41 protein-coding genes (2 of these 41 cut by a window edge) are annotated in these 57,671 nt (G+C 71.4%); 20 read left to right on the top strand and 21 right to left on the bottom strand.

What is annotated here, in order from left to right:
* Positions 1-335: the final stretch of a UDP-N-acetylglucosamine 1-carboxyvinyltransferase gene (gene murA, locus CLV35_RS15565; RefSeq protein WP_121194593.1), read on the top strand. It extends 970 nt beyond the left edge of the window; only the last 335 of its 1,305 coding nucleotides appear in the window; its start codon lies beyond the left edge, outside the window; its stop codon occupies positions 333-335.
* Between the two features lie 118 nt (positions 336-453).
* Here the strand turns inward: murA and CLV35_RS15560 are convergent, their stop codons facing one another.
* The gene (locus CLV35_RS15560; protein ID WP_231121905.1) at positions 454-777 is read right to left on the bottom strand and encodes a hypothetical protein; all 324 of its coding nucleotides are present in this window, start codon (positions 775-777) and stop codon (positions 454-456) included.
* A gap of 196 nt (positions 778-973) precedes the next feature.
* Between CLV35_RS15560 and CLV35_RS15555 the strand changes: the two genes are divergently transcribed.
* Both CLV35_RS15555 and CLV35_RS15550 read left to right on the top strand, forming a co-directional pair.
* On the top strand, positions 974-1,282 hold the full coding sequence (locus CLV35_RS15555) for an STAS domain-containing protein (RefSeq protein ID WP_121194427.1): 309 nt from the start codon (positions 974-976) through the stop codon (positions 1,280-1,282).
* A 68-nt stretch (positions 1,283-1,350) separates the two neighbouring features.
* On the top strand, positions 1,351-2,943 hold the full coding sequence (locus CLV35_RS15550; RefSeq protein ID WP_231121901.1) for a Na+/H+ antiporter: 1,593 nt from the start codon (positions 1,351-1,353) through the stop codon (positions 2,941-2,943).
* 25 nt (positions 2,944-2,968) lie between these two features.
* Here the strand turns inward: CLV35_RS15550 and CLV35_RS15545 are convergent, their stop codons facing one another.
* The 6 genes from CLV35_RS15545 to CLV35_RS15520 form a co-directional block, all read right to left on the bottom strand.
* The gene (locus CLV35_RS15545; protein WP_121194426.1) at positions 2,969-3,601 is read right to left on the bottom strand and encodes a response regulator; all 633 of its coding nucleotides are present in this window, start codon (positions 3,599-3,601) and stop codon (positions 2,969-2,971) included.
* A 15-nt stretch (positions 3,602-3,616) separates the two neighbouring features.
* Complete coding sequence (locus CLV35_RS15540) at positions 3,617-4,789, bottom strand: sensor histidine kinase (RefSeq protein WP_121194425.1); 1,173 nt, start codon at positions 4,787-4,789, stop codon at positions 3,617-3,619.
* Positions 4,779-5,612: an ABC transporter permease gene (locus CLV35_RS15535; protein WP_121194424.1), complete on the bottom strand. Its 834-nt coding sequence runs from the start codon at positions 5,610-5,612 to the stop codon at positions 4,779-4,781. Before CLV35_RS15535 ends, CLV35_RS15540 begins: the two co-directional genes overlap by 11 nt.
* Complete coding sequence (locus CLV35_RS15530; protein WP_121194423.1) at positions 5,609-6,454, bottom strand: ABC transporter ATP-binding protein; 846 nt, start codon at positions 6,452-6,454, stop codon at positions 5,609-5,611. Before CLV35_RS15530 ends, CLV35_RS15535 begins: the two co-directional genes overlap by 4 nt.
* Before the next feature lie 83 nt (positions 6,455-6,537).
* Complete coding sequence (gene nucS / locus CLV35_RS15525; RefSeq protein WP_121194422.1) at positions 6,538-7,212, bottom strand: endonuclease NucS; 675 nt, start codon at positions 7,210-7,212, stop codon at positions 6,538-6,540.
* A gap of 31 nt (positions 7,213-7,243) precedes the next feature.
* Entirely contained in the window at positions 7,244-7,756 is a 513-nt protein-coding gene (locus tag CLV35_RS15520; protein ID WP_183062023.1) for an STAS domain-containing protein, read from the bottom strand.
* An 81-nt stretch (positions 7,757-7,837) separates the two neighbouring features.
* Between CLV35_RS15520 and CLV35_RS20585 the strand changes: the two genes are divergently transcribed.
* Complete coding sequence (locus CLV35_RS20585) at positions 7,838-8,143, top strand: hypothetical protein (protein WP_231121900.1); 306 nt, start codon at positions 7,838-7,840, stop codon at positions 8,141-8,143.
* Positions 8,144-8,160: 17 nt separating this feature from the next.
* Here CLV35_RS20585 and mce read toward each other — a convergent pair whose 3' ends face one another.
* Positions 8,161-8,604, bottom strand: coding sequence for a methylmalonyl-CoA epimerase (mce, locus tag CLV35_RS15510; protein ID WP_231121899.1), 444 nt, complete (start codon positions 8,602-8,604; stop codon positions 8,161-8,163).
* Between the two features lie 77 nt (positions 8,605-8,681).
* Between mce and CLV35_RS15505 the strand changes: the two genes are divergently transcribed.
* On the top strand, positions 8,682-9,653 hold the full coding sequence (locus tag CLV35_RS15505; RefSeq protein WP_121194420.1) for a tetratricopeptide repeat protein: 972 nt from the start codon (positions 8,682-8,684) through the stop codon (positions 9,651-9,653).
* On the opposite strand, the gene CLV35_RS15500 is transcribed toward CLV35_RS15505, so the two are convergent.
* Together CLV35_RS15500 and CLV35_RS15495 are read right to left on the bottom strand one after the other, a co-directional pair.
* Positions 9,650-11,734 carry a right-handed parallel beta-helix repeat-containing protein gene (locus tag CLV35_RS15500; RefSeq protein ID WP_121194419.1) on the bottom strand — a complete coding sequence of 695 codons (2,085 nt, stop codon included), beginning with the start codon at positions 11,732-11,734 and terminating at the stop codon, positions 9,650-9,652. The two genes, CLV35_RS15505 and CLV35_RS15500, sit on opposite strands and share 4 nt — an antisense overlap.
* Positions 11,735-11,794: 60 nt before the next feature.
* Entirely contained in the window at positions 11,795-13,066 is a 1,272-nt protein-coding gene (locus CLV35_RS15495; RefSeq protein ID WP_121194589.1) for a glycosyltransferase family 2 protein, read from the bottom strand.
* Positions 13,067-13,379: 313 nt separating this feature from the next.
* On the opposite strand from CLV35_RS15495, the gene CLV35_RS15490 reads away from it, so the two are divergent.
* Positions 13,380-13,793 carry a phosphomannose isomerase type II C-terminal cupin domain gene (locus CLV35_RS15490; RefSeq protein WP_121194418.1) on the top strand — a complete coding sequence of 138 codons (414 nt, stop codon included), beginning with the start codon at positions 13,380-13,382 and terminating at the stop codon, positions 13,791-13,793.
* A gap of 333 nt (positions 13,794-14,126) precedes the next feature.
* Here CLV35_RS15490 and CLV35_RS20185 read toward each other — a convergent pair whose 3' ends face one another.
* The gene (locus CLV35_RS20185) at positions 14,127-15,779 is read right to left on the bottom strand and encodes a vWA domain-containing protein (protein WP_183062022.1); all 1,653 of its coding nucleotides are present in this window, start codon (positions 15,777-15,779) and stop codon (positions 14,127-14,129) included.
* A gap of 226 nt (positions 15,780-16,005) precedes the next feature.
* Here CLV35_RS20185 and CLV35_RS15480 point away from each other — a divergent pair, with 226 nt between their 5' ends.
* From CLV35_RS15480 to CLV35_RS15435, 10 genes are all read left to right on the top strand, one after another.
* On the top strand, positions 16,006-16,821 hold the full coding sequence (locus CLV35_RS15480) for a CDP-alcohol phosphatidyltransferase family protein (RefSeq protein WP_121194417.1): 816 nt from the start codon (positions 16,006-16,008) through the stop codon (positions 16,819-16,821).
* Entirely contained in the window at positions 16,818-18,482 is a 1,665-nt protein-coding gene (locus tag CLV35_RS15475; RefSeq protein WP_121194416.1) for a lipopolysaccharide biosynthesis protein, read from the top strand. Before CLV35_RS15480 ends, CLV35_RS15475 begins: the two co-directional genes overlap by 4 nt.
* Before the next feature lie 86 nt (positions 18,483-18,568).
* Positions 18,569-19,000: an adenylyltransferase/cytidyltransferase family protein gene (locus tag CLV35_RS15470; protein ID WP_121194415.1), complete on the top strand. Its 432-nt coding sequence runs from the start codon at positions 18,569-18,571 to the stop codon at positions 18,998-19,000.
* 166 nt (positions 19,001-19,166) lie between these two features.
* Positions 19,167-20,849, top strand: coding sequence for a Wzz/FepE/Etk N-terminal domain-containing protein (locus CLV35_RS15465; RefSeq protein WP_121194414.1), 1,683 nt, complete (start codon positions 19,167-19,169; stop codon positions 20,847-20,849).
* 587 nt (positions 20,850-21,436) lie between these two features.
* Complete coding sequence (locus CLV35_RS15460; protein WP_121194413.1) at positions 21,437-24,307, top strand: fibrinogen-like YCDxxxxGGGW domain-containing protein; 2,871 nt, start codon at positions 21,437-21,439, stop codon at positions 24,305-24,307.
* Positions 24,308-24,859: 552 nt separating this feature from the next.
* A complete protein-coding gene (locus CLV35_RS15455; RefSeq protein ID WP_121194412.1) occupies positions 24,860-26,236 on the top strand; it encodes a family 16 glycosylhydrolase in 1,377 nt (458 codons plus the stop codon).
* Positions 26,237-26,670: 434 nt separating this feature from the next.
* Entirely contained in the window at positions 26,671-28,206 is a 1,536-nt protein-coding gene (locus CLV35_RS20840; protein WP_183062020.1) for a glycoside hydrolase family 16 protein, read from the top strand.
* 137 nt (positions 28,207-28,343) lie between these two features.
* Positions 28,344-29,246 (top strand): glycoside hydrolase family 16 protein, encoded by a 903-nt coding sequence (locus CLV35_RS15445; protein WP_147431991.1) that lies wholly within the window; start codon positions 28,344-28,346, stop codon positions 29,244-29,246.
* A 100-nt stretch (positions 29,247-29,346) separates the two neighbouring features.
* Positions 29,347-30,297, top strand: coding sequence for a glycosyltransferase family 2 protein (locus CLV35_RS15440; protein WP_121194409.1), 951 nt, complete (start codon positions 29,347-29,349; stop codon positions 30,295-30,297).
* A 1-nt stretch (position 30,298) separates the two neighbouring features.
* Positions 30,299-31,588, top strand: a complete 1,290-nt coding sequence (locus CLV35_RS15435; RefSeq protein WP_147431990.1) for an O-antigen ligase family protein — start codon at positions 30,299-30,301, stop codon at positions 31,586-31,588.
* Between the two features lie 95 nt (positions 31,589-31,683).
* Here the strand turns inward: CLV35_RS15435 and glmS are convergent, their stop codons facing one another.
* The 6 genes from glmS to CLV35_RS15405 form a co-directional block, all read right to left on the bottom strand.
* Positions 31,684-33,531 (bottom strand): glutamine--fructose-6-phosphate transaminase (isomerizing), encoded by a 1,848-nt coding sequence (glmS, locus tag CLV35_RS15430; protein WP_121194407.1) that lies wholly within the window; start codon positions 33,529-33,531, stop codon positions 31,684-31,686.
* Positions 33,532-33,790: 259 nt separating this feature from the next.
* A complete protein-coding gene (locus CLV35_RS15425; RefSeq protein WP_147431989.1) occupies positions 33,791-39,337 on the bottom strand; it encodes an Ig-like domain-containing protein in 5,547 nt (1,848 codons plus the stop codon).
* Positions 39,338-39,550: 213 nt separating this feature from the next.
* Positions 39,551-40,174, bottom strand: coding sequence for a glycosyltransferase (locus CLV35_RS15420; RefSeq protein WP_121194405.1), 624 nt, complete (start codon positions 40,172-40,174; stop codon positions 39,551-39,553).
* Positions 40,171-40,761, bottom strand: coding sequence for a glycosyltransferase family protein (locus CLV35_RS15415; RefSeq protein ID WP_231121897.1), 591 nt, complete (start codon positions 40,759-40,761; stop codon positions 40,171-40,173). Before CLV35_RS15415 ends, CLV35_RS15420 begins: the two co-directional genes overlap by 4 nt.
* 379 nt (positions 40,762-41,140) lie before the next feature.
* Positions 41,141-41,998 (bottom strand): hypothetical protein, encoded by an 858-nt coding sequence (locus tag CLV35_RS15410; protein ID WP_121194404.1) that lies wholly within the window; start codon positions 41,996-41,998, stop codon positions 41,141-41,143.
* Between the two features lie 110 nt (positions 41,999-42,108).
* The gene (locus CLV35_RS15405) at positions 42,109-42,717 is read right to left on the bottom strand and encodes an NYN domain-containing protein (protein WP_121194403.1); all 609 of its coding nucleotides are present in this window, start codon (positions 42,715-42,717) and stop codon (positions 42,109-42,111) included.
* Positions 42,718-43,057: 340 nt separating this feature from the next.
* Between CLV35_RS15405 and CLV35_RS15400 the strand changes: the two genes are divergently transcribed.
* Both CLV35_RS15400 and CLV35_RS15395 read left to right on the top strand, forming a co-directional pair.
* Positions 43,058-44,677, top strand: a complete 1,620-nt coding sequence (locus tag CLV35_RS15400) for a glycosyltransferase (protein WP_183062019.1) — start codon at positions 43,058-43,060, stop codon at positions 44,675-44,677.
* On the top strand, positions 44,674-46,776 hold the full coding sequence (locus CLV35_RS15395) for an acyltransferase family protein (protein WP_183062018.1): 2,103 nt from the start codon (positions 44,674-44,676) through the stop codon (positions 46,774-46,776). Before CLV35_RS15400 ends, CLV35_RS15395 begins: the two co-directional genes overlap by 4 nt.
* A 46-nt stretch (positions 46,777-46,822) precedes the next feature.
* Here CLV35_RS15395 and glgB read toward each other — a convergent pair whose 3' ends face one another.
* Genes glgB through CLV35_RS15375 form a run of 4 tightly spaced genes read right to left on the bottom strand, consistent with a single transcriptional unit; the run spans position 46,823 to position 54,110 of the window.
* Positions 46,823-49,066, bottom strand: coding sequence for a 1,4-alpha-glucan branching protein GlgB (gene glgB, locus CLV35_RS15390; protein ID WP_121194401.1), 2,244 nt, complete (start codon positions 49,064-49,066; stop codon positions 46,823-46,825).
* Positions 49,059-50,441 carry a maltokinase N-terminal cap-like domain-containing protein gene (locus tag CLV35_RS15385; protein ID WP_231121891.1) on the bottom strand — a complete coding sequence of 461 codons (1,383 nt, stop codon included), beginning with the start codon at positions 50,439-50,441 and terminating at the stop codon, positions 49,059-49,061. The genes glgB and CLV35_RS15385 overlap by 8 nt, the downstream gene beginning before the upstream one ends.
* A 2-nt stretch (positions 50,442-50,443) precedes the next feature.
* Complete coding sequence (treS, locus tag CLV35_RS15380) at positions 50,444-52,132, bottom strand: maltose alpha-D-glucosyltransferase (protein WP_121194399.1); 1,689 nt, start codon at positions 52,130-52,132, stop codon at positions 50,444-50,446.
* A gap of 7 nt (positions 52,133-52,139) precedes the next feature.
* Entirely contained in the window at positions 52,140-54,110 is a 1,971-nt protein-coding gene (locus tag CLV35_RS15375; RefSeq protein WP_121194398.1) for an alpha-1,4-glucan--maltose-1-phosphate maltosyltransferase, read from the bottom strand.
* 259 nt (positions 54,111-54,369) lie between these two features.
* Between CLV35_RS15375 and glgP the strand changes: the two genes are divergently transcribed.
* Together glgP and glgX are read left to right on the top strand one after the other, a co-directional pair.
* A complete protein-coding gene (gene glgP / locus CLV35_RS15370) occupies positions 54,370-56,982 on the top strand; it encodes an alpha-glucan family phosphorylase (protein ID WP_121194397.1) in 2,613 nt (870 codons plus the stop codon).
* A gap of 120 nt (positions 56,983-57,102) precedes the next feature.
* Positions 57,103-57,671 carry the 5' end (the start) of a glycogen debranching protein GlgX gene (gene glgX / locus CLV35_RS15365; RefSeq protein ID WP_121194396.1) on the top strand. 1,480 nt of this gene lie beyond the right edge of the window, so the window shows 569 of its 2,049 coding nt (coding positions 1-569); the start codon lies at positions 57,103-57,105; the stop codon falls past the right edge of the window.

Below are 57,671 nucleotides of genomic sequence, written 5' to 3'. Positions count from 1 at the left end.
TCGCCGAGGGCGCGGCGATGGTCACCGAGAACGTGTTCGAGGCGCGGTTCATGTTCGTCGACGAGCTCGCCCGGCTCGGTGCCGACGTGCGCACCGACGGCCACCACTGCGTCGTACGCGGTCGCCAGCGCCTCTCCGGCGCTCCGGTCACCGCCCACGACATCCGCGCCGGCGCCGGGCTCGTCGTCGCCGGGCTGGTGGCCGACGGCGTGACGACGGTCGCCGACGCGTACCACGTCGACCGCGGCTACCCCGGCTTCGCCGACCAGCTCCAGGCGCTCGGGGTCGAGGTCACCCGCGAGCCCGACCCCGACGCCCTCCTCGCCGGGGAGTAGCCGCCAGGGGCGACGATGTTGATCGCCCTAGCCGATCGAAGTCGTGCCAGGCCGAGCAACTTGCATGGGTTTGGCACGAGGTTGATCGGCCTAGGCGATCAACATCGAGCCGGGCGGGTCAGTGGCGGGCGAGGAGGGTGCGGGCGCGCTTCTCGTCGGCGGCGAAGACCATGAGGCGGGGGCCGTCGGTGGTGGTGGCGACGGTGGCGCGCAGGCCCGCGTCGACCAGGGTGCGGCGCATCATCTCGGCCTCGACGAAGGTGTGGGGCACCGCGACGGCGACGAGCATGCCGTAGTCGCCGGGCTCCCCGGGGCGCACGGGGCGGGCGACGAGCGAGCCGCCGCGGCCGTAGGCCCAGCGCAGGATCAGGGCCAGGACGCCCACGACGAGCAGCGCCATCGCCGGGCCCCAGAGGTAGCTGTAGCTCTCGAGGGCCGGCACGCCGCCCATTCTGCCCGTCGACGCGACACGCCGCTCGGCGGGCGCTGCGCCGGGAGCGGACGGATGCGCGCGTACCGTCACGTGGTGTAGCCGCCGCCAGGTCGTTATGCACTTGTTGCGCACGTCGTGCAACCGAACGCCGCCGCCGATCGTCTTACCAGGTGACGGCCGCACCAACCGCACCGGGGGAGAGCCCATGAACATCGAGACCATCGGGGGCGACCTCGTCGTCCTGCGCGGGCGGCTCGACGTCACCACGGTCGGCGACGTGCGGCTCGCGCTGCACGACGCGCTCGGGGCCGGCTTCGGCCGGTTCGTCGTCGACGTGTCCGAGGCAGAGATCGCCGACGCGACCGGGCTCGGGGTGCTCGTCGGGGCGCACCGGCGGGCCGAGCGGCTGGAGCGCCAGCTGGTCCTGCGCGGGGTGCCGCCGCGGCTCGAGCGGCTGCTGCGCGCCACCCGGCTCCACCGGATCCTGCACGTCGAGGCGCTCGCGGCGGTCTGAACGCCGCTCGTCCACAGGCCGCCCGTCGCCGCTGTCGGCGCGACGCGGTCGCCGCATAGGGTTCCGCCGTGGACTCGCAGGTGCAGACGCTCGCTCTGGTCGTCGTGGTCGCGGCGGTCTACGCCCTCGCCCGGCGCATCGGGGCGCTCCCGCCCCTGCTGCTGGTGCTGGTGGGCCTGGTCGCCTCGGTGGTGCCCGGCATCCCCGACTACACCCTCGACCCCGAGCTGGTCCTGACCTTCTTCCTCCCGCCGCTGCTCTACGCGGCCTCGGTGCAGACCTCGCTGCCGAGCCTGCGCGACAACGCCCGCTCGATCGGGCTGCTCGCGGTGGGGCTCGTGCTGTTCACCGCGCTGGTCGTGGCCGTGGTCGCCCACGCCATGGTCGACGGGCTGCCGTGGGGCGCCGCGGTGGCGCTGGGCGCGATCGTCGCGCCGCCGGACGCGGTGGCCGCCACGGCCGTCGCCCGGCGCACCGGCCTGCCGCGCCGGGTCGTGACGCTGCTCGAGGGCGAGAGCCTCGTCAACGACGCGACGGCGCTGACGACCTTGCGCGTGGCGGTCGCCTCGATCGCGGCCTCGTCGCCGAGCTGGGGCAGCGCGGTGGGCCAGCTGCTCGTCGCTGCCGCCGGCGGCGTCGCGGTCGGCGTGGTCACCGCCAAGGTGGTCGCCTTCCTGCGCAAGCGGGTCGACGACCCGGTCATGGACTCCGTCATCTCCCTGCTGACGCCGTTCGCCGCCTTCGCCGCCTCCGAGTCGTGGTCCTCGGGCGTGCTCGCGGTCGTCGTCGCCGGCATCCTGCTCGGCCACAAGGCGCCGCTGATCCAGTCGCCGCAGTCGCGGCTCCAGCAGGCCGGCATCTGGTCGACCATCGAGTTCATCCTCCAGGGAGTGGTCTTCGCCCTGGTCGGCCTGCAGCTCAAGTCGGTCGTCCAGGGCCTCGAGGACGACGACCTCGGCCACGCACTGCTGGTCAGCCTCGCGGTGTCCGCCGCCGTCGTGGTGAGCCGGCCGCTGTGGATCTTCCCGGCGACCTACCTGCCGCGCCGCATCCCGTCCGTGCGGCGCCACGACCCGCCGCCGGAGTGGAAGGTGCCGGCGGTCATCTCGTGGGCGGGCATGCGCGGAGCGGTGTCGCTGGCCGCCGCGCTCTCGCTCGACGAGACCGTGCCGCACCGCCGCACGCTGGTGCTGGTGACCTTCGTGGTCATCGGGGTGACCCTGCTGCTGCAGGGGGCGACGCTGCCCTGGGTGATCCGCCGGCTCGGCCTCCACGCGCCCGACCCGGTGGCCGACACCCTGCAGGAGGCCTCGGTCAAGCAGCGGGCGTCCCGGGCCGCCGAGTCGGTGCTCGACGAGCTGGCGGCCCGCAACCCCCTGCCGGACGGGGTCGAGGACCGGCTGCGCGACGGCGTACGCCACCGTGCCCTCTCGGCGTGGGAGCGGCTGGGCAGCGGGCCGGGCGGGTCGGCCAACGGTCCCGCCCCCACCGAGACGCCGTCGGCCGCGTTCGCGCGCGTGCGCAAGGCGATGCTGGACGCTGAGCGGGCCGTGCTCGTGCAGGCCCGCGACGCCGGCCGGCTCGAGCACGACGTGCTCCAGCGCCTGCAGCGCGACCTCGACCTCGAGGAGACGATGCTGACCCGCGACGACGGCGACTAGGCCGGACGCGCCAGGGGAGCCGAGCTCAGCCCCGCGGCGCCGGCAGCAGCCCGTGCTCCATGGCGGTGGTGACCGCGTGGGTGCGGTCCGAGACGCCGAGCTTCGCGAACACCCGCAGCAGGTGCGTCTTCACCGTCGCCTCGCCGATGTGCAGCGAGCGCCCGATCTCGACGTTCGACTGGCCGCGCGCGACGCCGGCGAGCACCTCGCGCTCGCGGGCGCTCAGCGGGGGAGGCGGCGGCGTGCGCACCCGGGTGACCAGCCGTGCGGCGACCGGCGGCGAGAGCACCGTCTCACCGCGCGCCGCGGACCCGATCGCCGCGACCAGCTCGTCGCGAGGCGCGTCCTTGAGCAGGTAGCCCGTCGCCCCCGCCTCGACGGCGCGCAGGATGTCGCTGTCGGTGTCGTAGGTCGTCAGCACCAGCACGCGCGCCGTCGCGTGGGCGACGATCCGGGCGGTGGCGGTCGCGCCGTCGAGCACGGGCATCCGCAGGTCCATCAGCACCACGTCGGGCCGCAGCTGCGCGGCCAGCGCGACCGCCTCGGCGCCGTCAGCGGCCTCGCCGACCACCTCGACCCCGTCGCCCTGCACCAGCGCGACGATGCCGGCGCGCACCACGGGGTGGTCGTCGGCGACCACGACGCGCACCGGGCTCATGCGCCCATCGTGGCACTAGACCTCGACGAGCACCCGGGTCCCCGCGCCGTCGGCCGAGTCGACGGCGAGGCGCCCGCCGACCTCGTCGAGCCGTGCCTGCATGCCGCGCAGCCCGAACCCCTGCGCGGTGCACGCCGAGGTGTCGAAGCCCTGCCCGTCGTCGCGCACCTCGAGGCTCGTCGAGCCCGCGTCGAAGCACAGCCGCACCTGCACCGCCCGGGCGGCGCTGTGCCGGCGGACGTTCGCGAGCGCCTCCTGCGCGGCGCGCAGCAGCACCACCTCGGCGTGCGGGGGCAGGGGACGGGCGTCGCCGACCACCGCGTACGACGTCTCGATCTCGCACTCGTGCCGGAAGCGGTCGACGATGCGGTCGAGCGCCTCGGGCAGCGGCGACTCCTGCAGCGGCGGCGGAGCGAGCGCGGCGACCAGGGCGCGCGCCTCGGCGAGGTTCTCCCGCGCCACGGTCTCCACGGCAGCGAGCCGGTCGGCGGCGAGCGCGGTGTCGCCGGTGACCAGGGCGCGGGAGGCCACCCGCGAGAGCATGACCACGCTGGTGAAGCCCTGGGCCAGGGTGTCGTGGATCTCCTGGCTGAGCCGCTCGCGCTCGGCGAGGACGCCCTCGCGCCGGTGGGCGTCGGCCAGCTCGCTGCGGGTCGACTCGAGCTGCGCGAGGAGCACCGCGCGCTTGCCGCTCTCGCGCAGCACGCCGTCGATCCACAGCCCGAGCAGCGCCGCGACGCCGAAGTTGACCAGGGCGGTGAGCGTGCCGGTGCCCCAGTCGCCGGCCGTGATGCCCACGGCGACGCCCATGAGGACGCTCAGCAGCCCGGCGAGCCCGAGCGTCACCGGTCGGCGGTCGAACAGCGCGAACGTCTGCGGGTAGAGCACGAACAGCAGCGAGAACCCCGAGCTGTCGCGCAGCGCGAGCACCGCGAAGACGGCGTAGGCGACGGTGACGTAGACCGCGCCGAGCCGCTCGTCGCGCCGCGCCAGGGCCGGGATGCCGACCGCTGCGTAGACGACGCCGAGGACAGCGCCGGCCACCACCGACACGACGTCGCCCGTGACCGCCGGCGGCAGGCAGGCGACGGCCAGCACGCCGTACATCGTGACGTGCCAGCCGACCCGGCTGCGCTCCCAGAAGTCGCTGACCGGGTCGGTGCCCACGGGCGAGGCGTCAGCGGGCATCGCGCTGCCAGCGGAACGTACGCATCGCGAGCAGCGCGGCGCCCACCGTCCAGACCACGAGCACCAGGGCAGTGCGCCCGTGCTCCCACGTGCCGGCGGACTCGGTGCGGGCGAAGGAGTCGGGCAGGAACACCGAGCGCATCCCCTGGGTGAGCCACTTGAGCGGGAACAGGGCCGCGACGTGCTGCATCCAGGAGGGCAGGTCGTCGTACTGGAAGAACACCCCGGAGATGAACTGCAGCACGATCGCGACGGGCGAGACGATCGCAGGAGCGGCCCGGCCGTTGCGGGGGAGCGACGAGAACGCGACGCCCAGCATCGTCATGGCCGAGGAGCCCAGCACCACCAGCCACAGGAACGTGAACCAGCGCCCCGGCGAGCTCGGCAGGTCGAGGTCGAAGAGCAGGGACCCGAAGACCATGAGCAGCAGCAACTGGCCCACAGTGGTCACCACGACGAGCGCGATCTTGCCGATGAAGTAGGCGGCCTTCGGCATCGGCATGCCCATCAGCCGCTTGAGCGTGCCGTCGTCGCGCTCGGCCGGGATCGCGATGGCGAGGTTCTGGAACCCGGTGGTCATCAGGCCCGAGGCGATCATCCCGGCCACGAAGTACTGCCGGAAGCTCACGCCCGGCGCGATCGTGTCGGTGAAGACCGATCCGAAGATGAACATCAGGATGAGCGGGAACGAGAAGATGAAGACGACGGCCTCGCGGTTGCGGAAGAACTGCCGCACCTCCACGGAGGCTCGAGCGAGCCCGATGCTGAGGGCGTTGGGCTCGCGGGTGGTGGTGGCGCTGCGGGTGGCTGCGGTGGCGCTCATGCGGGCTGCCCGATCATCTGGAGGTAGGTGTCTTCGAGGGTCGGGCGCGTGACTGTCAGGCCCGGGACCTCACCGCCGAACCGGCCGGCGAGCTCCTGCACGGTCTTCGTGGGGGAGTGGCTGTCCAGCCGCTGCGGGCCGTTCTGCGGGTCGAGCCAGGTGACCCGCGCCGGCGCCCGGTCGCGCCCGCCGAGCGTCGTGGGGGTCGCCACCTCGACGATGCGCCCGGACGCGATGACCGCCACGCGCTCGGCGAGGTGCTCGGCCTCGTCGAGGTAGTGCGTGGTCAGCAGGATCGTGGTGCCCGCGGACGCGAGGCTCTCGATGAGCGTCCAGAACTGCCTGCGCGCCTCGGGGTCGAAGCCGGTCGTGGGCTCGTCGAGGAAGAGCAGCTCGGGGTCGCCGATGATGCCGAGCGCGACGTCGAGGCGGCGGCGCTGACCGCCCGAGAGCGCGCGGGTCCGCGCCGTACGCTTCTCGGCCAGTCCCGTCGCCTCGATGACCTCGTCGACGTCGCGGGGAGCGGGGAAGTAGTGGGCGAAGTGGCGCACGGTCTCCTCGACCGTGAGGTCGGCGAAGTCGTCGCTGCTCTGCAGCACGATGCCGATGCGCCGCCGCCACGCCAGCGCGTTGTCCGCAGGGTCGGCGCCGAGCACCGACACCTCGCCCGCGTCGCGCGAGCGGTAGCCCTCGAGGATCTCGACGGTGGTGGTCTTGCCGGCGCCGTTGGGGCCGAGCAGCGCGAAGACCTCACCGCGGGCGACGTCGAGGTCGATGCCGCCGACGGCTCGGTGCTCGGCGTAGGACTTCTCCAGCCCGCGGACGGTGATCGCAGCGCTCATGGTGCTGATCCTGCCGCGAGCGGCGACGCCGCGCTACGACCATTCCGCTGTCAGCGCGTGTCCACCGGACGGTGGACACGGGCTCAGAACAGCCGCGACTCCGCGTCGTCGACCCCGCGCATGGCGTCGTAGTCGAGCGTGACGCAGGCGATGCCGCGGTCGGTGGCCAGCACGCGCGCCTGCGGCTTGATCTCCTGGGCGGCGAAGACGCCGCGGACGGGGGCGAGCAGCGGGTCGCGGTTGAGCAGCTCGAGGTAGCGGGTCAGCTGCTCGACGCCGTCGATCTCGCCGCGCCGCTTGATCTCGACGGCCACGGCGGCGCCGGCCGCGTCGCGGCAGAGCAGGTCGACCGGGCCGATGGCGGTGGCGTACTCGCGCCGCACGAGCTTCCAGCCGGGCCCGAGGACCTCGGGCTGGTCGGCGAGCAGCTCCTGCAGGTGCGCCTCGACGCCGTCCTTGAGCAGGCCCGGGTCGACGCCCAGCTCGTGGCTCGTGTCGTGGAGCACCTCCTCGACCGAGATGAGCAGCCGCTCGCCGGCCTTGTTGGTGACCGTCCACAGCGCCGAGCCGTCCTCGTCGGAGCCCTCGACCAGCGTGCACGGCGGGCTCATCCAGTTGAGCGGCTTGTAGGCGCGGTCGTCGGCGTGGATCGACACCGAGCCGTCGGCCTTCACCAGGATCAGGCGCAGCGCCGCGGGCAGGTGGGCGGTCAGCCGGCCGACGTAGTCCACGCTGCAGCGGGCGATCACGAGACGCACGAGGGAGCAGGCTACCCGCCGCGTCTCGCGGTCAGGCCGGGGCGACGGGCGGCAGCAGCTCCTCGAGGCCGAGGAGCACGAGCAGGCGGCGTACGGCTGTGCTCGGCGCCTCGAGGCGCAGCTCGCCGCCGCGCCGGTTGAGGACCGCGCGCGCGTGCAGGAGCGGCGAGACGCCGGAGGCGTCGACGAACCCCACGCCGCTCGTGTCGACGGCGAGCACGTCGGTGCGGCGGCCGCGCCGCCCGCGCAGGCAGTCGGAGAGCACCGCGTCGAGCAGCCCGCTGGTGGCCAGGTCGAGCTCACCGCGTACGTGCACGGTGACCTTCTCGTCGCCGTCCTCGACGCTCACGTCGAGGTCCGCGGGGCGGTCGTCGACCCAGAGCGGCAGCGCCTCGGCCGTCTCCGACAGGCGCGCAGCGGAGACGTCCTGCGCGTCGTCGAGCACGAGAGAGCGGTCTCTCCGGCTGGCGGGCACGACAAACCTCGACAGCTCGACCAGGTCGTCGTCGGGGAGAGCGAGGTCGCACAGCGTCGTCCATGCCATACCTGTCTGACGAGCCGCCCGGGACGGGGGTTCCCCGGCTGCGGGTGCGGCGCGCCACCTCCCGGGTGCGACCATCGAGGGGTGGGACGTCGGCGGCAGGCACGCGGCGCGGGAGGCGACAGGCCCCTCGCGGGACGGCTGCTCGGCACCGTCGCGGCGCCCGCCGACCGGGTCGACGACCACGGCGGCGTGCCCTACTACGTGCGTGCGGTGACCGGGGCAGCGGCGGCGAAGTCCTACCGCTGCCCGGGCTGCGACCAGGAGGTCGTGCCGCGCACGCCGCACGTGCTCACCTGGCCGACCGACGAGGGGCTCGAGCAGCGCAGGCACTGGCACACGCCGTGCTGGGCGGCGCGCGACCGCCGGGGTCCGACGCGCCGGCGCTGAGGGCACCACGCGGGGCGTCAGCCGCGCTCGACCAGCTCGGTCAGCACGCCGCCCAGGTCGCGCGGGTGCAGGAACGCGACGCGCGCACCTCCCCCGCCCCGCGTGACGCCGGGCGCGACAGGCTGGAGCGGCGGGTCGCCGGTGGCGAGCCGGGCGAGGGCGTCGTCGAGCGAGCCCACCCGGTAGGCGAGGTGGTGCAGCCCCTCGCCGCGGCGCGCGAGGAAGCGCGCGACCGGACTGGCGTCCGAGAGCGGCTGGAGCAGCTGCACGCGCGTGCCCGGTCCCGGGCCCGGCGCGAGCAGCGCCTCACGGACGCCGTGGGCGGCGACGTCCTCGACGGAGAGCAGGTGCAGCCCGAGCACGCTGCGGTGCAGCTCGACGGCGGCGTCGAGGTCGTGCACTGCCAGGCCCACGTGGTCGAGCTCGGCGGGGCTCCAGCCGGGCAGCGGGGCGGCCGTCACGCCGGAATCCAGCCGCGCTCGGAGGCGTTGGCGTCAGCGGCAGGAGTGTCTCCGATCACGACTGGAACAATGCACCCATGACGCAGCCGACGTTCAACACCTACGGAGCGGTCGACCTCGGAGCGCTCGCGGCCCGCGCCCAGCGCGCGGCGGCCCCGGCCCCGGCACGTCCGGCGGCGGCGGGCGCGCCCGGTGCTGCCTCGAGCGAGGCAGCGCCCGGCGCCTGGGTCATCGACGCGACCGAGGCCGACTTCGCCGACGTCGTCCTCCAGGCGTCGATGACCGTCCCGGTGGTCCTCGACTTCTGGGCCTCGTGGTGCGGCCCGTGCCGCCAGCTCAGCCCGATCCTCGAGCGCCTGGCCGAGGAGGCCGGCGGCCGCTGGCTGCTCGCCAAGGTCGACGCCGACGCCGAGCAGCGGCTCGCGGCCGCCTTCCAGGTGCAGAGCATCCCCTCGGTCTTCGCCGTGGTGAAGGGCCAGCCGGTGCCGCTGTTCCAGGGCGCGCTGCCCGAGCCCCAGGTCCGCCAGTACCTCGACGAGCTGCTGCGCGTCGCGGAGGCCAACGGCGTCGCCGGCCGGCTGCCGGCCCCGGGCGCGGAGGACGCGGACCGTACGCCTGCGGCCGAGCCCCAGCCCGACCCGCGCTACGACGCCGCCTACGACGCCGCCGAGCGCGGCGACTACGCCGCGGCCGCCGCCGAGTTCACGCGGCTGCTGGGGGAGACCCCGGCCGACGCCGAGGCGGTCGCGGGCCTCGCGCAGGTGCAGCTCCTGGGCCGGGTGCAGGCCGTCGCCGACCCCGACGCGGTGCTCGAGGCCGCCGCGGCGCAGCCGCAGTCGGTCGGCACCCAGCTCGAGGCCGCCGACCTGGAGTTCGCGACCGGAGCTGCCGACGCCGCGTTCGAGCGCCTCCTCGCGCTGGTGCGCGCGACCAGCGGTGCCGAGCGCGAGCAGGCGCGCGGCCGGATCCTCGACTACTTCACGCTGCTCGGGCCGGACGACCCGCGGGTCCCTGCGACCCGCCGCGCCCTGGCCCGCGCGCTGTTCTAGGCGCCGCGGGCGGGACCGGCGCCGTTGCGGCTGCTGCCGTTCGAGGAGCCGCTGCTCCCGCCGCGGGGGTGCCCGTTGCTGCTGCCGTTGGAGGTGGCCACGGCGACCCGCCGGTCGAGGTCGATCGCCGTCGACCCGCCGCGGGCGTGCGCTCCGGCCGGAGCAGCCGTAGCAGCCGCAGCAGTCGCGCCCACGGGCGCGACCTCGCCGCCGTGACCCGCGTGCCCGGTCTGCTGCGGGACCGTGAGGCGCTTGTCGGCGTAGGGGTGGCCCATGACCCCGCGCGCCCGGCGCCCGCGGACCGCGGTGACGGCCAGCAGGAGCAGCAGGAACACCCAGATGACGGTCATGGGGTGGATGAGCCGCTTGGCCTTGGCCCACAGCGCGGTCGTGTCGACCCAGTCGCTGGTGGTGTTGGAGGCGACGTCGGCGCCGTGCTGGCGGTGGGAGTCGATGGCGCTGGGTCCGCGGCCGGCCAGCACGTTGCTGGTCACCGACGAGCCGTCGAGCGAGCCGACGAGCGCGATGCCGTGGCTGCTGGCGCCACGCACGGTGTTGCCGAAGACCTTGGCGACCGAGGAGCGCACGTAGAGCCCGATCGAGCCCTTCTCGACCTGGTTGCCCGAGACGCTGGCGCCGGTGATGCCGTCGCGCAGGGCGATGCCCTGCCGCTCGGAGCCCGTCACCTGGTTGCCCGTCACGGCGAGCGTGTGGACGGCGCCGCTCGCGACGATGCCCATGTCGTTGCCGGTGACGATGTTGGACGAGACGGTGACCTGCAGGCCGGCGACGACCTCGATGCCGTAGCGGCCGTTCTCGCGAGCGACGCTGTACTGCACGCTGTTGTTGCCGTAGGGCCGGGTGTCGGCGCCGGTGGCCGACGGGCCGTCGGCGAGCGGGTCGCCCGAGAGCTTGAAGCCGTCGGCCCGGTTGTGCTCTGCGGTCGCCTGGTTGATCGAGATGTTCTCGGTGGCGCGGGCGAGCACGAACCCGTTGCCGGCGTTGAGCCGCGAGACCGTCTTCTCGACCTTGCCGGTCGAGACGTAGCGGTGCAGCGTGATGCCGTCGACCAGCGACTTCTCGACGACGGTGTTGTCGATGACGATGTCGGTGGCGCCGGAGACGAACAGGCCGTAGGCGTCGCCCGTGATGGTCGAGTTGGTGACGCTGCCGGAGACCAGCGTGTCGTCGAGGACCTGGAAGCGCTGGTCGTCGAGCGCGGAGGCGGGCACGAGCCCGAGCTTGGTCCCGGCGCCCTGGTTCTGCCGGTCCTTCTTGGCGGCGTCCTTGGCCGCGGCCTTGGCCGTCTTGCCCTTGGCCGCCTGGGCGCGCTGGGTCGACAGGGCGTCGGGCCGCGTGGTGCCGGTGAGCGCGATGCCGCCGGTCTTGCCGCTCCAGAAGCCGAGGTTCGAGGCCTTGACGTAGTCCATGTCGAGCTGGCCGCCGATGGCGCGGACGTAGGCGCGGCCGTCGTCGGTGGTGGTGTCCTCAGCGTGGGTCTTGTCGTCCCAGCTGGTCAGCGTCAGCGGCGCCGAGGGGCTGCCCGTCAGCTCGATGCGCCCGCCGTAGGACACGATCGAGGTGAACCCGTCGGAGTCGCTCATCATGCGGATCGGGCGGTTCGTGCCGTCGAGCACGAGCGTCGCGCCGTAGGCGACGAACAGGTTGTGCGTGAGCAGGTAGCTGCCGTCGGCCTGCTGCTCGAGAGCGTGCCCCAGCCCGGCCGAGGTCAGGTCGCTGATGCGGTAGGGGTTGGTGCGCGGCACGAGCACGCAGGTCGGGATCGCGGTGCTCGTCGTGCACTGCGGGGTCTGGTAGGCGGCGGCGTCGTCCCAGCGCAGCAGCGAGGCCTTCATCCGGACGTCCTGGATCCGCTCGTCCTCGGCCTCGACGAGCGCGGCCTGGTGCGAGGCGTCACCGGCGTAGGCGGCGGGCGGCGCGTCCGCCAGCGGGTCCTGCGCGGCGGCCGCGGGGCCGGCCCCGGCGAGCGCAGCGGAGCCGGAGGCCGCGACGGTCGCTGCGGCGAGCAGCGAACGGAGGGCGACTGCGAGCCCTCGCCGGCGCGTACGGCGCTTCTGCATGTGGGACGTCCTCGATCGGGTCTCGTGCGGATGGTGCTGGTGCAGCCGAGTGCTGCGAGCCTAGGGAACGGCCGGCGCCGGTGACAGGGTCGACGCCGCCTGGGCCTCCCCTCCGAGGTGGTCGCTGTCGCGGGTCAGCCAGCCCTGCTTGTTCATGGTGACGAACGCGTAGGCCTTGACCGGCAGGGCGATGAAGACGACGACGAGCGCGACCACAGGCAGCAGCAGCAGCTCCTGCGGGTGGCGGCGCAGGTGCGAGACGCCGCGGATGCCGCGGCCGACGAGCAGCCACGCCGCGGCCAGCCCGATGCCGTGGCCGACGCCCGAGGAGAAGTCGAGCCGCGACGCGACCAGGTAGGTCACCGTCAGCGCCATGGTGAGCGGCGTCAGCAGGATCTGCAGCACGGTGACCTTGGTCACGAACGGCACCCGCCAGAGCCAGCCCTTCCACAGGGCGGTGAGGTAGGTGCGGTAGGAGTTGCGGCTCCAGCGGATGCGCTGCTTGGTGAACCCCTTGAGCGAGTCGGGGAACATCGAGAGCGCCTTGGCGCTGCTCTGGTGGACGGTGCGGTAGCCCGAGGCGAGCACCAGCCAGGTGAGCCGGCCGTCGTCGCCCGACACGCAGCGCTTGCCGAGGAAGAACTCGTGCTCGAGGTGCTCGAGCACCGGGACGACGGCGGTGCGGCGGTACGCGGCGGTGCGTCCCGACACGCACGCGACGGCGCCCTTGGCGCCCATCGCCGGCACGTAGTCGAGGTAGCGCAGGTTGACCAGCCAGTCGGCGACGCGGCGCCAGATGCTCGAGGTGCGCTGGTAGACGTTCTGCTGGGTGCTCACGCCGCCGACGCCCTCGTCGGCGAAGGGCATCTGCACCGCCTCGAGCAGGCCGGGCGTCCACAGCGTGTCGGAGTCGGCGAAGACCAGCAGCTCGCCGCGCGACGCGCGGATGCCGACGCCGAGCGCGGAGCGCTTGCCGCGGTGGGCGAAGGGGATGACCTGCAGGCGCGGGTCCGGGAAGGAGTCGAGCGCCTCGATCGTCTCGGTGTCGGCGACGTCGGGGACGATCAGGACCTCGGTGGGGTCCTGCGCCAGCCACGACTCGAGGCAGCGCAGCAGGATCTCCGGGTCCTCGCGGTAGGACGGCACGATCACCGAGGTGGTGGTGCGGAAGTCGTTGACGACCGGCTTCGCCCGCCGCGAGAGGACGAAGCGGTAGAGCCACAGCGCCCACACGAGGACACCGGCGATGCCGAGCGGGAAGACCTCGCGCCACGAGCCGTCACCGAGGTCGTGGGCGACCTGGGACAACTGGGTCTGTATGGCGTCGAGCATGCAGCACCCTCGCGAGTAGTCGGACACATCGGCGTATCGGGACGAGCGCACGTGACACTACGTGGCCAGCGCGATCGTTAACAGGGGACTCCACCGATCCGTTGCTGACAATCAGCCGAACGGATACGTCTCGCCCGTCCGACGTGACGCCGCAGGTCCGGGCGGTCGCGCGGTGTGACGCAGTCGCGGCGGCAGCGTGTTGTCCGGGTCGTGCGCGCCCGGTTATCCTGCGGACGGTCGACGACGACCTGCCGACGGGGCGGTTCGCCCCACCGACAGATCGCGCCCCACCTGGCGCGGGGAGGACCACGACATGCAGCAGACCGCCGACGCCCAGCCGACCGGACCGACCCAGCCGGAGGCGCCCTCCGTGCTCGTCGACGAGCGCCCCTGGGGCCGCTTCGAGCAGCTGGCCCTCAACGAGCAGGTCACCGTCAAGATCATCACGGTCGAGCCGGGCCACCGCCTCTCGCTGCAGACCCACACCTCGCGCGACGAGTCCTGGAAGGTCCTCGACGAGGGCCTCACCGTCGAGATCGGCGGCGTCGCCTGGGCGCCGCAGGTCGGCGAGCAGGTCTGGATCCCGCGCGGCGTCACCCACCGGGTCGGCTGCACCGGCTCGAGCGCCGCCCGCTTCGTCGAGGTCGCCTACGGGGAGTTCGACGAGTGCGACATCGTGCGGCTCGAGGACGACTACGCGCGTCCCGAGACCCCCGACCGCGCCTGACGCCCGGCACCCGCCGGCGGTAGCCGCCCGGCACCCCGTGGGAGCGCGTACACACCTCGTTCACAGCGGGGCGCATCTCACAGCAGATCGACACGATCGCGACATGCGCCCGCAACCTGGCTCCGGCAGGATCAGGAGCACCGAACAGCGAAGGGGGCACCCGATGGAGAGCACCACGTCCAGCACGTCAGCCGCCCGCGCAACGACTGCGCAGCCCGTGCCGCTGAGCACCGTGGCCAACCCCAAGCGCACCCGGCTCAGGTAGTCCGGGAGCGCGACGAAGGGCCGGTCCCCCCGCGGGGGGACCGGCCCTTCGTCATGCGGGCAGCGGGCTCAGAAGCGCAGCCCGACGGTGTGGCGGCCGGTGGCCACGCGCAGGGTCGGGTGCCCGAGGTGGGCCCGGGTGCTCAGGACGACGCGGCCCTGGCGCACGACGCCGGTCGCGACGACGTGGCGGCGGCCGTCGAGGAGCGTGGCCTTCGAGCCCTTGCGGGCGGTCGTGCGGCACGACCAGGCCCAGTGCGCCGGAGCGTGTCCCGCGCGGACGTGCACGACGGTGCACGAGCTGAGCACCGGGTGCGGCACCGCGCGGACGGCGGCGGGCAGGCCCGACTGCGAGGGCAGCACGACGCGCAGGCGGACGGCGCGGTTCGCCGGCTTCCAAGTGAGCGCGAACGCGCCCTTGCGGACCTTCGCGGTGGCGACGGTCGCCCACGTGGTGCGGCCCTTCGACTCCGCCTGGAGGCGCACGGTCATCCCGTCGGTCGCCACGACGGCGCCGGCGTCGCGGGCGGTGGCGGTGCCGCGTACGACTGCGGGCAGTGCCGTCTTCGACGGCGCGGGCGTCGCGACCCGGAGCGCGGTGGCCGGCAGCCCGGTGCCCGGCGTCATGCCGGCGACCGGAGCGGGTGCGGCGGCGACGGTGAAGGTGCGGCTGGCGCGGGCGGTGCGCCCGCTGGTCGAGGTGGCGGTGGCGGTGGCGGTGTAGGTGCCGGCGACGAGGCCGAGCTTCGCGCTCCAGCCGCCCAGCGGGTCGACGGCGGCCGCGACGGTGCGGGTGCCCACAGTGACGGTGACGCCGGCGACGGCGGCCGGCTTCGCGGTGACGACCTGGGTCTTCAGCGAGGCCGGGGAGGCGGCGTAGAGGCACGCCTCACCGGTGGCGTCGGCCATCTTGGCCAGGCTGCCGCCGGTGGCGCAGCTCGAGTCCGCGCCGACCGCGAACGAGCGCAGGTGCACGCCGGACGCCTTCAGCGTCGCGAGGTCGTGGGCGGTCGCCTCGCCGTCGCTGATGAACATGATCCACTTCTGGCCGCCCTGCACGGTGGCGAGTGCGCCCAGCGCGGTGGTGACGGCGGCGTCGAAGTCGGTGCCGCCCTCGACGGTGGTCGGCGTGTAGGCGCCGATCACGTGGCGCTTGAGGCTGCGGGCGACGACCTGCATGCGCGGCTCGCTGGCGCCGGTCGCGTCGCCGGGGGCGACGAACTGGCCGCCGTCCGCGGCCACGGAGGCGGTCGCGGCCGTCTTGCTGAACGCCGTGAGGCCGACGCGCAGCGTGGCCACGTCGGGGGAGACGGCCGCGAGGCTGTGGTTGAGCGCGATGACCGCGCCGATCTCGCAGTCGAGGATGTCCCCCACGGAGCCGTCGCCGTTCAGGTCGTCGCCGGCGTCGACCTTGCCGTTGCCGTCGCAGTCCTTGCTGCTGACCGAGCTGGTGGAGGCCGAGACGTCGACGACGAACTCGACGGTGGTGTTCTGGCTGAGCAGGCCGGCCGCGGTCGAGCCGTGCAGCTCGACGCTGCCGGCGCGGGGCGCGGTGGTGGCGTCCGGGTCGGCGATCGACACGGTCGGGGCGGCCGCGGTGGTGGCGGCGGCGTCGTCGGGACCGGGCCCGAGGGCCCAGGCGGACTGCGGGGCGAGCGCGAGCAGGGCGGCGACACCCCCTGCTGCGGCGAGGCGCAGGGACGAGCGGCGAGGAGCGAGCACGAGGAGCCTTCCGGGTACGGGCTGGAGCCAGGAGCCGCTGTCGGCTCACGTCCCGTCGACGGTAGGTGTCGTTCCGCGACGGCGAGGTCGGAATGTTCGGACTCGCACCCGGATGGCCCCATCGTTGCCTCGAAGCAGGGTCGAGGCGGGCCGGAACGTGCCAGAATGAGGTCGTCCGCTGGGGGGTGGACGCGGGCCGACGTGCCCGCGGGCGAGGGGGAGCAGCATGGCAGTCCAGACAGGCCCGGAGCGGGCGAGCGCCAGTCCGACGACCGGGGCGACCGCTCCCGGCACGCCCGCGCGGCCCGGCATGGGCGACTCGCTGCGGCGGCTCGGCTCGGTGCAGAAGTCCACGGTCGGCGTGCCGGCCTACATGCGGTGGGTCAACCGTCCCGTCGGCGGGCTGCTCGCGGTCGTCAGCCACCGGCTCGGCCTCACGCCGACGCAGGTCACGGGCGTCAGCGCGCTGCTGTCCTTCGGCGGCATCCTCGCCCTCGCCACGCTGCGGCCCTCGGCGCTGACCGCCGTGCTGGTCGGCCTGGCGCTCGCCCTGGGCTTCGCGTTCGACTCCGCCGACGGCCAGCTCGCCCGTCTCCGTGGCGGGGGCACGCTCGCCGGCGAGTGGCTCGACCACGTGGTCGACGCGGTGAAGTCCTCGTCGCTGCACGCGGCCGTCGCGATCTCGCTCTACCGCTTCACCGACCTCGACCACCCGGCCGTCCTGCTCCTGCCGCTGGCCTACGGCGTCGTCGGGCTGACGCAGTACTTCGGCATGATGCTGCGCGACCAGCTGCTGCGCACCCGCAAGGTCCCGGCCCCGGCCGGCACGCCGCGGCCGGCGCCGGAGCAGGGCAGCCTGCTCAAGGCCGTGCTGCTGCTGCCCGTCGACTACGGCGTGCTGTGCCTGGTCTTCTTCCTGCTGGCCTGGACCACGGCGTTCCTCTGGGCCTACGGCGCGCTGCTCGTGCTGACCGCCGCCTTCGCCGTCCACTCGCTCTCCAAGGCCTACCGCTCCCTGGTGCGGGCCAGCGCCTCGTCGTGAACGACCGCAGCGAGCGCACCACGCTCCTGACCGGCGTCGCGCGCAGCGGCAGCATGGCCTTCGTCGGCACGTCGGGCGCGGCCGTCCTCGGCTTCCTGCTCACCCTGCTGGTCACGCGTGGTCTCAGCACGACCACCGCAGGCCAGTTCTTCAGCGCCACCGCCGTCTTCTTCGTCCTGCAGACCCTGCTGGCGTTCGGGGTGGGTGCCGGTCTGGTGAGGTTCGTCCCGCGGCTGCGCGCGCTGGAACGCACCGACGACGTACCCGCGCTGCTCGTGGTCGCGGTGGTCCCGGTCGTGGCGCTCGGCGCGCTCGGCAGCGTCGTCCTCTACGTCCTCTCGCCGCTGCTCGCGCGCCACCTCGCCGACGGCGGGTCGACGAGCGCGTCGACCAGCGCCTTCCGGCTGCTGGCGCTGTTCCTGCTCGTCGGCGTGCTCGAGACCGGCGCCGTCGAGTGCACGCGCGCGTTCGGCAGCATCAGCAGCTACGTGCTCATCCAGCAGATCTCGCTGCCGCTGCTGCGCCCGCTGCTCGTGCTGACGGCCATCGCGCTCGACGCGCCGCTGTGGGCCGTGGTGCTCGGCTGGCTGGTGCCGCTCGCGCTGGCCTTGGCGCTCGCCGCCCGGGTCGTCGCGAGGTGCCTGCACGAGCTGTTCGGCAGCGCGCGGGCCTGGCCCGCGCGACACACCCCGCTCGACGCCCTCGCCCGCGAGTACTGGTCGTTCACGGCCACCCGCGGGCTCGCCGGCATCATCGACATCCTGCTCACCTGGCTCGACGTCCTCATCGTCTCGGCGATCGTGTCGTCGTCGATGGCCGCGGTCTACGCGTCGGCCAGCCGCTTCGTCACCACCGGCACGCTCGTGCTCTCGGCGCTGCGCCTGGCGATCGCGCCGCAGCTGAGCGCGGCGCTCGCGCGCGGCGACCGGCAGCGCGCCGGCGAGATGTACAGCGTCGCGAGCCAGTGGGTGGTGCTCTCGTCGTGGCCGCTCTACCTCGTGATGGCGGCGTTCTCGCCCACCGTGCTGCGCATCTTCGGCGAGAGCTACGTGTCGGGCGCCACCGCGATGACCGTGCTGTGCGCGGCGATGATGGTCAACCTCGCCGCGGGCAACGTGGGCACCGTGCTGCTGATGGGCGGCAAGAGCCGCTGGGTCCTCGCCGACAAGGTCGTCGTCCTGACCATCAACGTGAGCGCCAACCTGCTGCTCATCCCGCCGTTCGGCATCACCGGTGCCGCCAGCGCCTGGGCGCTGACGATCGTCGTCGACAGCGTCATCTCCTACTGCCAGGTGCGGTGGGGGATGCGGGTGCACGGCGGCGACTCCGGCCTGCGCGTCGCAGCCGCGCTCTCGCTGGGCGTCTTCGGGACCGCAGCCGTGGCCGTACGCCTGCTGCTCGGCTCCTCGCTCGTCACCCTGGTCGCCACGGTGGCGGTCGCGGGCGCCGTCTACGCCGCGCTGGTGTGGCGCCGGCGCGACGAGCTCGACCTCGCGCTGCTGGTCGCGGCGCTGCGGCCGGGGCGCGGCGGGGGTTCGGCCGATCGGGGACCGATCGGGCAAAGCGGCGTCGGCGCGCCCGACGGCTCCGTACCATCGCAGACAGAGCCTCCTGCGTCGCAGGCCCTGGGCCAGTCGCCGGCGTCGTCGCCGGCCGGCTAGCGGCCCTCGCACAGCCGTCCGCACGAGTCCAGCGCCACGCACCAGCCGTCACGAGCCATCAGCGTCACGAGCCATCAGGGGTTGTCATGTCAGTCCGCGTCGGGTACGCGCCAGGTGTCTACGACCTGTTCCACGTCGGCCACCTCAACATCCTGCGCCACGCCAGCACCCTCTGCGACTCGCTGATCGCCGGCGTCGTCTCCGACGAGATGGCCGCGCGCTCCAAGGGCAAGACGCCGGTCGTGCCGACCGCCGAGCGGCTCGAGATCGTGCAGAGCATCACCTACGTCGACCGCGCGGTCGTCGAGGACGTGCCCGAGAAGCTGACGATGTGGGAGCGGCTCGGCTTCGACGTCATCTTCAAGGGCGACGACTGGCGGGGCACGCCCAAGGGCGACAAGCTCGAGCGCGACTTCGCCGCGGTCGGCGTCGAGGTCGTCTACTTCCCCTACACCAAGCACACCTCCAGCACGATCCTGCGCCGCGCGCTCGACGAGCTGCAGGGCGCCGCGAGCTAGCGGGAGCCGGACGGGCCGCTGGCGCCGGGTCGGCACCAGCGGCTCTGCAACGCCTCGGGTGGTCCCGGACGTTGCCGATGTTGGGTTCGGGGATCGTGCCGACGCGGCACGTCGAACGCGCGCACACTGTGCGGGACGACACTGTGGGACGAAAGGGACGACAAGGATGACATCGACGAGGACTGCTGGTCCTGCTCCGGAGAGCGTGACCATCGGGTCGTTCCTCGGTCTCCTCTGGCGCCGTCGCCTGGTCGTCGCGCTGCTCGTGGTGCTGCTCGGGGCGCTCGGCGTCCTCTACAGCGCCTCGCGCCCTGCGACCTACTCCGCGCAGTCCGTCGTCAACGTCACGCCGGTGACGACCGGGCTCTCGGCCGGCGCGTCGACCAAGGACATCAGCACGATCACCGAGGTCAAGGTCGTCACCTCCACCTCGGTCGCCCGGCTCGCGGCCGACGACATGCACTACACCGGCGGCGCCAGCCAGCTGCTCAAGCACGTCACCGCCACCTCGCCGCTCGACAGCCAGGTCGTCGTCATCTCCTTCAGCTCGGCCGACGCCGACCGCGCGGCCCAGGGCGCCAACGCGTTCGCCGACGCCTACCTGCAGTACCGCCAAGACACCACCGAGCAGGTCATCGCCCGGCGCGCCGAGAAGCTCGACACGCGCATCGCGGCGGTCCGCCGCCAGGTGACGGCTGCCGGTGCCGCGGCGAGCGCAGCCGCGGCCGGCTCGAGCGACCGCGAGGAGGCGGCCGCCCTGCAGAGGGCGCTGCAGAACCAGGTCAACACGCTGCTGAGCCAGCAGAACGCGCTGCTCACCGTCGCCGTCGCCCCGGGTGAGGTCATCAGCCGCGCCACGACGCCGAGCGCCGCGGGCGTCACGTCCAAGCTCGTCTACCCGGTCGCGGGCGTGCTGTTCGGCTTCATCCTCGGCGCGCTGCTGGCCCTGGTGCTCGACCGTCGCGACGACCGCGTACGCAGCGCCGAGGACGTCGCCGAGACCACCGGCGCGCCGGTGCTCGCCGACGTCGTCGTACGCCGTCGGCGCGGTGCCGAGCGCGGTGCCGCCCCGGCGCTCGCCGCGCCGGGCAGCGGCGAGCAGGAGGGCTACCGCGTCCTCGCCGCGAAGCTGCTCGCGTCCTCCGTCGCCGGGCAGCGCTCGGTGCTCGTGACCGCACCGCCGAGCGGCGTGCCCGCCGGGGGAGCAGGTGCGCTCAACCTCGCCGTCAGCCTCGGCGCGCCCGCCGTACGGGTGGCGTTCCTGACGACCGCCGACGGCATGGCCGTCGCCGCCGAGCAGCTGCGCCTGCCGGCCGACAGCACCTGGGCCACCTGGCCCGCGCAGCTGGTGGCCGTGCCCTCGCAGCCGCACCTGAGCCTGCTCAGCCTCGGTGACGAGGTGGCGCTCGGCTCGCTCGACCTCGCCGCGGTCGCCCGCCAGCTCGAGGCCTTCGAGGTCGTCGTGGTCGACGGGCTCGCGCTCCGCCGCGAGAGCAGCACCTTCGCCCTCGCCCGGCTCGTGCGCTCGGCGGTCGTGCTCGTCGAGGAGGGCCGCACCCGCGCGGCCGAGCTCGAGCGCTGGACCGAGCAGCTCGCCCAGGTCGGCCTCGTCGTCGAGGGCGAGGTGATGCTGCGCCAGCGGCGCCGGCCGAGCGGCGTACGCGGCACCCGTTCCGCGGGCTCGGCACCGACGCGTACGCCTGCCGACCGGCCCGCAACGGCCACAGCGATGGCACCCGCGCCCGCTGCACCCGCGCCGGCTCCGGCGCCTGCTGCACCCGCCGCAGGAGCGACGCGCGACGAGCTGCCCTCGCACACCGGCGACCCGGTGGGCCAGCACACCTCCTGACCCGGAGCGCCCTGCGCCCCAGCTGCACCGAACCGCCCGTGGACCGACAGGACCACGGGCGGTTCGGCGTCTCCGGGACGACCCGGCGGTAGCAACCGCGAGCTGAGCGGTAGCAGAAGCGGTCCAGAGGTAGCCCATCTGCTCCTGCCGGCCCGTTCTCGCTACCGCTCGCCGTGGGAGGTGGCGCGGCCTACGTGTCCGCCGAGGCCGAGCGCCGCACCGGCGGTAGCAACGTGGGTCGGCGGTAGCAACGGCGGGCGGCGGTAGCGACCTCGAGCTGAGCGGTAGCAGCGGCACTCCGGCGGTAGCCCGTCTGATCCTTCCGGCCCCTGCTTGCTACCGCTCGACTGGGCAACAGGCGCCGGCACAGGGGCGGCGCGAGGGGCCACTGCGTACGCACCGCAAGGACGTCTCTCACGGTCAGTGACGAGCGAGTGACGAAGGTGCTGTCATCCGGGTGACATCTCGCTGTGCGTCACTGAATCCGGTGACCTGCAGCGATTCCCGCCCTACGCTTCTTGGCAGGGGCCTCTGCTGCGGACCTGCCGAGACGGCGGTCGCGCGGAGGAAGGGAAACAGGGGGGAACATGAAGGTCTCGAAGGTGCGCCTGCTCGCATCAGCAGCAGCGGTCGCAGGGTCGCTCGGGATGGGCGTCGTCGCGATGCCCGGTGCGGCCACGGCCGCTGCCCGCGACTACGGCACTCCGGTCGCCGACGGGCTGTCGTCGACGACGGCGGCCGCGTCGTGCTGGGCCATCAAGCAGACGCTGCCGGCCAGCCCGGACGGCGTCTACTGGCTGCAGACGGCCCAGCTCGTCGCGCCCAAGCAGTTCTACTGCGACATGACGACCGACGGCGGCGGCTGGGTGCTCATCGGCCGCGGCCGTGAGGGCTGGACCTGGTCCTACAACGGCCAGGGCAGCCAGGCCACGCTGCGGAACACGCCGAGCGGGCCGGGCGCCTTCGCGCCGGCCGCGCTGCCGGCCGACCTCGTCCAGGGTCTTCTCGGTGGGGGCCGGGTCGACGCGCTGGACGACGGCATCCGCGTACGCCGCGCGACCACCATGGACGGCAGCGGTGCGCAGGAGCTGCGGCTCAAGACGTCCAACCGGGCCAAGTGGACCTGGTCGATCGGCGGCGGCGTGCTCGTCTCCGACGTGGTCGTCGACGGCGTGAGCCGCGGGGGTGGCAACACGCAGTCGTGGGCGTACGCAGGCAGCCAGTCGCTGCTGCGGATGACGACCAACGAGTCGTCGACGCACAACTACAAGATGGGCTTCTCCTACGGCAACACCGTCGTGGGCAAGAACGACCCCATGAGCTACCTCTGGCAGTACACCACCGAGAAGTCGGCCATCCCGTTCGCACAGGTGTTCATCCGGCCGAAGCTGATGAGCTCGGACTACACCGCCGTGCCGGCCGAGGGGCTCCCCGCGACCACACTGCGTCCGCTGATGTCGTCGACGACCTCGGACACGACTCCGTGGGGCGTCACCGGCGTCGAGGGCGGGATCTCCGGCGAGCTCAAGCTCGAGGTCGAGACCTTCGCCTACATCGGTCGCACCATGTACGTCGGCGGCATGTTCGCCAACGTGCAGAAGGGCGCGAACCCCGGCCCCGACGAGAAGGTGCACCAGCCGTACCTCGCCGCGTTCGACCTCGACACCGGCGAGTGGAAGCGCGACTTCCGCCCGGTCCTCGACGGCGAGGTGTGGGACCTCCAGGCCACACCCGACGGCAAGCTGATCGTGGCAGGCGAGTTCACCAACGTGGGCGGCGCTCCGCACACCTCCGCCGTCGCGGCGGTCGACCCCCTCACCGGGGCGCCTGTCACCACGTGGACCGCGGACGTGACGAACGTCAGCTCTGACGGCACGACGCCGCAGGTCCGTGCGCTCGACTACCAGGACGGCTGGATCTACATCGGCGGCCGCTTCAACCGCATCGCCGGCGGCACGCCCCTGTCGAACCTGGTGACGGTTGGTCGTACGGCCCGCGTCCGGGCGAGCGACGGCAAGCCCGACGGCACGTGGAAGCCGAACTTCGACGGCTCCATCATCGAGATGGACGCGAGCGACCGCGGTGACCGGGTTTACTTCTCCGGCTACTTCAAGAACGTGAACGGCACACCGTCGTCGAACATCGCGGTGGTCTCGACCGCCGCCGGTGCGCCGAACGTGCAGGGGCTCGGCAAGTGGGTGCCCAGCATCGGCTCAGGGACCGCCACCTACCAGCAGACCATCAAGGAGTTCGGCAACGACGTCTGGCAGGGCGGTTCCGAGCACATCCTCGGCAAGTACGACCGCGACACCTACACGCTGCAGACCAGCAACATCACCAAGAGCGGTGGCGACTTCCAGGCGTTGACCGAGGTGGACGGAGTCGTCTACGGCTCCTGCCACTGCGGCAACTACAACTACTCGAACGACCTGAACTACAGCAACCCGATCCCGTACGCCTCCGACGTGAACGGCATCAAGTACATCGGCGCGTGGGACGAGGCGACCGGCGCCTACCTGCCCGACTTCTTCCCCTCGGCGCTCGACACCCGCTCCGGGATGGGCCCGTGGGAGCTCACGGCGGACCCCAACGGCTGCCTGTGGTTCGGCGGCGACATGAAGCAGGGCTCCTGGACCGGCACCGCCTTCCAGTGGCTCGGCGGCTTCGGGAAGTTCTGCCCGCGTGACACCACAGCTCCGACCACGCCTGCAGCGCTCAGCGCCAGCAACGTCACGGCGGGCGTGAAGCTGTCTTGGGCCGCGGCGACGGACAACGCGAGCGGCACGCTGACCTACGAGGTGCTGCGCAACGACCGCGTCATCGGCACGACGACCGGCACCTCCTTCACCGACCCGACGCCCGGCCTGCCGGCCACCTACTTCGTGCGTGCGGTCGACGACACGGGCAACCGGTCGGCGACGACCACCGGCCTGACCGTGCAGCCGCCGCCGGACACGCTGGTCGCCTACGGCTCGGCGTGGCGCTGGAACTACGACGGCACCGACCAGGGCACCGCGTGGTCGCAGCCCGGGTTCGACGACAGCACCTGGTCGCTCGGCGCGTCGGAGCTCGGCTTCGGCGACAACGACGAGGCGACGGTCGTCGCCCCGGTCGCGAGCAAGCACCCGATCACCGCGTACTTCCGCACCACGGTCGACGTGGCGAACCCGGCGAGCTACTCGAGCCTGCTGCTCAACCTGGTGCGTGACGACGGCGCCGTCGTCTACGTCAACGGCGTCGAGGTCGCCCGCGACAACATGCCGGCCGGCGCGCCGACGGCGACGACCCCCGCGGTGAGCGCCATCACGCTGCGGGCCGACGAAAAGGCAGCCGTGTCCTTCACGGTCCCGGCCAGCGTGCTGGTCCCGGGCACCAACACCATCGCGGTGGAGGTGCACCAGTCTGACGTCTGGAGTCCGGACCTGAGCTTCAACCTGCAGGTCCAGGCGGCGCACTGACGGTTCAGCGCCTCGCAGCGCGCAGGCCCCGCTCCTCGATACCGAGGGGCGGGGCCTGCTGCGTACCCGGCGGCAGAGCCGCGGGGAAGGGTCCATTATCGGCAGGCAGAACGGCTGCTAAACCGTGACTCATCTCACTGAACCCCGCTGAACCATTGCACCTGCACGCGTCGGTGCGGTAGGTATTACCCCCGGACGGGTTGCAGCGTGCCAGAGCAGGTGCCCATCGACGGGCGTTGCGCTGGCGGGGGGGATGCAGGAACTCAGCCGAGCCGCTCCGGGACTCCGGGGCTCTCAGCCAACCGCATACTCCTCCGACCAGCACGTCGGATGCTCTGAGGCACCAGCCCGGTGCCCACGGCCTCCGTCGTGCACCTCCTCCGACCCCGCCTCGCCGGCGGCACAGAGCAGCACACACGTACGACCATGCGACACGGCTTGCCGTCGTCCGCTCAGACAACGACGTCTCGAGCGGCGGCAGGGGAGGGGGCCGTGTCGATGCTCTGGCGCGCCGACGCGAGCTGACCTCCACCCCTTCTGGAGCCATCACCCATGAACACCTCTGTCGCTTCTGCACGTCCGAAGACCCGTTCCAGGCGCGCGGTGCCTGTCGTGGCCGCGGTCGTGAGCGCGAGCGTGGCAGCCCTCGTCGGCTCAAGCCTCTCTGCCTCCTCCGCTTCCGCCGCTGCCACCAACCTCACGGTCAACGGTGGGTTCGAGTCCGGCACGACGGGCTGGTTCGTCTCGTCGGGCACCGGATCCGCCTTGTCGCTCGCGGCGGGGCACAGCGGTTCGAACGCCGCCCGCGTGTCCAACACCTCGACCGGTTCGAAGACCGTTGCCCTCAACGACTCCGTTAACACGGTGGCGTCGACGAAGAAGGGCACCACCTACACGGCAACCGCGTCGGTGCGGCTCACCAAGTCCGGTGCCACCGCCGGTCTGCGCGTCATGGAGTACAACGGCTCGAGCCTCAAGGGACAGCAGCAGAGCCAGCTCAACTTGTCGGACACCTCCTGGCACACGGTCACGCTGTCCTACACCGCCGCGTCCGACGGTGCGTCGTTGGACCTCAACGCGCTCGGGTGGGCGCTGCCCAGCGGCGGGGCGGTGGACGTCGACGACCTGACGCTCGTCGCCGGCGGCACCGTCTCGGCGCCGACCCCCACTCCGACCCCCGCACCGACGACGCCTGCCACCGGCTGGCGCCAGGTATGGGCGGACGAGTTCAACGACACGGCGGTCGACACGAGCAAGTGGCGCGTGCACAACAACGAGCACACGCCGAACGAGACGTCGTGCCAGACGAACCGGTCCCAGAACGTGTCGGAGTCGGGCGGCGTCCTGCACATCAAGGCGCAGCGCGAGAAGTACACCTGCAGCGGCTACACCGCCGCTTGGACGTCCGGCTACCTCGACACCATCGGCAAGATGTCGCAGACCTACGGCCGGTTCGAGATGCGTGCCAAGTTGCCGACCGCAGCCGGCACCTCGAAGGGGATGTGGCCGGCGTTTTGGCTCCGCCCGAACGACGGCGGCAACGGCGAGATCGACGTCATGGAGGCGATCGGCGGGGCCGCCGGTGCGAAGAACTACAACCGGGTGAGCCAGACGCTCTGGTACGACTACAGCGGCAGCCACCCGCGGCAGAACTACTCGTACGTGCTGCCCGGCAGCACCATGTCCGACGCGTTCCACACCTACACCGTTGAGTGGGAGCCCGGTGTCATGCGTTGGTACGTCGACGGCGTCCTCACGTGGAGCCGCGACAGCAGCATCATCTCCTGGATCAACGACTCCGCCTTCAAGAAGCCCTACAACATCCGCCTCAACCTGCAGGTCGGCGGATCCTGGCCGGGCTCGCCCGACTCCTCGACCTCCTCGACGCAGGACTACCAGGTCGACTACGTGCGGGTCTACCAGCGCTGACGAGGCGCTGAACCACTCCCACCGACACTGACGGACTTCGTCCGTCACGCGACACCCGACAGCTGCAGGCGGCCTCGTGCCGCCTGCAGCTGTCGTGCGTCCGGGGCACATCGGCACGCTCCAGTCGCCCGGACGGCCGCACCCGTACGAGTGGTGTCGTGCACGTCACACGAGCCGTCGGAGGGCTCGATCCGTTCACCCGGCGTCAGCAGATGACCCGATCGAGTAGCACTGCGCGCGCGCCGAGAGCCAAGATCACCGTCGCTCTCCACGCAGAGTCATGAACGCCGTTGCAGAGAACGACCGGCGCCCGGAGGGGGGCGCCGGGGGAGCGGATCTGGGGCTCAATGCCCGGGCCTGGAGGTCCGAAGTCTTCATCACAACCTCCTCAGCCCGAGTTCGACCCGAAACCCCGATCCCCCTCCGGAGCTTCTGTGTCCTTCCCCAAGAACATCCGCCGGCCCCGCGCCGCTGCCGCGAGCGTCCTGCTCGTCAGCGCCGTCGCCGCCACCCTGACGACCAACCTCGAGAACGCCGCTTCCGCCGCCACCAGCAACCTCGCCGTCAACGGCGGGTTCGAGTCCGGCACCACCGGCTGGTTCGTGGCCTCGAACGCCACGCTCTCCACCGCCGCCGGCCACTCCGGCTCGAAGGCAGCCCACGTCGCCGTCGCCGGCACCGCCGCCGCGACCGTCGCGCTCAACGACAAGGTGAACACCGTCGCCTCCACCACGAAGGGCGCCACCTACACGGCGACCGCGTGGGTCAAGGCGAAGCAGGCCGGCAACTCCGCCGGCATCCGCCTCATGGAGTACAAGGGCAACACCTTCGCCGGCCAGAACCGCGGCACCGTGTGGCTCAAGGACACCTCGTGGCACCAGCTCACCGCCACCTACACCGCGGCCACCACGGGCGCCTCGCTCGACCTCAACGTCCTCGGCTGGTCGCTGCCGGGCAAGGGCAGCATCGACGTCGACGACGTCACGCTGGCCGGCCCCGCCGGCGCCACTGTCGTGACCCCGCCGCCGGCCCCGGCTCCCACGCCCACGCCGACCCCCACGCAGACCGCGACCCCCACGCCGCCTGCGCCTCCCGCCCCCGTGCCGACGCCGACTCCGACGGAGCCCACGGCTCCGGCGCCGACGCCCACGCCGATCGAGACCGCGGCTCCCGCGCCGACCCCCACCCCCACGCCCACGCAGACGGCCGTCCCCGCGCCGCCCGCCACGACCGCTCCCGCCGGCTGGCGCCAGGTCTGGGCTGACGAGTTCAACGACTCGAGCGTCGACACCACCAAGTGGAACGTGCGCAACAACGCGCACAACAGCAACGAGGAGTCCTGCCTCACCAACCGGGCCTCGAACGTCGAGGAGAGCGGTGGCGCCCTGCACATCCGCGCGCAGCGCGAGAACTTCACCTGCGGCAGCTACAAGGCGGCAGTGACCTCGGGCTACCTCGACACGATCGGCCGCTTCTCCACGACCTACGGTCGCTACGAGATGCGTGCGAAGCTGCCGACGCAGGCTGACACCTCGAAGGGCATGTGGCCCGCGTTCTGGCTGCGTCCCAACGACGGTGGCGCCGGCGAGCTCGACATCATGGAGGCTGTGGGCTCGGCCAAGGGTGAGTCGAACTACAACCGGGTCAGCCAGACCATCTGGTACGACTACAACAACACCTACCCCCGCCAGGCGGCTTCGGCGCCCATGCCCAGCGGTCAGACGATGGACGATGGCTACCACACCTACGCCGTCGAGTGGGAGCCCGGCGTCATCCGTTGGTACGTCGACAACCGCCTGACCTACACCCGCGACACCAGCACGACCACGTGGATGAAGTCGGCTTTCAGCCGCGCCTTCAACATCCGCCTCAACATGCAGGTCGGTGGCTCGTGGGCCGGCACGCCGACCGCCAGCACCCAGTTCCCCGCTGACTTCGCGATCGACTACGTGCGCGTCTACCAGCGCTAGGCCACTCCCTAGAGGGCCCGGCAGCAGACCACCCGTCTGCCGCCGGGCCTTCGGGCGTTCCTGGGTCTCGCCCGTTGCCGCGCGCCTAGACTGGAGGTCCGTCCGAGGCGCCTCGCCCCACATCCGGAGTCCTTCCCTTGCCCACGCCACGAGGCCTGCAACGAGCGGCCGCGGTCGCGGTGCTGCTGCTGTTAGCCGCGTGCTCGTCGTCCGTCGGGCACTCGAGTCCCGAGGGCGGAGCTGGCAGCAGGGAGGGTGCCCCCACCTCGCCGGGTCCCGGCTGGCACCTCTCCTGGAGCGACGAGTTCGACGGCAGCGCGCTCGATCCGGGCACGTGGACGGTCGAGGACCGCTCCACGTTCGGCGACGGGGGCAAGGAGCTCGCCTGTCTGATGAACCGCCCGCAGAACGTGACCTTGGAGTCCGGGGTGCTGGTGCTGCGCGCGCAGCGCGAGCGCACGCCGCTGCGGTGCGGCGCGCACGACTCGCGCTTCCCGGGCGGTCGCGACTACTCCTCGGCCTTCATCTCCACCAAGGGGGCCAAGGACTGGATGTACGGCCGTTTCGAGATCCGCGCCAAGCTGCCGACGGCGCCAGGCACCTCCCAGGGGCTGTGGCCCGCCTTCTGGCTCCGGCCGGTGACGGGCGGCACGGGCGAGCTCGACGTGCTCGAGGCGATCGGCGGAGGAGCGGGCTCGCCGGAGCCCGGTCAGGTGCACCAGACGATCTGGTACGACTACGACGGGACCCACCCGAAGGAGTCGGCAGCCGTGACGTTGCCCAAGGGCTCGCCCTCTGACGGCTTCCACGTCTATGCGGTCGAGTGGGAAAAGGGCGCGATGCGCTGGTACGTCGACGGTGTCAAGACCTTCGAGCGGACCACGCAGACCACGACGTGGCTCGACGAGGCGTTCGCGCAGCCGATGTTCCTGAGGCTCAACCTCGCGGTCGGCGGCACGTGGCCCGGCTCTCCGGACGCTTCGACCCGGTTCCCCGCCGACTTCCTGGTCGACTACGTGCGCGTCTACGAGCGAGCATGATTCTGCTCCGCACCACCGTGCCGCAACCGATACTTGACCGACGACCGTTGCCGATCGCCACGAACCGCACACGCAGGGCCAGACACAGATGGGGAAAGCCATGACGCAGACACCCGAGCTCGCCGAGCCCGCGGGCTCCGACTGGCCGGCTGTGAGCGTCGTCGTGCCGACCGTCGACCGTCCCGAGTGGATGAAGCGGGCGGTCGAGGCGATCATCGGCCAGGACTACCCCGGCACGGTCGAGTGCATCGTCGTCTTCGACGGCACCGAGCCACGCCTCCCTGAGGTCGAGCTGCCGGAGGGCCGCACGCTGCGGGCGGCGGTCAACACGCGTACCCGTGGCCTCGCGGGCAACCGCAACAGCGGCTACCTGGTCGCCACGGGCGAGCTGGTCTGCGCCTGCGACGACGACGACGAGTGGATGCAGGGCAAGCTGACCGCCCAGGTCCGTCTCATGCAGGCGTCGCCGTCGGCCAGCGCCTGCGTGACCGGCATCGTCATCGCCCACGAGGGCCGCGAGCTGGAGCGACGGGCCCCAGCACATCCACTCGAGCTGAGCGACATGCTGCGCGACCGGCACATCGAGATCCACCCCTCGGCCTTCATGGTCTCGAGGGAGCACTTGCTGAGCGACATCGGCCTCGTCGACGAGGAGATCCCCGGCGGCTACGGCGAGGACTACGAGTGGCTTCTGCGCGCGGCGCGCGTCGGTCCGATCGTCTCCGTGCCCGAGCCCTACGTGCGCGTCTACTGGCACGACTCCTCGTTCTTCGTGAGCAAATGGGACACGATCGAGAAGGCGCTCACCTACCTGCTGGAGCGGTTCCCCGAGTTCGAGACCGAGCCCGCCGGGCTGGCGCGCGTCGAGGGCCAGCTCGCCTTCGCCAGCGCAGCCATGGGCCAGCGTCGCAAAGCCGTCTCCACCGCGGTCCGTTCGCTGCGCCGGTCGCGCACGCCCAAGCAGAGCTACGCGGCGCTGCTCGTGGCGAGCCGGCTGGTCTCCGCCGACCGGGTGGTCACCACCGCGCGGCGGTTCGGGCACGGGATCTGAGGTGCTACGTCGTCAGGCGAGCGTGGGCGCCGAGCTGCCGGCGTGGCCGTTCTACCTGCTCGTGGCCGGCTTCCCTGTCTGGTGGGTCCTCGGCTTCGGTGCCTTCGCTGTCGCGATGGTGGCGGTGCCCATGGTTGTGCTGCTGGTCATGCGGCGCACGGTGCGCGTGCCGCCCGCTTTCGCGCTCTGGGTGCTCTTCGTCGTGTGGGCAGCCGCGGCCGCCATCGAGCTGGACAGCGCCCTGCGCCTGGTCGGCTTCGCCGTACGCCTGGCCAACTACATCGGTGCGGGTGTGGTGTTCCTCTACGTCTACAACTGCAGCGAGCGCCGCCTCCCTCGCCGCAGTGCCTTGCTCGCCGTTGCCGGCTTCTTCGCCTTCGTCGTGGTCGGCGGCTGGTTGGGCGTGCTCATCCCGCACGGCCACCTAACGACACCGGCCGAGAATCTGCTTCCGGGCAGCATCGCCTCGAACGAGTACGTCCACGACCTAGTGCACCCACCGTTCGCGGAGGTGCAGCGGCCTTATGGCTCACCGCGCACGTTCACCCGACCCAGCGCGCCGTTCGCCTACACCAACGGCTGGGGCTGCAACGTCGCGCTGCTCGTGCCGCTCGCGTGCGCGGCGCTGTCTGCCACGCGGCGTGCGCGGGACCGCGCCCTCATCGCCGGCGTCCTGTGCGCAGCCGTGGTGCCCGCGGTCTTCACGCTCAATCGCGGCATGTACATCGCGCTGGGCTTCGGGTTGGCATACGCAGCGGTGCGGCTCGCGTGGCGCGGCCACGTCGTGCCGCTGATGGGGATCATGACAGCCGGGGTCGTGGGGGCGTTCGTCGCGAGCGCCGCCGGAGTGGTCAGCTCGCTCAACGAGCGGCTGCACTACAGCGAGACCAACACTGGACGGGCACAGGTCTACCGCGAGGCCTTCGACGGCGCGGTCGCCTCTCCGCTGCTCGGCAACGGTGCGCCGCGTCCCTCGCAGACGCTCGACATCTCGATCGGCACCCAGGGCCAGGTCTGGAACGTCATGTTCAGCTACGGCTTCCCGGCGCTGTTCTGCTTCATCGCATGGCTGGTGGCGGCAGCGCTGGTCAGCAGCCGACGGCGCGGCGTCGACCATGTGTGGTTGCACGTCGTGCCCGTCGTGGCGCTGCTGACGATCGTCTACTACGGCTATGACGGCCCCCAGCTGATGCTGGTCATGGTGGCCGCGGCTCTGGGCATGCGCGCCCCCGACCGCGAGCCGGCGGTGCCGGCGCTCCCGGTCGCCGCACCCGTACCGTCCCTCGCCTGACCGAGCGCCCTGCCCGCGCAGGGCCGTACGTCTTGTGTCCGAACACGCCGCCCCGTCACCTGCGGTGGCGGGCCGGTCTGTTCGGACACGAGCGCCTACTCGACGGTGACGGACTTGGCCAGGTTGCGGGGCTGGTCGACGTCGCAGCCACGGGCGAGAGCCAGCTCGCAGGTGAGGATCTGCAGCGGGATGCTGGCGAGCAGCGGCGCGAGCATGAAGTGCGTCGTGGGCATCCGCACGACGGCGTCGGCACAGGCGTCGACCGACTCGTCGCCCTGCTCGGCGATGACGACGGTCACGGCGCCGCGGGCTCGGACCTCCTGGATGTTCGACATCATCTTCTCGTGCAGCAGCGGCTGCTGCGACGCGCTCGGCATCACCACGACGACGGGCAGGCCGTCCTCGATGAGCGCGATCGGGCCGTGCTTGAGCTCGCCGGCGGCGAACGCCTCAGCGTGGAGGTAGGCCAGCTCCTTGAGCTTGAGCGCGCCCTCCATGGCGACGGGGTAGCCGAGCTGCCGGCCGAGGAAGAGCACCGCGTCACGGTCGGCCAGCGAGGCGGCCAGCGCCCGCAGCTGCGGCACGGTGGCCAGCAATTGCCGGGCGGCGCGGGGGATGTCGGCGAGGGCTTCGGCGACCTCAATGAGGCCATCAGTGGTCTGCCCGCCGCGCACACCGGCGAGGTGCAGTGCCAGCAGGTATCCCGCGGCCACCTGGGTCAGGAACGTCTTGGTGGCGGCGACGCCGATCTCGGTGCCGGCCTCGGTGTAGAGCACGCCGTGCGACTCGCGCGCCATGCTGGAGCCGCGCGTGTTGCAGATGCTCACGACGGTCGCGCCGGCCTGCTGCGCGTGGCGCAGGGCCATCAGCGTGTCCATGCTCTCGCCCGACTGCGACACGGCGACGACGAGCGTGGTGCTGCGCAGCTTGGGCTCGCGGTAGCGGAACTCCGAGGCGACCTCGACGTGCACGGGCAGGTCGGTCCAGCGCTCGATGGCCTGCTGGGCGATGAGCCCGGCGTGGTACGACGAGCCGCACGCGATGACGACGACCGAGGTGAGCTCGCGGATGCACTGCTCGCTGAGCCCGAGGCCGGGCAGCGAGACGCGGCCGTCGACGAGCGAGCCGGCCAGCGTGTCGGCCACGGCCTGCGGCTGCTCGGCGATCTCCTTGAGCATGAAGTAGGGGTAGTCGCCCTTCTCCACGGACGCGGCGTCGCGCTCGAGCTCGAAGGCCTCGACGGCCACGGCTGCACCGGCGAGGTCGGTGACGCGGAGCCCGTCGGTGCGCAGCTCGGCGACCTGGTCGTCGGCGAGCTCGACGGCGCGCGAGGTGTAGGCGAGGAAGGCGGCGGAGTCCGACGCGACGAAGTGCTCGCGGTCGCCGAGCCCGATGACGAGCGGGCTGTTGCGGCGGGCCGCGACCAGGACTTCGGGGTCCGCGGCGCTGGAGACGACGAGTGCGAAGGACCCGCGCAGCACGCGGCACACACGACGTACGGCTTCGGTGACCTCCACGCCGGAGCGCTGGATCTCGTCGACGACCAGGTGGGCGACGACCTCGCTGTCGGTCTGCGAGGACATGGAGAAGCTGCGGGTCTCGAGCTCGGCGCGCAGCTCGAGGTAGTTCTCGATGATGCCGTTGTGGATGACGGCGATGCTGCTCGTCGCGTCCGTGTGCGGGTGGGCGTTGGCCTCGCTCGGCGCGCCGTGCGTCGCCCAGCGGGTGTGCCCGATGCCGGTGGTCGCGGGCGGCAGCGGCTCAGCGGCGAGCGAGTCGCGCAGGACCGCGAGCTTGCCCGAGCGCTTGCGCACGGCGAGCTTCCCGGCGAAGGCGAGGGCGACGCCGGTCGAGTCGTAGCCGCGGTACTCCAGCGTACGCAGCCCGGCCATCACGACGTCGACTGCCGGTCGGTGGCCGATGTATCCAGCGATGCCGCACATGTGGACTCCTATGGTGTTCGAGGTCGCGTGATCGACTGCGCCTGGGGCGAGGTGTCGCGACGCTGCGTACGCCTATGACGCTACGTGCGGGCGGTCATCCGTGGCGGTGCTTCGCCCGCGGATGGGCACTTGGGGCCAGGCTGAACGGGTGACGTCTGGGTCCGGCGCTCAAGTCCTGCTGCAGAGGGGTGGAACGGCGACGGCCGTGCCGGAAGCAGGGGCAGCTTCCGGCACGGCCGTCACCTTCTCAGGTGGACCTTCAGGGGGTGAGGTCCGTGATCGTGAGGTCGTCGATCGCGACGCTCTTGGCGCCCGTGTTGCTCGAGCCTCGGTTCGCGGCCAGGAACAGCTGGCCGGCCGCCGTCACCGACGTGTCGGTGTCGGTGTTCCAGGCAGTGGGCTCCGTGGTGCCGTCGGACCAGATGTGCCACTGGATCGTGGAACCGCTGACCTTGATGCGCACCCACTGCTTGGTCGTGACGAGCTTCTGCGCGCTCGAGACCGTGCGGATCGTCGAGTTGGTGCCGTTGACGTTCTTGAACAGCGCCACGGTGCCCGACGAGGAGGAGAGCTCCAGCCCGTAGCCGTTGCGCGGGCGGTAGCCGTTCTGCCAGCCACCCGTGCCACGGACGTAGATGTCGACGTACTGCGAGGCCCCGGTGGCCGACCACTTGTAGGAGAACACCGTGTCGGTGTCGGCCTTAGCGCTCACGCCGGTGAGCTGCGCCCGGGCGTAGGCACCCGACGCGTCGTTCGGCGCGAGGACTCCCGCACCCCCCTGGGTGGTGACCGAGCCGCTGCTGCTGCTGGTCGTCCAGGCGCTCGCCCACGGAGCCCCGTCGGCGCCGGTCCACGGGTCGTTGAACAGCGTGGTGGTCGCTGCCGGCGTGGTCACGGTGACCGAGCCGCTCGCCGTGCTCCGGTTGCCGGCGGCGTCCAGGGCCCGCACCGTGTAGGTGTAGGCGGTGGACGGGGTGACGCCGGTGTCGCTCCAGCTGGTGCCCGTCACCGTGGCGAGGACCGTGCTGTCGCGCAGCACCTCGTAGCCGGTGACGCCGACGTTGTCGGTCGACGCCGTCCACGCCAGGTCGACGTGGTCCTTGGCGACGGCCGTCGTGTGCAGACCGGTCGGCACGCTCGGGGCAGTGGTGTCGGCCGGCGCCACGACGCTGACCGTGACCGGGTCGGACGACGCGGTGTTGCCCGCGGCGTCGGTGGCGACTGCGACCAGTGTGCGTTGGCCCGAGCCCGTCGCGTTCCAGGTGAACGTGAAGGGCGCGGAGGTGAGGGTGGCCACCGCAGCGCCGTCGACCGTGAGCTTGACCGAGGCCAGCGACACGTCGTCGCCCGCGGTCACCGTGACGGTGGTCGCACCGGAGACGGTGTCGCCCGCCGCCGGCGAGGTGATGGCCACGGTCGGCACGGTCACGTCGGGAGTGGTCACGGCCAGGGCCGCGCTCTCGACGCTGACGTTGTTCGCCGCGTCACGTGCCCGCACCGAGTACGAGTAGTTCGACGACGAGCTGACCGTGCTGTCGGTGTAGGTGGTGCCGGCGCTGGTGCCGACCACCGCGCCGTCACGCAGGACCTCGTAGCCCGTCACGCCGACGTTGTCGGTCGAGGCGGTCCACGCCAGGTCGACGTGGTCCACGGTGGTCGCCGTGGTGTGGAGCGCCGTGGGCGCGGTCGGGGCGGTGGTGTCCGGCGGGACGACGACCGTGACGACAATCGGCTCGGAGGTCGCCGAGTTGCCCGAGGTGTCGGTGGCCGTGGCGACCAGCGTGTGGTTGCCGGCGACCGTCGCGTTCCAGGTGAACTCGTACGGCGCGGTGGTGTCCGTGCCGAGCGAGCTGCCGTCGACCTTGACGCTCACCGAGGCGATCCCGGTGTCGTCCGTGGCGTTCACCACGACCGGCGTCGGGCCGTAGACCTGGTCGTCGATGGTCGGCGAGCCGATCGAGACGACGGGGTTGGTCGTGTCGGGGGTCCGCACGGTCACGACGTTGCTGTCGGGGCCGATGTTGCCCGAGGTGTCGACCGCCTGCACCGAGTAGTGGTAGGTCGTCGAGGTGGCGACCGCCGTGTCGGTGAAGGTGGTGCCGCTCACGACGTCCGGGAGGACCACGCCGTCGCGGACGACGCGATAGCTGCCGACGCCGCGGTCGTCCGTGGCAGCCGTCCACGTGAGGGTCACGTGGTCGGTGGCCGCGGTGGCCGACAGGCCGGAGGGAGCGCTCGGCGCGGTGGTGTCCGGCGGCAGGACCACCGTGACCGAGACCGGGGCCGAGCTGGTCACGTTGCCCGAGGTGTCGCGGGCGACGGCGACCAGGGTGTGGCTGCCGACGCTCACGCTGCTCGCGTCCCACATGAAGCTGTAGGGCGTGGTGCTCGTCGTGGCGACCGTGGTGCCGTCGACCTTGAGGTCGACCGACGCGATCGCGACGTTGTCGGTGGCGGTCGTCTGCACCGTGGTGGCGCCGTAGACGCTGGCGCCGCCCGCCGGCGAGGTGATCGCCACCGAGGGAGCCGTGGTGTCGGGCACCGTAACGGTGACGTTCACCGGCGCGGAGGAGCCGACGTTGCCGGACGCGTCACGGGCGACCGTGGTCAGCACGTGGGTGCCGGCCGTGGCGTTCCAGGTGAACGTGTAGGGCGCGGTGGTGCGGGTGGTGACCGTCGTGCCGTCGACCTGGAGGTCGACGGAGGCGACGCCGCCGGCGTCGGTCGCCGTGGCGGTCACCGCGACGTCACCGGCGAGCAGGCTCGCACCGTCGGCCGGCGAGGTGATCGCCGTGACGGGGGCGGTGGTGTCGGGTCCCTGGCGGCCGGACGCGGAGTAGTGCGCGTCGACCTGCGTGGCGCTGAGCGGACCGCCGTAGACGGCGACCTCGTCGATGGTGCCGGCGAAGTAGTCGCTCGCGGGGCGGTTGGGCCACGCGCCGAGGTTGTCGCCGCCGACTCGCCAGTAGCCGTTGTAGCTCTGGTTGCCGACCGTCGGGTTGGTGCCGACGAGACGGTCGTCCACGTACATCGCCATGCCCGACGGGCCCTGCATGGCGACCACGTGGTGCCACGCACCGTCGTTGTAGGCGGCGGTCGAGGTGATGATGTCGAACCCGCCGTTGTAGACGCCGAAGGAGAGACGCCCGTTGTTGAGCATGTAGACGTGCTTGTCGTAGTTGCCGCTGTTGCCGGTCTTCGAGTTGCCGAAGCCGATCAGCTTGCCGCCACGGGTGGTGGTGGTGTTGAACCACAGCTCGACGGCGTACTTGCTCGGGCCGCCGACCTGGCTGGCCGACGCGACGTTGCCGTTGACACCGTCGAAGGTGGCGGCCTTTCCGGTCGTCCCGAGGGCGCCGGCGGCACCCGTCGTCACGCCACCGGCGTACGCGCCAGGAGCCGTGCCGTCCGCGCTGTCGGCGGCGGTGGTGGCTGCAGCGTCGTCGAGGCGCCAGTACGACTGCGGGTCGTCAGCGACGACCGCCTTGCCGTAGGTGTCCTGCGGGGTGCTGCCCGGAGCGACCGAGCGGCCCGACGCGGTGTAGTGGTTGAGGACCTGGGTGCGGGTCAGCGCACCGCCGTAGACCGCGACGTCGTCGATCGAGCCGGCGAAGAAGTTGCTGGACGGCTGGCTCGGCCAGCTGCCCAGGCTGTCGCCGCCGACGCGCCAGTAGCCGGTGTAGCTCTGGTTGGTGGTGACGCTGTTGCGGCCGAGGCGCACTCCATCGGCCCAGAGCGCCATGCCGCCGGAGTCCTGCGTGCCGACGAGGTGGTGCCACTGGCCGTCGTTGTAGGCGGCGCTCGAGGCCAGCGTGGTCGTGTTGCCGTTGTAGACGCCGAAGAGCACGCGGCCGTCGTTGGCCATGTAGAGCTGCTTGTCGTAGCTGCCGCTGACTGCGGGGTTGCCGCTGAAGTCGTAGCCACCCTGACGGTTGCCGAAGCCGATGATCTTGCCGCCTGTGGTCGTGGTGGTCTTGATCCACGCCTCGATGCTGAAGGTCGACGGACCGGCGACGGCCTCGGAGGACGAGACGAGTCCGTTGATGCCGTCGGTCTGGATGCCGGTGTCACCATCGCTGGTCTGTCCGGGCTGGTTGTAGGTGACGCCGCCGGCGTAGATGCCGCCGACGCCGTTGCCGGAGCTGTCGGCCGCGGCGGACCCGCCGGTCTGGCCGAGACGCCAGAACAGCGTCGGGCTGTCGCCGTTGACCGCACTGGCGTAGCTGCTGAGGGCCTGCACGGCGGTGACGCGGTTCGACGCGCTGGACTTGGCGCCTGCGACGGTGCCGTTGGTCTCGATCGCGTCAGCGGTGTAGGTGTGGCTGGTGCCGACGGCGACTGCGCTGTCGACGATGCTGACGACCGGGTCGCGCCAGAACAGCGAGTGCACGGGGACGCTGGCGATCGGCGTGGTGCCACCGTCGCGGTAGATGCGCACGGTGAGGTCCGTGTCGTCCGTGTCGAGGGGAGCTTGCACCGAGACCGCGATGGCGCCGTTCGGGCGAGCGACAGCCGCAGGCGCTGCAGGACGTGCCGGCGCTGCGTCGGCACTCGCCGTGGGCGAGAAGCGCGTGAAGCCCTGCTGCGCCTGACCGTTCACGTTGGTGAACTCGCCACCGACGAAGACTTGGCTGCCGTCGGTCTCGAGGACGCGCGGCCCGAGGCCGACACCCCCCGGTCCACCGTCGGTGTTCGGGTACCACGACGACACCTTGCCGTTTGCGGCGCTGCGCGCGAGCAGGTGGCGGGCCAGGCCCTTGCTCCAGCCGACCTCCGGGAAGGCGTCGGGGTCGAAGCCCTGGTCCGCGGTGCAGTCGTGCGAGTGCGAGCCGGTGTAGACGAGGCCGTTGACGACCGTCAGGCCCTGCGTCGCACCGAGGCACTGGCTCTGCCACTTGAGCGAGCCGTCGCTGATGTTGGCGGCGAAGGTGCCGTCGAAGCAGCCGCCGCCGGTGCCTTCAGCGCCGAAGTAGACGCTGTCGGCGTCGGTCTTGACCACCTTCATCTCGCTGGTGCACGAAGCGGTCTTCGGCGGGATGACCGAGCGGGCCGGCAGGGGGAGCAGTGACCCGGTGGAGGCGTCGACGACTGCTGCCGAGTGGTAGCTGCTGTCGCCGTTGACGCTGGTGAAGCCGCCGGCGAGGTAGAGCTTGTCGCCCGGCTTCGAGAGCGCGATCGCGTAGACGCTCGCGTCAGCGCTGGCCGAGAAGCCGGCGAGCAGGTTGTTGTTGGCCGCGTTGATGGCCGCGACGCGGGTGACCGCGACGCTGCCAACCTTCGAGAAGGCACCGGAGACGTAGACGGTGCTCGCTGTGGCGACGATTCCGTTGACGCGGGCGTTGACGTTGGGGGCCCACGAGGTCAGCGCGTTCGTGCTCGCGTTGAACGCGGCCACGCGGTTGCGCGCGGCGCCGTCGACGGTGGTGAAGTCGCCACCCATGTAGACGGTCGCGCCGTTGGAGCTCGTCGAGAGCGAGTAGATCGGGGCCGAGACGTTGTGGTTGATGGTGGTGATCAGCGCACCGGTCGAGGCGTTGAAGGCCGCGAAGTGGTTGCGCGCCACCTCGCTCGCAGCTCCGGCGGCCGCGCCGGGCGGGCGCACGGCGGTGAAGTCGCCGCCGATGTAGACGATGCCGTTGGCGGCCGTGATGGCGCGCACGACACCGTTGGTCTGCCAGGTGCTGGCGGCCGTGCCGGGCACGGTGCCGTTCTGGACCGCGGACGCCGACTGCACCGGGAGGACGGCGAGACCCGTACCCAACAACCCGGTGACCGCGAGCGTCGCGACACTTCGCGATATCCGCATGAGGAACCCTTCTGAGGGAAGATCACCGTGGCTGACGGGCGTCAACACGTGCACGGTGGACGAGCGGGTGGTGCAAGTCGCTGACGCCCTCCCAGGGCAGCCGTTGACCGGGATGCAGCGCCCGGAGGCGCGGTGGCTCGAGCCCCGCACGGTCGGCCGACCGTGCGGGACGCGGGAAGCTGTGTGGTGTCTGTGTGGACGAGCGGGCTGTGGCTAGCTGCGCGCGCCGACGCCGCTGCGTCGGAGGCGCGTGAGGGGCAGGCGCCGGCGCGGCACCTGGGCCGAGGCGCGGCGCTCGTCGAGCAGGCGCTGGGCGATGGAGGCGAAGCGCTCGACCGCCTCGTCGACCTGCTGGCCCTCGGCCGTGACGTCGACCCGGAACTTCGCGGGGGCGGCGACGGCCTCGTCGAGCAGGCGGCGCACCGACTCCTCGTCGGTGGCCAGGACCGCGTGGCCCTGCGCGTGGAGGTGGGCGCAGAAGGCGTGCTGGTGGTCGTCGACGACCTCGCCGAGCGAGGCGGTGCGCGGCACGGCGATGGGGAGCCGGCCCTGCCGGCGCGACTCGATGAGGGTCATCGGGCCGCCCTGGGCGACGATCGCGGTGGAGCTGCGCATCAGGCTGAGCACGAGGTCGTGGCCCATGAAGGCCTCGCCCTCGGCGTGGGCCGGGGCAGGCGCAGTGCCGTACTGCATGATGCAGCGGGCGCGCTGCGAGCCACCGTCGGCCATCCACCCGTCGACCCAGGAGATCAGCCGGGAGAAGGGGTGGTAGTCGGAGCCGACGGTCACGAAGACCAGCGGCAGACGGGCTGCGTCGGTGTCGGGAAGGACGATCACAGGAGGGTGCCAATCACTCGGGAGCCCTTGTAGAGGGCCCGCTGCTGCTCCCACTGCACCAGGAACTCGCTCGCCAGAGGGCGGCACAGGCGGCCGGTCAGGGTCCTCGAGTCGACCCGGTCGAAGACCTCGAGGTAGACGGTCGGGACGTGCATCCCCTTGGCGTAGAGGAAGAACGGGAAGGCGACGGCCGCTCCGGTGGAGACGATCATCGTCGGTCTGACGTCGCGCATGAGTTTGGCAGCGATGACCGAGTTGCGCAGCAGGTTCTTCACATTGCGCGTGGTCGGGTGCTTGGCGAAGACGATGTCCTCGCCGGCGAGCTGCGAGCGCGCGTCCTCGGTGTCGAAGGTGACCCACGTGCGCGGGAACTCCTGCCACCACGAGCGCAGCGCCAGCAGCTGGGCGAGGTGCCCGCCGCTCGAGGCGACCAGCAGGAGGTGCTCGCCGGCGTGGTCGGCGGGCTGCTCGGGCTCGGAGACCGTGACGTCGACGTGGTGAGCGGCGTCGGCCTGCTCCGGGATCGTGATGGTGCTGACGACCTGCGGCCGGGTGTCGGTCTCCGGACGGAACATCATCTGCGTCATGCCGCACCGCCTACGGCCAGCGAGCCGCCGGCCGGCCGGGTGTCGAGCTCTTGCCCCCGCAAGGACTTGCCTGTGCCTGTCATAACCCCACCCCTGGTGAACACGCACAGTCACCGGCTGGCCCCCCCAGTCGATTCACCACCGTGCGTGAGGCAGAAGCGTAGCCCTTGATGGGCCATCTGGTCTGCACTTGTTCAACATCCCGTAACCGTTTGGCGGTATGGACCCTGATAACGGCTACAGGCAGTGACAGATTGGGCACTGTCACGCCATGGAGTCACCTGTTCGAGCTGTGGGCTCAGGCCCGTCCGCTGGACAACTGCGACGAGCGTCACAAGCGACTCCGAGCGGGTCGCTCGCGGACGAAGCGGACCTCTCCTCAGGCCGGCACCTTCGCCTGCGACGACCGGGTCACCTCGAGGGTGCCTGGACCGTCGGGGCTCGACTCGTAGGCGTGGAACGTCAGCCGCAGCCTGCCGGGGTGCAGGTCGCTGCCGAACACCTCCTCACCGATGCTCGCCACACCGTCAGAGCCGCACTGCGTCAGGCCGTAGCCCGGGTGCGTGCCCGCCCAGTTGCCCAGGAGGTGGCCGTCTTGCACCGCCTCGCCCCAGATGAAGACGTCGGACCCGGGCGTGCAGCCGCTGGCCGTGGCAGTCGCTGTGGTCGCCGGCTCGAGGTCGGGCTGGTCGCCGAAGAAGTTGACGTCGCGGATGACGATGGGCGAGGTCCGGTGCGAGATCTGCAGCTCGAGCCGGCGCTTGCTCACCGGCTGGTCGGGGACCCTCACCTGCGAGGTCTTGGTCAGCGCGTCGTGGCCTGCCTTCAGCACTTGCCAGGTGACCCGCAGCTTGCCCGGGTGGAGCGGGCGGTCTGCGCTGTGCGCCGTCACGTTGAAGGCCGGCGAGACCGCGCCTGCTTCAGGACAGCTGAACTCGGTCGCGCCGATGGAGATGTACGCCGTGTCGAGCGCGTGCCCCTCCTGGGTGGCCTCGACGCCGACGTCGAGCGTCTCGCCCGGAGTGCAGCCTGTGACCCGGGCCGACAGGGTCACGACCGGTGCGTAGAACGGCACGCCGGGGCTGATGTCTGCCAGGTGGATGGGCGACGAGTGGTGGTCGACGTGGATGCGGACGGTGCTCTTGCCGGACGCGGCCTGGGCGGTGGACGGTACGCCCGTGGCGACGGCCGTCGTGACGGCCAGGAACGCGGCGCAGGCCGCGGCAGTGCGACGCATGAGTCCTCCCGTCCCTGCGGCTGGTCCGGGGGAGACCCGGACCCCCCGAGCCGCGGGGTCTTCGCACCATGCCACTGCGCCTGAGCGGCCACAAGACCCGCGCTGGTGGTCTAGAGGTCGCGCAGCGACCCCGTCGGCACCAGCCACGCGCCCTCGGGCGGCAGCGCGTCGAGGCGCGTGCGGTTGAGCGGGGTCACGAAGACCCCTGGCACGTCCTCGAGGTCGATGAACTGGATCTTGTCGCTCTCCTGGGCGTAGCCCGCGATCTCGGCGAAGGAGAGGACGACGACCTCGACGCCCTGGTCGGAGAGCTCGTCGAGCGGTGCCCGGAAGTTGCGCCCGTCGCCGCTGGCTACAACCACGCGACGCAGCTGGCGCTCGCCGGCGCGGAGCCAGATGTGGTCGAGCATCGCGTCGTCGACGTCGTCGGCCGGCTGGAGCTTGGGCTTGGCGAAGACCGCGAAGCCGAAGGCGCGGAGCGTCTCGACCCAGCCACGCATGTTGACGGCGTTCTGCGGCGGCACGTTGGCGAAGACGCACGCCTCGACGTCGGACTCGCCCGCGCTGCGCACCAGCCAGCGGCCGACCGCGTCGAAGCGGGGGCGCGACTCCGGCCCCGGGCGTGTGCCGATGACCTGGGACAGCGTCATGTCGATGTTCGGCGCGTCCCAGACGAGCAGGTCGAGGCCGGGGTCGCTGTCCTGCAGGTCGACGGTCATGGACAAAGCATGCCCGACCACTGTGGCGCCGGGCGGCGCCTCCGGCGGAGCCCCCCGTCGTTCACGACCGCTGGGTGCTGTGCCGGGCATGTCGCATCTGAGGGGTCTTGTCCCTCCGCATCACATTTGGTGCGACCAGACGAATGATTCCCCGGGTAATTGTTCCGGCTCGGGGGTACTGGTCGGCCCATTGACCTACCGTCCTTCATGACCGGCGATCGTCTTGGCCGCCGGAGCGGGACGCAAGGACTCTCTTCGTGCAATTGGTCGCCCTGCGAAGAGACGAGCGAGTGGCGAAACCTCCCCGATGCCCGTATTCGTCGGACCCCGGGAGAGATGCGTGCCTTCGGCGAGCCCTTTTGAGACCCATATGCCTGCGCCACCCACAGCGGCAGAGCAGTACAGTTATTTCACCAAGCACGTTCGCTGGCCCTTCGTATGGCTCTTCGTTGCGCAGTTGGGAATCATCTACGGCTACGTGATGGTCATGAGGAAGAGCCCTGACATGTGGCTAGGATTCGTGCTGCTGACATTCATGGTGCCGCCGGTCTTCGTCAACCTGTGGCTCCGAGTACGGCGGCCTCGCTCGTCGCTCCGGGATCACCAGACACTCGTCGCAGCATGGCGGCGCGACACTGCGGCGCTGCCGTCTGTCGACGTCTTCATCCCAGTGTGCGGTGAGGACGACGAAGTGCTGCACAACACGTTCACGCACGTGCGCCGACTCTCCTACGAAGGGCGGCTGTCGGTCTACGTCCTCGATGACGCGGACCTGCTCAGGACCCGGCTAGTGGCGGAGGCGCATGGCTTCCACTACGTCGTGCGCAGCAACCGCGGCGAGTGGAAGAAGGCGGGAAACCTCATCCACGCCTTTGACAACACGGACAGCGAGTTCGTCGTCGTCTTCGACGCGGACTTCTCACCGCGAGCGGACTTCCTCTACGAGACGCTCCCCTACATGCAGGACCCGCGCATCGGCGTCGTGCAGACCGCGCAGTACTTCGACGCACGGGGCGTCAACGACATGAGCCGGTACGCCGGCGCCCTGCAGGAGCTCTTCTTCAGGTGGATCCAGCCGGCTCGCGACACCTACGAGGCCGCGATCGTGGCTGGCACCAATCTCGTGTACCGGCGCGAAGCCGTCGTCGCCGCGGGCGGGTTCGCCCAGGTCCCTCTGGGTGAGGACGTCCACTCGGGCGTCAAGCTCTGGGTGGCGAACTACCGCACCAGGTACGTGCCGCTCGTCTTGGCCAAAGGCCTTGCGCCGGACAACTGGGAGGCACTGACCAACCAGCAGTACCGCTGGTGCAGGTCGTCCATGCTGCTGATGATCAGTCGCTTCTTCTCCGATGCCCCGTTCTCGCTGAAGCAGCGGCTGTGCTTCTGGGCGGCATTCTTGTACTACATGGCTTCGGCCGCTCTGGTCATGACCTCGGTGCTTCCCACTCTCGCGATGATCTGGTTCTTCCCCGACCAGGTGCACTGGTGGAACTACCTTCCCATGGTTCCCGCATTCGTCAGCACGTTCGTGGTGTTTCCGCGGCTGGCCAAGGGCTGGGACATGAGGATCTACAGGGTCTGCATGGTGAACAGCTTCTGTCACTTGCTCGCTGTCGTCGACGCACTCCGCGACAAGATTGCGGCCTGGGTTCCGACCGGGGCTGCTCGAGTCAGCCCCAAGAAAGGCATGTCGACGCCGCGGAAGGTCGCGCTGATGGCACGGACGTGGTTCGCCGCCACCTCGGTGCTCCTCTGGGCCGGGATCGGCCGTGCGGTTCTCAACGGCTACCCGTGGACGTACTTCCCGGCTATCGCACTCGGGCTGATCCAGGCCTACATGCTCGCCCCGTTCCTGTACTCGCTCGACCTGCCTCGCGTACGCGATGTCGTCGTCACCCTGCCCGAGCAGCGCCGCGTCATCGACCTGACGCACGCCACCATCCGGGAGCCGCAGTCGTGAGCATCCTCACCCAGTCGATCGCCAGCTCGCCGTTCGACGCCCGTCATCCGGCACCGCTCCGAGCGCGGAGGTTCCGGCCCGACATCCAAGGGCTGCGCGCTGTCGCCGTCCTGCTCGTGGTGCTCTACCACGCCCACGTCCCGGGCCTGCGAGCGGGCTACGTCGGCGTCGACGTCTTCTTCGTCGTCTCCGGGTTCCTCATCACCGGTCAGCTGGTGAGGGAGGTCGAGATGCGCGGGCGAGTCCACTTCACCGAGTTCTACACGCGACGCGTGCGGCGACTGTTGCCGCCTGCGCTCGCCGCGGTGATCGTGACGCTGCTGGCTGCCCGCTTGTGGGCGCCCGCCCTCCAGGTCAAGGGCATTGCGAACGACGCGATCTGGACGGCGTTCTACGGGATCAACTACCGCTTGGCCGCGCAGGGTGTCGACTACCTGAACGCGGACGGACCCGTCTCGCCGCTCCAGCACTTCTGGAGCCTCGCCGTCGAGGAGCAGTTCTACCTGGTGTGGCCTGTGCTCATCGGACTGTGTGCGCTGGTCGGTGCACGCCGCAGAGGTCAGGCGCTGTTCTTGCTGCTCGCCGGAACCGTCGCAGCATCGTTGTACCTGTCGGTCACGATGACGCCTCGGGACCCGAGCCTGTCCTACTTCTCCATCCAGACGCGAGCGTGGGAGCTGGGTGTCGGTGGACTGGTCGCGGTGGCCGCGCACCGCCTCGCCCGGATGCACGTGCGAATGGCGTCGTGCCTGTCCTGGGCGGGGCTGTCAGTCGTCGTCGTCTCTGCGTTCGTCTACAGCGACGCCACAGTCTTCCCGGGCTGGGCAGCCGTGCTCCCGGTCGGGGGTGCCACGCTGCTGGTCGCGGCCGGCTGCGGACCGCAGGCGGTCGGTGCAGAGTCCGTCCTGCGCAACCGGTGGGCTCAGTGGATCGGGAAGATGTCGTACTCCTGGTACGTCTGGCACTGGCCGGTTCTTGTCATCGCTCCGATGGTCGTCGGGAGCCAGGGCAGCTTCGGCTGGGCTCGCAACCTCGAGATGGCCGCCATCGCGCTCTGGTTCGCCGCCATCACCTACTACCTCATCGAGTACCCGACCAAGCGAACGCGACTGCGCATCCGCGCGTGGCTCACTGCCGGCGGCATGATGTCCGCTGCTGCCGTGGGCTGCGCCCTCCTGATGGTGAGCTCGCTGCCCGTCCTCGCCGGTCACGGTGCCGCAAAGACGCTCGTCACCACGAGTGACGTCGCGGACAGCGCCTACGCCGCGCAGGTGAGGGTGAGCATCCATCTCGCAACGCTGATGCAGGGCGCGCCGCGAAATCTCACTCCGGACCTCGTCGTAGCCGGCAAGGACTACCCCGAGAGCTCCTTCACCCAGTCCTGCCAAGCGAACTTCACGGACGTCGCTCAGGGTCCCTGCGTCTTCGGTGACGTGCATGGTCATCACACCCTGGTGCTCTTCGGTGACTCGCACGCCGAGCAGTGGGAGCCCGCCTTCGCGGAAGCCGGAAGGCGGGAGCATTGGCGGGTCATCAACTGGACCAAGAGTGCGTGTACGCCCGCGGCCCTGTCCGTCTTCAGCAGCCAGCTCAACCGCCAATACCGCGAGTGCGATGAGTGGCGGGAGATCACGATCAACCGGATCATCGGTCTGAAGCCGGATCTTGTCGTCATGAGCCAGTCCGACAGCGTCACGGGAAAGGCGTTCACGGATCAGCGCTATGCGCAGGCGACGGTCACCACTGCGTCTCGGCTGAAGAGCGCCGGTCTCGCCGTTCACTACATGTTGGACACGATGTATCCCCAGACAGACGTCCCGCTGTGCGTCTCCAAGCACCTGTCGGACGTCCGGACGTGCGGCCGCCCGAACAAGGTCAATTGGATCACTCCTCGCCGGTCGGCCCTCGAGGCGGCACTCATGGCGGCCAAGGTGCCGATGACCGACCCCAAGGGCTGGCAGTGCGCTGACGACGCCCCGGTCTACTGCCCGGTCATCATCGGCAACATCCTCGTCTACCGGGACTCCAGCCACCTAACGGCGACGTACAGCCGTTGGTTGGCGCCGATGGTGCAAGGGATCCTGCGGCAGGGCCGCTAGACGAGCAGCGGGTCGGGGCCGTGCGCCTCGACCCGCTGCTGCCTGGTCACTCCGGGCGCAGCCACACCGCCCCGAGCGGTGGCACCCGCATCTGCGCGGAGGCGGGCAGCCCGTGCCAGGGCACGTCCTCGGCGTCCACCGAGCCCATGTTGCCGACGCCCGACCCGGCATAGACGTCGGCGTCGGTGTTGAGGACCTCGGTCCAGCGACCGGCGTCGGGGAGGCCCAGCCGGAAGCGCTCGTGCGGCACCGGCGAGAAGTTCACGACCACAGCGAGCGGACGGCCAGAGGAGTCGTAGCGCAGCCACGAGAACGTGTTGCCGGCCGCGTCGTTGGCGTCGATCCAGCGGAAGCCCTCGGGGGAGGAGTCCAGCTCGAACAGCGCCGGCGTCTCGCGGTAGACCCGGTTGAGGTCACGCACCAGCCGCTGCACGCCGGCGTGGTCGGCGTTGTCCTGCAGCCACCAGTCGAGCGAGCGCGACTCCGACCACTCGGCCTCCTGGCCGAACTCCTGGCCCATGAAGAGCAGCTGCTTGCCCGGGTGCGCCCACATGAAGGCGAGGTAGGCGCGCAGGTTCGCCAGCTGCTGCCACCGGTCGCCCGGCATCTTGCGCAGCAGCGAGCCCTTGCCGTAGACGACCTCGTCGTGCGAGATCGGCAGGACGTAGGACTCCGAGTAGGCGTAGACCATCGAGAAGGTCATCTCGGAGTGGTGGTACTGCTTGTAGATCGGGTCTTGCGCCACGTAGCTGAGCGAGTCGTGCATCCAGCCCATGTTCCACTTGAAGCCGAAGCCGAGCCCGCCGGCGTAGGTCGGCTGCGTGACGCCCGGCCACGCGGTCGACTCCTCGGCGATGATCGTGGTGCCGGGGTTGCGCCGGTAGGACGTGGCGGTCGTCTCCTGCAGGAACGCCACGGCGTCGAGGTTCTCGCGGCCGCCGTACTGGTTGGGCAGCCACTCGCCCTCCTTGCGCGAGTAGTCCAGGTAGAGCATCGAGGCGACCGCGTCGACGCGCAGCCCGTCGATGTGGAACTCCTCGAGCCAGTAGAGCGCGTTGGCCACGAGGAAGTTGCGCACCTCGTTGCGTCCGAAGTCGAAGACGTAGGTGCCCCACTCGAGCATCTCGCCGCGGCGCGGGTCGGGGTGCTCGTAGAGCGGGGTGCCGTCGAAGCGGCCCAGCGCCCACTCGTCCTTGGGGAAGTGCCCGGGCACCCAGTCGACGATGACGCCGATGCCGGCCTGGTGCAGCCGGTCGACGAGGTAGCGGAAGTCGTCGGGGTTGCCGAAGCGCGAGGACGGTGCGTAGTAGGACGAGACCTGGTAGCCCCACGACCCGCCGAAGGGGTGCTCGGCCACCGGCATGAACTCCACGTGCGTGAAGCCGAGCTCCACGACGTAGGCGACGAGGTCGTCGGCGAGCTGGCGGTAGGAGAGCCCCTGCCGCCACGAGCCGATGTGCACCTCGTAGGTGCTCATCGGGGCCTTGTGGGTCTCTCGCGCTGCGCGCGCCTCGATCCACTCGCGGTCGGTCCACGAGTAGTCCGACTCCCACACGACCGAGGCCGTCGACGGCGGCACCTCGGTGTGGAAGGCCATCGGGTCGGCCTTCTGCCGCCACACGCCGTCGCGGCCGAGGATCTCGTACTTGTAGCGGGTGCCCGCGCCGATGCCGGGGATGAACAGCTCCCACACGCCGCTCGAGCCGAGCGAGCGCAGGGGAGAGGCCACGCCGTCCCAGCCGTTGAAGTCGCCGACCACGCGCACGCCCTGGGCGTTCGGCGCCCAGACGGCGAACGACGTACCTCTCGTCTCCCCGAGCTCCGAGGGGTAGGAGCGGACGTGCGAGCCGAGCACGCTCCACAGCTCCTCGTGCCGGCCCTCGGCGATCAGGTGCCGGTCGACCTCGCCCACGGTGGGGAAGAAGCGGTAGCCGTCGTCGACGGTGTGCACGTCGCCGCTGTCGAACGCCACTTCGAGCCGGTAGTCCGGCACCTCGTCCAGCGGCAGGGCACCGGCCCACACGCCGCGGTGCTCGTGCGCGAGCTCGTAGCGCGCATCCTTCGTCACGACCGTGACCGACTTCGCCCACGGGCGCAGCGTGCGGACGGTGACGCCCCCGCCGCCCACGTGGGCGCCGAGGACCCCGTGCGGGTCGTGGTGCGCGCCGCCCACGAGCCGGTCGAGCTCCTCGCGGGGCACGGCCACGACCTGCGGCTCCACCTTCGACACGTTCGGTCCCTTCGCTGTGCTCTCAGGCGCTGTGCTCTCAGGCGCTGTGCTCTCAGGCATGTTCGGCCTCCGACAGGCGCTCGATGGCGCCCAGGGGGATGCGTACCCACCCGGGGCGGTTCCGTGCCTCGTAGATCAGCTCGTAGACGGCCTTGTCCGCTTCGTACGCGCAGATGAGGTCGCCGTCGTCGCGCGGGTCGCGCCCGCCGGCCGCCGCGTAGCCGTCGCAGAACGCCGAGCGGTTGCGCTCGGCCCACTCGTCGGCGCGGTACTCCAGCTGCCCGTCGCGCGCGCGGTCCATGAGCTGGAAGCGGGCCGCGTAGTCGAACGACCGCAGCATGCCGGCCACGTCGCGGATCACCGAGTCGGGCAGCCGGCGCTCCGCGAGCGGCTTCGCCGGCTCGCCCTCGAAGTCGAGCAGCTTCCAGCCGTAGGCCGTGCGCATGACCTGGCCGAGGTGGTAGTCGCCGTGGATGCGCTGCACGACCACGGGCTCGTCGCGCTCGGCGAGCGCGTCGTACTTCTTCGACAGCGACTCGACGTGCGCCTCGAGCGCGGGTACGTCTGCGGCCGCCGCCTCGAGCCGGTGCTGCATCGCGGTGGCGAGGGTACGCAGTGCGTCCCCGCTGAGCGTCGTCGTGCCGAGCGCCTCGGCGAGCGCCAGGTGCACGCGCGCGGTGGCTTCACCGAGCCGGAAGGACTCGCTGGCGAAGTCGCCACCCACCTCGTCGGCGTGCAGGTCTCCCTCGGCGAACAGGTCGCGCACGCTGACCTGCGCGGCGTCCCAGCCGAGGCTCGCGCCGCTGAGGAACTCCTGCATCATGCCGAGGTTGCCCTCGACGACCTCGCCGGGCGCTTGCTCCCAGCGGCCGGTGACGTGCGCGAGCGGGCGCGCGATCTCCTCCGCGCCCACCTCCAGCAGCGCCTCGTGGATCTCGATGTCGGGGTTGAGACCGGGCGCCAGCTTGCGGAACGCCTTGTAGATGGCGGTGCCGCCGAAGACCAGCGAGGTGTTCGACTGCTCGCCGCTCAGGACGTTCGACGACGCCGTCTCCGGCACACCCTCGCCGCCGGAGAGCGGGTGGAACTCGACCCCGCCGACCGTGCCGCCCTCCTTGAGCCCGCGGAGCAGCAGCGCCGTGGCCTCCTTGTCGTGGAAGCCGTCGTAGACGAAGTAGCGCGTGCCGTCCTCGTCGACCTCGCCGATGAGCACGTGGCCGAGCGCGTCGTTCGGCTCAGGGCGCATGGAGACCGCCAGCTGGTAGGCCTCGGTCGAGCCGTCGTCGTAGTCGGCGCGCACCACGAGCAGGCGGACGGGAGCAGGGCCACCGCGCAGCTCCGCGAGCTGCTCCACTCCTGCCACGTGCCACTGGCGCCCCTTGCCGGCGAACCAGCGCTGGGTGCCCATCCAGTCCTGCAGGAGTTGGGGTTCCACGATCAGCGAGCCTCCTCGGGCTTGTCGAGCCGGAACCAGAAGAAGCCGTGGCCCGGAAGGGTGAGCAGGTAGGGCAGTTCCCCGATCCGGGGGAACTCCACCCCGCCCAGCGCCTCGACGGGCTTCCAGCCGTTCCAGGCGCTCAGGTCGAGCTCCACCGGCTGCGGGAAGCGGGACAGGTTGTTGACGCAGAGCACGACGTCGTCGCCGAACTCGCGCATGAACGACAGGATCGTCGGGTTGCTGCCGCCGAGGTCGGCCCAGGTACCGAGCCCGAACGCGGGGTTCTGCTTGCGGATCTGGATCATCCGCCGGGTCCACTGGAGCAGCGAGGTGCCCGCGCTCATCTGGGCCTCGACGTTGGTCACCTGGTATCCGTAGACCGGGTCCATGATGATCGGCAGGTAGAGCTGGCCCGGGTTGGCCTTGGAGAACCCGGCGTTGCGGTCGGGGGTCCACTGCATCGGCGTGCGCACGCCGTCGCGGTCACCGAGCCAGATGTTGTCGCCCATGCCGATCTCGTCGCCGTAGTAGAGCACCGGCGAGCCCGGCAGCGAGAGCAGCAGCGCGGTGAAGAGCTCGAGCTGGTTGCGGTCGTTCTCGAGCAGCGGGGCCAGCCGCCGGCGGATGCCGATGTTGGCCTTCATGCGGGGGTCCTTGGCGTACTCGCCCCACATGTAGTCGCGCTCTTCGTCGGTCACCATCTCGAGCGTCAGCTCGTCGTGGTTGCGCAGGAACACGCCCCACTGGCAGCCGTCGGGGATCTCCGGCGTCTGCGCCATGATCTCGGAGATCGGGAAGCGCGACTCGCGCCGCACGCCCATGAACAGCCGCGGCATCACCGGGAAGTGGAACGCCATGTGGCACTCGTCGCCCTTGCCGAAGTACTCGACGACGTCGGCCGGCCACTGGTTGGCCTCGCAGAGCAGCACCCGGTCGGGGTAGAGCCGGTCGACCTCGCTGCGCACCTTGCGCAGGAACTCGTGCGTCTCCGGCAGGTTCTCGCCGTTGGTGCCCTCGCGCTCGAACAGGTAGGGCACCGCGTCGAGGCGGAAGCCGTCGACGCCCAGGTCGAGCCAGAAGCGCAGCGCCTCGATGACGGCTTCCTGCACGGCGGGGTTGTCGAAGTTGAGGTCGGGCTGGTGGCTGAAGAACCGGTGCCAGAAGTACTGCTTGCGCACCGGGTCGAAGGTCCAGTTCGACACCTCGGTGTCGACGAAGATGATGCGCGCGTCCTGGTAGCGCTGGTCGGTGTCGGACCACACGTAGAAGTCGCCGTACGGCCCGTCGGGATCGTTGCGCGAGGCCTGGAACCAGGGGTGCTGGTCCGAGGTGTGGTTCATGACGAAGTCGATGATCACGCGCATGCCGCGCTGGTGCGCCTCGTCGACGAAGCGCACGAAGTCGCCGATCGTGCCGAACTCCTCGTGCACGTCGGTGTAGTCGGACACGTCGTAGCCGCCGTCGCGCAGCGGCGACTTGAAGAACGGCGGCAGCCAGAGGCAGTCCACGCCGAGCCACTGGAGGTAGTCCAGCTTCTCGGTGAGGCCGGCGAGGTCGCCGCTGCCGTCGCCATTACCGTCGTTGAAGGCCCGGACGAGGACCTCGTAGAACACCGCGCGCCGATACCACTCGGGGTCGCGGTGGGCGTCCGAGAGGTCGGCGAAGGGCTCGATGGCCGAGTCGGTCACGAGAGAGTCACACCTTCCGCACTGTCAGCACGTGAGCCGGTTCGACGAACGGGTCGAGCCGCACGTAGTTGTGCTCGCCCCACCAGAACGTCTCGCCGCTCACCTCGTCGTGCACCGCGATCTGCGAGCCGGGCTCCACGCCGAGCGCCGCCAGGTCGAGGTGCACCACGTCGGCGCGCGCGCCGTGCGGGTCGAGGTTGACCACGCAGATCACCGTGTCGAGGGTGCCGTCGGGCAGCGGCTCGGACTTCGACCAGGCGAGGACGAACTCGCTGTCGGTCGGGTGGAACCGCAGGTTGCGCAGGCGCTGGAGCGCCGGGTGCTCACGGCGTACGCGGTTGAGCAGTCGCAGGTAGGGCGCGAGGCTGCGCCCCTCGCGCTCCGCGCCCTCGTAGTCGCGCGGACGGTACTGGTACTTCTCGGAGTCGAGGTACTCCTCGCTGCCCGGGCGCAGCGCGACGTGCTCGAAGAGCTCGAAACCGCTGTAGACGCCGTAGGTGGGCGAGAGCAGCGCCGCGAGCGTCGCCCGGATCTTGAACGCAGGCGGGCCGCCGTACTGCAGGTAGGCGTGCAGGATGTCCTGGGTGTTGGTGAAGGCGTTGGGCCGCAGGAAGTGCGAGGTCTCGCCGGCGAGCTCCTCGAAGTAGCTCTGCAGCTCGTCCTTCGTGTTGCGCCAGGTGAAGTAGGTGTAGGACTGGTGGTAGCCGATCTTGGCCAGCTCGTGCATCATCGGCGGCCGCGTGAACGCCTCCGAGAGGAACAGCACCTCGGGGTTGGTCTTGTAGACCTCGGCGAGCAGCCACTCCCAGAACTGCACGGGCTTGGTGTGCGGGTTGTCGACCCGGAAGATCGTCACGCCGTGGCTGATCCACAGGCGCACGATGCGCAGGCACTCCGCGTAGAGGCCCTCGGGGTCGTTGTCGAAGTTGATCGGGTAGATGTCCTGGTACTTCTTCGGGGGGTTCTCGGCGTACGCGATGGTGCCGTCCGCCCGCGTCGTGAACCACTCGGGGTGCTCGGTGACCCACGGGTGGTCGGGGCTGGCCTGCAGCGCGAGGTCGAGCGCGATCTCCAAGCCGAGGTCGTTGGCCCGCTTCACGAAGGTGTCGAAGTCGTCGAAGGTGCCGAGGTCGGGGTGGATGGCGTCGTGCCCGCCGTCCTTCGACCCGATCGCCCACGGCACGCCGGGGTCGTCGGGGCCCGGGTCGAGGGTGTTGTTGCGGCCCTTGCGGGCCGTCGTGCCGATGGGGTGCACCGGAGGGATGTAGACGACGTCGAAGCCCATGTCGGCGATCGCGGGCAGCCGCTCCGCGGCGGTCCGCAGCGTGCCGGAGCGCGGCGGGTCGAGCGAGGCGCCCTCGGAGCGGGGGAAGAACTCGTACCAGCTGCCGTAGAGCGCGCGCTCGCGCGAGACCACGAGGTCGTAGGGGCCGTCGGTCGTGACCAGCTCGCGCAGCGGCGCGGCGGCCAAGACCCGGGCGACCTCGTCGGAGGTGCCCGCCGCGAAGCGGGCCTCGACCGGGCGGCTGGTGTCGCGGAGCCCCGTGGCCGCGTCGCGCAGCGCGGTGACGGCGGCCTTCGCCCGGCCCTTCTCCGCCGCGGCGCGCGTCAGCAGCAGGGCGCCCTCCTCGAGCATCAGCTCGACGTCGAGCCCGGCCGGCACCTTGATGCCGGCGTCGTGGAGCCACGTGCCCCAGGGGTCGCTCCAGGCCTCGATCGTGAAGGTCCAGCGCCCCTGGGAGGTGGCGACCACCTCGGCGTCGTGCACGTCGATGCCGGGGCCGCGCTTGGTCATCGGGGTCCACGGGCCCGGCGTGCCGGCCGGGTCGCGGAGCACGACGTTGGCCGCGACCGCGTCGTGGCCCTCGCGGAACACGGTCGCGGACACGGTGAAGCGCTCACCCACGACGGACTTGGCCGGATAGCGGCCGCACGCCACGACGGGATGGACATCTGCGATGGGAATTCGTCCGGTCATCGGGAGGGGACCTACCCAGGTCTCGAGGGTCCTCACCTGTCTCGGCGATCTTCCTCGGGCGAGTGCCCGAGGAGGTCCGGGACAGGTGCAGGACGGGGCGGAGGTGGGGAGTACGCAGGGGCCGTGCGGTCGTCTGGTGCACTGTGGCAGATACCCCCGGCGAGCGGGAGAGCCAACCCACCGGGGGAGCAGTTTGTGGCCCGCGACCCGGACGGTGGACCATAGGGCCAGCCACCAGCCGCCGCTGCTAGGAGTCGACTTGCGAGCCATCCGTCGTTTCACCGTGCGCACCGTGCTGCCCGAGGCTCTCGCCCCGCTGGGCGAGCTCGCGCTCAACCTGCGCTGGTGCTGGCACCCGGAGACCCAGGACATCTTCCAGGCGATCGACCCGGCGGTGTGGGAGACGGTCGGCCACGACCCCGAGGCCCTGCTCGGCGCCCTGCCGCCGGCCCGCCTCGACGAGCTCGCCGCCGACCCGCGCTTCGTGACCCGGGTCGCCGAGGCGGCCAACGAGCTGCACGACTACCTCTCCGGCTCGCTGTGGTACCAGTCGCTGGCCGAGGGCACGCCCGGCGGCCCCGCGGCCGTGCCGCGCTCGATCGCCTACTTCTCGCCCGAGTTCGGCATCACCTCGGTGCTCCCGCAGTACAGCGGCGGCCTCGGCATCCTCGCCGGCGACCACCTGAAGTCGGCCTCCGACCTCGGTGTGCCGATCGTCGGCGTCGGCCTGCTCTACCGCGCGGGCTACTTCCGCCAGTCGCTCTCGCGGGAGGGCTGGCAGCAGGAGCACTACCCGGTGCTCGACCCCAACGGGCTGCCGATCAGCCTGCTCCGCGAGTCCGACGGCACTCCCGTCACCGTGTCGCTCGCCCTGCCGGGAGGCCGCCACCTGCACGCGCGCATCTGGCGCGCGGCGGTCGGCCGCGTACCCCTGCTCATGCTCGACTCCGACGTCGAGGAGAACGAGCCCGCCGAGCGCGAGGTCACCGGCCGGCTCTACGGCGGCGGCACCGAGACCCGCCTGCTCCAGGAGCTGCTGCTCGGCGTCGGCGGTGTGCGCGCGCTGCGCGCCTACAGCCGCGTCACCGGCGCCCCCGCGCCCGAGGTCTTCCACACCAACGAGGGCCACGCCGGCTTCCTCGGGCTCGAGCGCATCCGCGAGCTCGTCGCCGAGCAGTCGCTGACCTGGGACGAGGCGCTCGAGGCCGTCCGCGCGGGCACCGTCTTCACCACCCACACCCCGGTGCCGGCGGGCATCGACCGCTTCCCGCGCGACCTGGTCGAGCAGCACTTCTCCGGCGAGCTGGCGCCCCCCGGCGTCGGTGCCGACCGCATCCTCGCCCTCGGTGCCGAGACCTACGAGGGCGGCGACCCCGGCGTCTTCAACATGGCGGTCATGGGCCTGCGGCTCGGCCAGCGCGCCAACGGCGTCTCGCTGCTCCACGGCGACGTCTCGCGCGGGATGTTCGCCGGGCTGTGGCCGGGCTTCGACCAGGACGAGGTGCCGATCACCTCGATCACCAACGGCGTGCACGCGCCGACCTGGGTGGCCCGCGAGGCACTGGCCGCCGCCGAGTCCGAGGGCGGTGCGCGCGACTGGGAGGGCCTCTCGCGGCTCTCGGACCCCGCGCTGTGGTCCGTGCGCCGCACGCTGCGCGCCAAGCTGGTCGAGGACGCCCGCCGCCGCGTCCGCGAGGCGTGGCTCGAGCGCGGCGCCTCGGAGCCCGAGCTCGGCTGGATCGACAGCGCGCTCGACCCCGACGTGCTCACCATCGGCTTCGCCCGGCGCGTGCCGTCCTACAAGCGGCTCACGCTCATGCTGCGCGACCCCGCGCGCCTGAAGTCGCTGCTGCTGCACCCCGAGCGCCCGATCCAGATCATCGTCGCCGGCAAGGCCCACCCGGCCGACGAGGGCGGCAAGCGCTTCATCCAGGACTTCGTGCGGTTCACCGACGACCCCGAGGTGCGCCACCGCATCGTCTTCCTGCCCAACTACGACATCGCGATGGCCCAGACGCTGCTGCCGGGCTCCGACGTCTGGCTCAACAACCCGTTGCGCCCGCTCGAGGCGTCGGGCACCTCGGGCATGAAGGCCGCGCTCAACGGCGGGCTCAACCTCTCGATCCTCGACGGCTGGTGGGACGAGTGGTACGACGGCGAGAACGGCTGGGCGATCCCCACCGCCGACGGCGTCACCGACCCCGACCGGCGCGACGACCTCGAGGCGCAAGCGCTCTACGACCTGCTCGAGAACCAGGTGGCCGCGCGCTTCTACGACCGCGAGGCGCCGAGCGCCCCGCCGGCCCGCTGGATCTCGATGGTGCGCCACACCCTGCAGTCGCTCGGGCCCAAGGTGCTGGCCTCCCGGATGGTGCGCGACTACGTGCTCAACCTCTATGCGCCCGCGGCCGCCTCGACCCGGGCCCTCGGCCCCTCGCTCGAGCCGGCCAAGGAGCTCGCGCACTGGAAGGCGACGGTCCGCGCGGGGTGGCACGACGTACGCGTCGACCACGTCGAGTCCGAGGGCCTCGGCGACGCTCCGGAGATCGGCACGAACCTGCACCTGCGGGCGTTCGTGTCGCTCGGCTCGCTGGCTCCCGACGACGTCGACGTCCAGCTCGTGCACGGGCGGGTCGGCTCCGACGACCAGCTCACCGACACCGCGGTGGTGACGCTGCACCACGCCGAGGCCTACGAGGGCGGCCGCCACCGCTACGAGGGCCAGCTGACGCTGAGCCGCACCGGCGCGTTCGGCTACAGCGTGCGCATCCTGCCCTCGACGGCCAAGACCGTGTCGTCGGCCGAGATGGGCCTGGTCGCCAACGCCGTCGCGTCCGAGCCCGCCGCGGTGGGGGCCCCGCCGCTGCGCTGACCCCGCCCTGGTCATCCCCGCGATGATCATGAGGTTCTCAGCAGGACACGCCGGCGTGTCCCCTGACTTCCTCATGATCATCGCGGTTTCCGGGGGAGCGAGGTGCGGGAGAGGGAGGACATGACCGAGCTGGGGACAACGGCTCCGGCCGTGCCGTGGCCCGGCGAGCCCCACCCCCTGGGCGCGACCTGGGACGGCGTGGGGACCAACGTCGCGCTGTGGTCCGAGCACGCCGAGTGGGTCGAGCTCGCCGTGCTCGACGACGACGACACCGAGCTGTGCATCCCGCTCACCGAGCGCTCGCTCAACGTCTGGCACGCCTACGTGCCCGACCTGCGCCCCGGGACGCGCTACGGCTTCCGCGTCTCGGGCCCGTGGGCGCCCGACCAGGGCCACCGCTTCACCCCCGACGCGCTGCTGCTCGACCCCTACGCGCTCGCCGTCGACTCGCTCGCCGACGGCCGGCTCGTCTCGGTGGTCGTGGACCCGGGGTACGACTGGGGTGACGACCGCGCGCCGCAGACCTCGTGGACCGACACCGTCATCTACGAGGCGCACCTGCGCGGCCTCACCCGGCTGCACCCGGAGGTGCCGCCGGAGCTGCGCGGCACCTACGCCGGGCTCGCCCACCCCGCGGTCGTCGACTACCTCGTGTCGCTCGGCATCACGGCCGTCGAGCTGCTGCCCGT

It is taken from the genome of Motilibacter peucedani (assembly GCF_003634695.1).
Taxonomy (GTDB): Bacteria; Actinomycetota; Actinomycetes; order Motilibacterales; family Motilibacteraceae; genus Motilibacter; species Motilibacter peucedani.
The sequence above is the reverse complement of the archived record's forward strand: the minus strand, read 5'-3'. Positions and strand labels throughout refer to the sequence as shown.

Bases quoted from the DNA above. Each gene is read 5' to 3' on its own strand.
- CLV35_RS15460 (WP_121194413.1), top strand. From the start codon at position 21,437: ATGAAGGTCTCGAAGGTGCGCCTGCTCGCATCAGCAGCAGCGGTCGCA.
- CLV35_RS15480 (WP_121194417.1), top strand. From the start codon at position 16,006: ATGGCAGTCCAGACAGGCCCGGAGCGGGCGAGCGCCAGTCCGACGACC.
- CLV35_RS15555 (WP_121194427.1), top strand. From the start codon at position 974: ATGAACATCGAGACCATCGGGGGCGACCTCGTCGTCCTGCGCGGGCGG.
- CLV35_RS15415 (WP_231121897.1), bottom strand. From the start codon at position 40,761: ATGACGCAGATGATGTTCCGTCCGGAGACCGACACCCGGCCGCAGGTC.
- CLV35_RS15520 (WP_183062023.1), bottom strand. From the start codon at position 7,756: ATGGCATGGACGACGCTGTGCGACCTCGCTCTCCCCGACGACGACCTG.
- CLV35_RS15375 (WP_121194398.1), bottom strand. From the start codon at position 54,110: ATGACCGGACGAATTCCCATCGCAGATGTCCATCCCGTCGTGGCGTGC.
- CLV35_RS15545 (WP_121194426.1), bottom strand. From the start codon at position 3,601: ATGAGCCCGGTGCGCGTCGTGGTCGCCGACGACCACCCCGTGGTGCGC.
- CLV35_RS15425 (WP_147431989.1), bottom strand. From the start codon at position 39,337: ATGCGGATATCGCGAAGTGTCGCGACGCTCGCGGTCACCGGGTTGTTG.
- glmS (WP_121194407.1), bottom strand. From the start codon at position 33,531: ATGTGCGGCATCGCTGGATACATCGGCCACCGACCGGCAGTCGACGTC.
- CLV35_RS15535 (WP_121194424.1), bottom strand. From the start codon at position 5,612: ATGAGCGCCACCGCAGCCACCCGCAGCGCCACCACCACCCGCGAGCCC.
- CLV35_RS15440 (WP_121194409.1), top strand. From the start codon at position 29,347: ATGACGCAGACACCCGAGCTCGCCGAGCCCGCGGGCTCCGACTGGCCG.
- CLV35_RS15500 (WP_121194419.1), bottom strand. From the start codon at position 11,734: ATGCAGAAGCGCCGTACGCGCCGGCGAGGGCTCGCAGTCGCCCTCCGT.
- CLV35_RS15530 (WP_121194423.1), bottom strand. From the start codon at position 6,454: ATGAGCGCTGCGATCACCGTCCGCGGGCTGGAGAAGTCCTACGCCGAG.
- CLV35_RS15540 (WP_121194425.1), bottom strand. From the start codon at position 4,789: ATGCCCGCTGACGCCTCGCCCGTGGGCACCGACCCGGTCAGCGACTTC.
- CLV35_RS15410 (WP_121194404.1), bottom strand. From the start codon at position 41,998: ATGCGTCGCACTGCCGCGGCCTGCGCCGCGTTCCTGGCCGTCACGACG.
- CLV35_RS15465 (WP_121194414.1), top strand. From the start codon at position 19,167: ATGACATCGACGAGGACTGCTGGTCCTGCTCCGGAGAGCGTGACCATC.
- CLV35_RS15495 (WP_121194589.1), bottom strand. From the start codon at position 13,066: ATGCTCGACGCCATACAGACCCAGTTGTCCCAGGTCGCCCACGACCTC.
- CLV35_RS15455 (WP_121194412.1), top strand. From the start codon at position 24,860: ATGAACACCTCTGTCGCTTCTGCACGTCCGAAGACCCGTTCCAGGCGC.
- glgB (WP_121194401.1), bottom strand. From the start codon at position 49,066: ATGCCTGAGAGCACAGCGCCTGAGAGCACAGCGCCTGAGAGCACAGCG.
- CLV35_RS15490 (WP_121194418.1), top strand. From the start codon at position 13,380: ATGCAGCAGACCGCCGACGCCCAGCCGACCGGACCGACCCAGCCGGAG.
- CLV35_RS15470 (WP_121194415.1), top strand. From the start codon at position 18,569: ATGTCAGTCCGCGTCGGGTACGCGCCAGGTGTCTACGACCTGTTCCAC.
- CLV35_RS15405 (WP_121194403.1), bottom strand. From the start codon at position 42,717: ATGACCGTCGACCTGCAGGACAGCGACCCCGGCCTCGACCTGCTCGTC.
- CLV35_RS15505 (WP_121194420.1), top strand. From the start codon at position 8,682: ATGACGCAGCCGACGTTCAACACCTACGGAGCGGTCGACCTCGGAGCG.